This window comes from Dermacoccus sp. BD5, assembly GCF_044878485.1.
Classification (GTDB): domain Bacteria; phylum Actinomycetota; class Actinomycetes; order Actinomycetales; family Dermatophilaceae; genus Dermacoccus; species Dermacoccus nishinomiyaensis.
The window spans coordinates 172,040-229,710 of the sequence record NZ_JANJER010000003.1; the positions used below are offsets into that span (position 1 = coordinate 172,040).

Consider the following 57,671-nt stretch of genomic DNA (forward strand, 5'->3'; position numbering starts at 1 on the left):
CATGAACTCGACCGTCTCGACGGTTCCCGCGCGACAGACGCGCTGCAGGTCGTTGCGCGACAGGTCGACGAGCATGAGGTGCTCGCTGCGCTCCTTGGGGTCGGCCAGCAGGTCGTCGGCGAGCTCCTGATCGTGTTCCGGGGTCTTGCCGCGCGGGCGCGAACCGGCGATCGGGTGCGTGATGACGCGTTCTCCTGTCACCTTGACGAGCGCCTCCGGCGAGCTGCCGACGACGTCGTACGCGCCGCCGTCAGGGTGCGGCAGGCGGAGCAGATACATGTAGGGGCTGGGGTTGCTCGCGCGCAGGGCGCGGTAGACATCGAGCGCGTCGGCGTGCGTGTCGACGCTGAATCGCTGGCTGACGACGATCTGGAAAGCCTCGCCCGCGCGGATGTCCTCCTTGCACGACTCGACCATGTCGTGGAACTGCTCGCGCGTGTGGCTGCTGCGCACGTCCTGGGCGCGCTCGTGCGGGATCGCCACCGTCGAAGCTGCCGGTTCGGCGAGGCGGGTCTGAATCGCGTCGAGGCGGGCGACGGCGTCGTCGTACGCGGCGCGCGCGCCGGATTCAAGGCCGTCGAAGTTGACGGCATTGGCGACGAGCAGGAGCGAGCCGTCCTGATGGTCCATGACGGCGAGATCCGTGGCGAGCAACATCGTGACTTCGGGGATCGCGAGAACGTCGTCGGCGTGGTCGCCGATCTTCTCCCAGCGACGCACCGCGTCGTAGCCGATCGCGCCGACGAAACCGCTCGTCAGCGGCGGCAGGCCGGCGATGCGTTCGGTGTGAAGTGCCTGCAGGGACGCGCGTAGGGCATCGACCGCCAGGCCTGTCGTCGGCAGCCCCGTCGGCACGTCGCCGAGCCAGACGACGTCGCCGTCACGCTCGGTGAGCGTCGCACGGCTCGCGGCGCCGATGAACGAGTAGCGCGACCACACGCCGCCGTGCTCCGCCGATTCCAGCAGGAACGTGCCCGGCTCGTCGCGCGCCAGCTTGCGGTAGATGCCGATGGGTGTCTCCGCGTCGGCGAGCAGCTTGCGCACGACGGGGATGACGCGACGCCCACCCGCGAGGTGCTCGAACAACTCGACGCTTGGCCACGTCGCGCCCCAGGTCAGGTCGGCGGCGAGGCTCGTCTCCGGCTCGGCTGCGGCAGTCATGCGTTGCTCCTGGGGGTGGGCGTGGTGGCGGGTACGTCTGCGGCGACGGTTGGGGTTGACGTTGTCGTGGCTGCGTCCGCAGCGTCGGTTCCGGTGGGCGCCGTGGTAGCTGCGTCAGCGTCGGTTCCGGTGGACACGGTCGCGCCATCACTGCAGACGGCGGCGTCGAGGTCGGTGAAGAAGCAGCTGCGTTCGCCGGTGTGGCATGCGGCGCCGACCTGGTCGACGCGGACGAGCAACGCGTCGCCGTCGCAGTCGAGGGCGACGCTGCGCACGTACTGCGCGTGGCCCGACGTGTCGCCCTTGCGCCAATACTCGCCGCGGCTGCGCGACCAGAACGTCACGCGCCCCTCGCTCAGCGTGCGGCGCAGCGCCTCGTCGTCCATCCAGCCGAGCATGAGCACGTCACCGTTTGTGTCGTCCTGGATGATCGCGGCGACGAGACCCGCGTCGTCGCGCTTGAGGCGCTGCGCGACGTCAGGGCTGAGCGGCGATGAAGGCTCGGGCGAAGACATGCGGGCCATTGTGCCAAGTGGCCCTGACAACCCGTCGCGGTGTCTCGCGCTGGCACCTCGCGGATCACTGCGGGCCCCAACGCCGCCTGACCTCACGCTCCCGCGCATCGCGGATCGCGACGGGGACGCAGCTGCGCCTGACCCCGCACCCGCGCGCGGCGGATGACGGCGGGGATCCAGCGCGGCCTTATCCCACGCTGACGTCGCATGAACGGGTGGAGTTCTCCCTCAGCGTGATCTCACCCAGGCATCCGAGCTAGGGTTCCGACGCGGTGTCGCCGACACGACTGGCGAGGTGGAGTCGGGCGACACCGAGCCGTCTGGCCGCGCGAACAGGTGTGGCGTCGGCGTGCGTGGTGCCGCCGTGTCGGTGATGCTGCACCCGGGAAAGTGAACGCGCCCGGGACATGAAATGGGCCGCGGGTTGTGGCCGGGGAATGACTGCGCCGTCAGACCAGGTCCGAGCAGTAGGTAGCGGGCACAGACCTCGCCAGACCAGGATTGAGCGGCGGCGCACCGAGAGCGCGGAGCACGTGAGATCAGGGTTCGGCAGGCAGCCGGGGCCGCAAGGCCGCGAGGGCCGTCAGGCGGCGCGAACGGCGTCGGCGTGTGTGATGCCGCCGGGTTCGGTGACCCAGCGGGCACCGGAGGGCGACAGCCACGTGCAGACGCCGTCGGGCGTCATCCTCACGCGGAAGCCCCCGTGGGTCTTGGCGCGGTGATGGTGACGACACAGCGCCTGCAGGTTGGTCGCGCTCGTCGGCCCGCCCTGGTCGAACGGCATGACGTGGTCGAGGTCGCACCGCGAGGCGGCCGTTTCGCAGAACGGGAAGCGGCACACGCCGTCGCGCTCCCGCACGAGCTTGGCGATGCCGACACTCGGGCGGTGAGCAGCCGTCGTGGTGGCCAGCGTCGTGATGCGACCACGCCCGTGGTGCGACGCGAGCGTCGCCGTGAATCCCACACCAGCCGTAGCGGCGAGGCGGGCGACGACGCCAGCAGAAAGAACACCGACGCCGCGCACGCCACAGGCACCCAGGACCATCGACGACGTTGCGGGCGACGCCGGGGAATGACCCGGCGGCACTCCAGTGGCGGGCCGAGGGACCCTCGCGTCAAGGTCGGACACGTCCTCCGCGTCCGGGACGCCCGTGGATCTCGACGGGTCGGGAGGTCGCGCGATGATCGGCACCTGCAGGTTCAGCGTGGCCGTCACGGTGCAATTCTCGAGGATGAGGTCGGTGAGCGCGTCAGCCCGCGCTGCGCCGACGAAAAGCCGAGCGCCGGGGGCAGAGTTCTCCTGCAGGCGCCGCGCACGTTCCTCCATCACGGCCTGGATGGCCGTGGCGTCGTAGGTGTCGAGAACGGCTGTCATCGTGCACAGCGACTCGAACTCGAGGTGCGGCTCGAACCACACCCCGCGCGTCGACTCCACCTCGACCTCGTCGGCAGGGCGAGTGAGACCGAGCCGACGCAGGGTCTTGCGGCACGCCCGCCGCGCCGCCCGGTGAGCGCGTCGATGATCTCCGCTGTCGATGAGCATCTGTGCCACGGAGCGCGCAGCGTCCGCCTCGAGGTGCGCGAGCTCCCCCGCCAGCATCGCCGCCACCCGCACGGAGCCGTCTCCGCGTGCCGAGGCCGCCAGCAGGCCGGGATGGCGCGCACGCAGCGTCGAAGCCCCCGCCGCCATCGCCCGGGCGGCGGGCGCCGTCAGCCCGAGTGCGCCGCCGAGCGCTGAGGCCGCGAACTCGCCGGCCTCGACGTCGTAGGCCCGAGAATCCTCGGACGCGCCCTCACCCATCGCCTCGCCGCTGAGGACGTCGTGGCGACGCACACTGTCATGGTGTTCGGAGGCCAGCATGTGCGTGACCGCTTCGGCGCTGCGTGCAACACGTTGTGTGAGCGCCGCAGCGCGTTCGAGGTGGCGACGGTGACTCATCAGGGCGTCCAACCGACCGTCCAGGCTCGCGCCTCCATCGGTGAGCGGAACGAGCGATGCCGGATCGGTGAGAACCTCCTCTGCGACCCGCGTCGTCAGCTCGCCCCAAACGGCCAGGACAGCCTCACCGGGCAGCTCAGAGAGACGCGCGAGGATGTTCGCCGCGTCTGTCATCTCTAGCATTTCCATGACCCAATTATCGCACACATGTTCGAATAGGGGTAGGCTCCGTCACATGAAAGATCCATTGAGCCGGCTCTCACTGACCACGCCCGCGCGGGCGCCGGCGGCGCTTCCAACGCTGATCCTCAAACGCGACTGCCCAACCCGATCGTCACGCACCCATGATCGGCAGCAACTCGTCGTACACCCAGCCCGCGAGCTGCGTCGGCGTCGTGGTGGCGGGGGTCCGCCCCTGCTCGGGACGGAAATCATCGCGGATTCCGGTGCTCATCCCCAGTAGCGCCTGCGCGAGACCACGGGCGAGCCCGGCCCCAGGTAGCGGGACATCATGTCCGCATCGCTGATCTAGCGCGCCGCCACCGCATTTCCCACGTGGTCGAAGAGAATGCGCGTGACGTCGCGCCACGAGAGATCCCGCGGCCCGTGAACCGCTCGGACATGACGCGCCTGCCACCCCTCGTCAAGAAGGCAGAGTGCCGCCATCTCGGCGACGTCGCGCGGCGCCACCCATCTCAATGCGTGATCAACCCGGAGCACCGTGTCGATTTCGCCCTGGCGGATCGCCGCCACGTCCCGCGTGAGGTTGGAGAAGAAACAACCGCAACGCAGGTGCGTGACGTCGACGTCGAGCGCGTCGAGCGACAACTCCGTCGCGGCAAGGCCGTCGATCCCTCCCACACAGTGGCGCTTCTCTGCCCCCACGCTGCTGTGGAACACGACGCGCCTGATGCCGTTCGCGCGGACGGCACCCACGATTGCCTCGCTCGCCCGAGCATGCTCAGCGAGCGGATCAGCGGTCATCGGGCTCGGATTCACCCAGTACACGGCATCAATCGCGCGAGTCGCGGCAACGACCTCGTCGCGGTCCAGCGAATCCGCCTCGACGGTGTCGACGAGGGGGCGCAGTTCCCGCGCGATCTGCGCGGGATGCCGTGCCAAGAGCACGGGCCGCACCCCGACTCGGACGAGCATACGAATCAGGTGGCGACCCACGTTTCCATTGGGTGTCGTGATGGCGATGCGCATCGATCACCGTTTTCCTGAGCGGCGGTGTGCCCGCGCCCTCGTGGAATGACGCTAGGACCAGATGCAGACGGTTCCGGTCCTCATCTCGCACGACAATGAACGCACGCCCCACGAGCCCGTCGCGAGTCCTTCGTCGCGTACCCTCGAATCGTTGGGTCTGCTCCAGACGGGCCGATGGTGCTCTGTGGCGGATCTCGCCATGCGTCTTGCCACGGGGCCGCGATCCGTCCGACGCGGTGTCGCTAGCTTGCGCAGCCTCGGTTACAGCGTGCGGTCACGCCCGGTCCCGGCGGCGGCTACCGCCTGGACTCGGGCGTCACGATCCCGCCCCTCGTACTCGACGCCGACGAGGTGTCCACCCTCGTCACGGCCCTGCTCGTGCTCGAGGGGGCGGGTCTCGAAGCAGTCACCCCCGGGGCGACGGACGCCACAGTCGTGCGCGCCAAGCTCGAACGCCTGCTGCCGGGGTCGCTGCGTCGACGAGCCGTCGCGACCGCGACGGCGACCCACGTGCTGATGAGTGGGCTCGAGCCTGTCGACGCGCGCCTGCATGGTCTGCTCGTCGACACAGCTGCCCAACGTGGCATCGTGCACTTCGCCGTTCCGACGGCGACGGCCGTGTCCGCGATCGACAGATGCAACCGCTCATTTTCTTCATCCGCGAGGGCCGCTGGTACCTCCTCGGCCATGACCTGCACCGTCGCGGCTGGCGCCTTTCCCGCCTCGACCGGATCACCTCCGCCACGGCAGACCCCGCCGTCACCGGCCGGTCACCGCCCACCTTCGCGACGAATCACTCGAGAGGTGGCTCACGTCGGACTTCGGCCGACGCCCCCTGCCGGCGGACCACCCTCCGGGAGGCAACTCGGCGACGAGCCGAGGCGATGACGAATCAGCGAGCGCCGAGCAGGATGGCGGGTAAGTCACGCGATGGCGAGTCGTCACCTGCCTTCGCTTGATTTACCCGCCATCGGGCGCCCGGCGCTCGGGCCACTCGGCACAGATCGCCATGGCCCAGACGTCAATGCGCGTGCGACGCCACCCAGCCGGCGTGCAGGCGCGCATAGGGCCCGTCGGCGGCGACGAGCGCCGTGTGCGGGCCTCGCTGCACGAGGCGCCCTGCGTCCATGACCCACACCTCGTCGGCACTCTCGGCGCTCGCGAGGCGGTGCGCGATGACGACGCTCGTGCGGCCGGTCATCAACTGATCGAGCGCTCGACCCACGGCGACGTCCGTCGTGGGATCGACGCTGGAGGTCGCCTCGTCGAGCACGAGCACGTCGGGGCCCGCGACGTACGTGCGCGCGAGCGCCACGAGCTGCCGCTCCCCCGCACTCAACCGCCCGCCGCGAGCGCCGACCTGCGTCAGCACCCCGGCGGGCTGCCCCGCCAACCACGCGCCGCAGCCGATGGCGTCGAACGCGGCGGCGACGTCGTCATTCGACAGGTCGGGGCGCGCGAAGCGCACGTTGTCGGCGATCGTGCCGTCGAACAAGAACCCTTCCTGCGGCAGGTACGCGACGGACGCGCGTAGCGACGCGTCGTCGAGGTCGCGCAGATCGACGCCTCCGAGACGCACGACACCGTCGGACGGATCGACGAGTCGTGTCAGCAACTTCGCGAGCGTGCTCTTGCCCGAACCGGTCTCACCGACGACGGCGACACGACGACCTGCGGCCACCGACGCCGTCAGCCCGACGATCGCGGGCTTGTCGCCCGCGCGATACGCGAACGTCACGTCATCGAACTCGACCCCGACGGGCCCGCGCGGCAACGTCACCGCCTCGGTGGGCGGCTCGACCTCGAGTGGCGTGTCGAGCACCTCGATGATGCGACGCCACCCGGCGAGCGCGTTCTGCAGGTCGTTGAGCACCTCCGTCGCCGTCTGCACCGGCTGCGTGAACAGGTTCGTCAGGAACACGAACGCCGTGATCTCACCGACGCTCATCCGACCGTGCGCCCCCTGCCACGCGCCGACGGCGAGCACGAGGACGAGCGCGAGCCCCGAAATGCCCTGCCCCGACACGAACGCGCCGACGGCGCGGATCTGCGCGCTGATGGCCGCACGACGCTGACGTTCGATCGTCTCGTCCATGCGCGCCTGCGTGCGCTCCTGCACCCCGAACAACCGCACCGTCGCGGCGCCCGCGACCGACTCCGAGACCGCACTGAGCATGTCCGCGACGCGCTCACGCACGACGCCGTACGCGCGCCCGACGACGCGCTGGAAGTGCCGCAGCAGGAACACGAGCGGCACGAACGTCGCCCACACGACGGCCGTCAGCAGCGGCGAGTACCACAGCATCAGGGCCGTCGCGACGAGCAACTGCCCGATCGAGACGATGAGCATCATGCCGCCGCGCTGCACGAACATCGAGATCTGGTCGACGTCACTCGTCACGCGCGACACCATCGAACCGCGCCGCGACGCGTTGAGCGTCAACGTCGACAGCGCGTGCACGTGCGCGAACGCCTTGACGCGCAACGTCGCGAGACCCGCCTCCGACGCCTTGAACAGCCGCACGTTCATCACGTACGAGCACATCCCGGCGACGACGACGCCGACCACCGCGAGCGCACACGTCCAGCGCACGACACCGAGGTCGATGCCGCCCGGCGCGAGGATGCCGTCATCGATCGCGCGCTGGATCGTCATGGGGACGATGACGTTGCTCGTCGTCGCGACGAGCGCGAGCAGCAGCGTCCACCCGAGCCCACGCGTCATCTCGGGTGCGAGCTGCAGGCCGCGCCGCAGGGTGCCGCGATCACTGACGACGGGAGTCGCGCCTGCCGCCTGCGCCGTGGCGGCTGTCTCCGTGGCGGTTGTCGAGCGCCGCTTCATCGCGCCTCGTCTTCCTCGCGGGCGGCATCGACGACCGACGATTCGGGTGCCGCGGTCACGGCTCCCAGCGCGCCGCGTTCGTCCGCGTCACCCGATTCGTGGAACACCCCCGTCTGCCCCGCGATCCCCTGCCCCGCGGGCGCCTCGTCCGACCCCTCATGAGGCGGAGCCGATGTCGCCCCGCCCGATGCGCCGCGGTCTGAGTCGCCATGGCCCTCGCCCTCAGACTCGTCCCCGGACGCTGAAGAGTCCTGCGTCTCGTACGCCGTGAGAAGCAGCGCATAAGCCGGCTGCGTCGCCATGATTTCTTCGTGCGTGCCTTGAGCGACGACGCGCCCGGCGTCGAGGAACGCGACCTCGTCGGCGAGCAGGATGCTCGAGCGGCGGTGCGCGATGATGACGCTCGTGCAGCCGTCCGTCGCCTCCGCGAGGGACGTGAGGATCTGCCCTTCGACCGCGGGGTCGATGGCACTCGTCGCATCGTCGAGCACGACGAGCCCGGGGCGTCCCGCGAGCACGCGCGCGAGCGCCACGCGCTGACGCTGACCGCCAGAGAGCCGCGATCCGCGCTCGCCGAGCGACGTGTCCTCCCCCTCCGGCAGCGCCGCAACGAACCCCTTGGCGTGCGCGACACCGAGCGCCTCATCAATAGCCCCCGCATCCACACCGGCGCGCCCCAGCGCGACGTTCTCACGCGTCGACTCGTTGAACACGAACGCCTCCTGCGTCGCGAGCGCCACCCGCTCCTCGCGTGCCACGGCATGCGCGGCGGGCACGCCGTCATAGAGCACACTGCCCGAATCGGGCGTCGTCAATCCCGCGATGACCTGAGCGAGCGTCGTCTTGCCGGCACCCGTCGCCCCGACGACGGCAAGGGATCCCCCCGCGGGCACGCGCAGCGTCACGTCGGTCAACGCTGCGCGCCGCTCCTGAAGGCCCTCGGCCACGTCGGAACCGTCCTCCGACCCGCCCTCAGCATCAGCCCCCGCCGCCGGCCGCGCGTCGTGACGGAACGTCACGTGCTCGACGTCGACTGCGATCGGCCCACCGGGTAGCACAAGCGTGCGGGCGGGCACCACTGTTGAGCCCGCCTCGTCGAGGATCGGCTTGACGCGCTTCCACCCGATCGCGACCTGCGGCAGGCTGAACAGGATCCAGCCGAACGCACGCACCGGCCATGCGAGCAGGTTGAACAGGTACGCCACCTCGACGACGTCCGCCGCCGTGATCGCGCCTGACGCGACCCGCTCGGCGCCGACGAGGACCACGAGCAGCGAACCGATCGTCGGCAGCGCGTTCGTCATCGGGTCGAAGATGCCCTCGGTGCGTCCGAGCCTGACGTTGGCGTCGCGCAGCTCGCCCGCGGCGTCACCGAACCGGGACACCTCCGCGTCCGCTCGCCCGAGCGCCTTGACGACGAGGGCGCCGTCGAAGCTCTCGTCCGCGACGGCGCTGACGCGCGCTCGCGCGGCCTGCGACGCTTCCACGCGGGCGCGCATGACGACCTGGAACCAGTAGTTGATGACGATGAGCAGCGGGAACACGACGAGCGCGACGACGCCGAGCCACACGTCGACCAGGAAGATCGAGACGAACCCGAACGCCAGCATGACGGCGACGCCGAGCGCCATCGGCAGCGGCTGGAAGATGTTCCAGATCGCCTCGACGTCCGAGTTCGCGTGCGACAGCAGCTGACCCGACGGGTGCGCGAGGTGCCAGCGCATGGGCAGTAGCTGGTAGGCGCGCGTCACCTGCCGCCGCGTCGAGGCGATGAGGTTGTTGTACGCCACGCCCGCCGCGATGCGGCGCAGGATGACGGCGGCCGCGTTGAGCGCGACGACGCCGCCGAGCTGCCACACGATCTGCCAGACCATCGCACCGTCGAGGTGACGATCGCGCACCGCCGGCGTGACGACGTCCGCGACGAGGTGGCCGATGACGCGGGCGGTGAGGACGGTGAGGATGCCGTATGCCGTCGCGCCGATGACGGCGGGCGCGAACGCTCGCCACTGCTCGCGGGCGCCGGCGGCGGCCACGCGCACAGGTGAGGCGTCAGGGGCCAGGTCGGCTGAGGTCACGTGGGGTTCCTTTGCTCGCGCATTCGCGCAGGTGACAACATTGCGGCATGCGCAAGTATGCCCAAGCCGAACGTCATGCCCTGTGCGACACCGCCCTGCGCCTCGGCCCGGACGCGCCGACGCTGTGCGTCGGCTGGAATGTCAGGGATCTCATGGCACACCTCGCGATGCGTGAGCGCCGCCCGGAGGCCCTCGGTATCCTCGTGCCCCAGGTGCGCGACGCGTCCGAACGCACCCGGGAGCGCTACGCGTTGCGCCCGTTCGAGGATCTCGTCGACATGGTGCGCAAGGGTCCGCACGAGTTCTCGCCGTTCCGCATCCCCGCCGTCGATGCGCACGCGAACCTGCAGGAGTACTTCATCCACCACGAGGACATCCTGCGCGCTCAGCTGCCGGCCGCCGACCAGGACGGCGTCCGCGTGCTGGGCGCCGACCTGCAGAACGCGCTCTACGACGCATTGCCCACGGCCGCACGGATGACGCTGCGCCGCTCGGCGATGCGCGTCGCGGCGCTGTGCCCGGGGCACGCGCCGCTGGCGCTCAACTCGCCGTCGGAGCCGATCGGCGAGTTCATCGTCGCCGGCCAGCCGAGCGAGGTGCTGCTGCACCTGGCCGGGCGGATGAGCTTCGTCGAGTTCGAGGGCGAGCCCGACGACATCAACCGGTTCGTCGCCGAACCGCGCGGCATCTGAGCGTCAGCGCACGACGGAGCGTCAGCGCACCGGGTGCCCCGCCGCCGCAAGGGCACCCTTGACGTCACCGATCGTCAGCTCGCCGTAGTGGAACACCGACGCGGCGAGCACCGCGTCAGCGCCGTGCGCGACGGCCGGCTCGAAGTGCTCGACGGCGCCCGCGCCGCCGCTCGCGATGAGCGGGACGCTGACCTCGCGGCGCACCGCGTCGACGAGGTCGAGGTCGAAACCGGCCTTCGTGCCGTCGGCGTCCATCGAGTTGAGCAGGATCTCCCCCGCGCCCAGCGCCTCCGCGCGAGCACACCATTCGACGGCGTCGAGGTCGCTCGCGCGACGCCCACCGTGCGTCGTCACGACGTAGTGGCCATCGACGCGGCGCACGTCGGCCGACAGGACGAGCACCTGCGCGCCGAACCGGTCGGCGATCTCCCCGATGACCTCGGGGCGGGCGATGGCGCCCGTGTTGATGCCGACCTTGTCGGCGCCGGCGCGCAGCAACCGGTCGACGTCGTCGACCGTGCGCACGCCTCCCCCGACCGTCAGCGGGATGAAGACCTGCTCCGCGGTGCGCGAGACGACGTCGTACGTCGTCGAACGATCCGAGGAGCTCGCCGTCACGTCGAGGAACGTCAACTCGTCGGCGCCCTGGGCGCCGTACTTCGCGGCGAGCTCGACGGGGTCGCCCGCGTCGCGCAGGTTCTCGAAGTTGACGCCCTTGACGACGCGGCCGACGTCGACGTCGAGGCACGGGATGACACGCACGGCAACAGTCATGGCACCAGATTAGAGGCCACGGCGACGCAGCGCCGATAGGTTTGATCCGTGGATGACGCTCGCGCCGGCTCGCTCTCGGCCCCCGTGCGTCCCGAGGCCGCCGCCCTCGCGTGCGTGCCGCACGTCGAATACGACGACGCCCTCGCGCACGTCGAGGCGCGGATGACGCGCCCGCGCTGGCTCGTCACGATCGACGGCCGCTCCGGCTCGGGCAAGACGCAGCTCGCCGGCGCTCTGCACGATCGTCACGCGGACGCCCAGATCGTCCACCTCGACGATCTGTACCGCGACTGGGACGGGCTGTCGGCGGGGCTCGTGCGGGCCCGTCACATCGCCGAGCAGTGGTCACGCCACAACGCGAGCACCTACCTGCCGACCCACTGGCCGGGCACGGCGGCGCGAGGACGCGTCACCGTCACACCCGATCGTCCGCTCATCGTCGAAGGCGTCGGCGCGACCTGGGTCGGACGTTCGCTCGCCCACGCCGCCCTGTGGCTGGAGGCCGAGCGCGAGACGCGCAGACGGCGCGCGCTGGAGCGCGACGGCGAGACGTTCGTGCCCTACTGGCTCGCGTGGGAGTTGCAGGAGGACGCCTGGTTCGCGGCGCACCCACCGCGCCCCGACGCGCTCGTTCCCGTGCCGGACGACCCCATTCGGGGCTGAACGAGCGTCAGTCGTGCGCGCCCGCCGCGGCCGCGGCACGCTGACGAGCGACCTCGACGAGGGCCGCGAGGCGCGAGGCCTCCGCCTCGGCCGACGGGCCGTCAGCACGCTGGATGGCCATGACGGCAAGCTGCTCGGTGTCGGCGAGGTCGAGCGTCGCCCAGGCCCGCCCGCCGCCGAACTGGACGCCGAGGATCTCGGCCCACTCGATCTCACGCGTGAGGATGAGGTTGCGCACCTTGAGGCCGCGCTCGTTCGGCACGGCCTTGACCAGCCCCCAGCGCGACAGCATCCAGCCGATCGCACACCCGAGGAAGAACAGCGACCACTTGTCCGTCGTCGTCCACCCCGTCGCACCGCCACCGGGCACGAGGACGAACGCGACGATGCCGAACACGACGACGGACAGCGCCGCCGCGGTGAACGCCATCGCCCGCCCGCGTCGCGGGACGAAGGGACGGTAGGCGTCGACGTCACTCATGGTTGCTCCTCGCGGGTTCGACTACAGGCGGCAGGCTGCGATGTCGGTGACGAGGATGGCACGCGCGCCGAGCGCGTACAGCTCGTCCATCACGTGGTTGATGACCTTGCGGTTGACCATCGCGCGCACCGCGACCTTGTTCGGGTCGTGCAGCGGCGAGACGGTCGGCGACTCGAGCCCCGGCGTCAGCGCCGCGGCGCGTTCGACGAGGGAAGCTTCGATGTCATAGTCCATCATGACGAAGTTGCGGGCCGTGAGGACACCTTCGAGGCGACGCACGAGCGTCAGTGCGGCGTCACCGACTTCGCGCGCGTCCGGGCGGATGAGGACGGCCTCACTCGTGAGGATCGGCTCGCCGAAGACCTCGAGGCCCGCGTTGCGCAGCGTCGTGCCGGTCTCGACGACGTCGGCGATGACGTCGGCGACGCCGAGCGTCACGGCCGTCTCGACGGCGCCGTCGAGACGTACGACCTCGGCCTCGACGCCGTTCTTGGCGAGATCGGCCCGCACGAGGCCGGCGAACGACGTCGCGATGCGGCGCCCCGCCAGCTCGCTGACGGACGTCGCGACACCCGGTCGGCCGGCGTAGCGGAACGTCGAACCGCCGAAGCCGAGCTGCAGGTGTTCGACGGCGCTCGAGCCGGAATCGAGCAGCAGGTCACGCCCGGTGATGCCGAGGTCGAGGGTGCCCGAACCGACGTAGACGGCGATGTCCTTGGGACGCAGGAAGAAGAACTCGACGTCGTTGTCGCGGTCGACGACGACGAGTTCCTTCGACTCGCGACGCCCGCGGTAGCCCGCTTCCTTGAGCATCGACGCGGCGGATTCGGACAGGGCGCCCTTGTTGGGCACGGCAACGCGCAGCATGGAGGACCCTTCGATCACAGGTGGGAGTAGACGTCGTCGAGCGTGATGCCGCGCTCGAGCATGAGCACCTGCAGGTGGTACAGCAACTGGCTGATCTCCTCGGCGGCGGCGGCGTTGCCCTCGTGCTCGGCGGCCATCCACACCTCGGCGGCCTCCTCGACGATCTTCTTGCCGATGAAGTGGACGCCCGCGTCGAGCTCGGCGACGGTGCCCGACCCCGCGGGGCGCGTGGCCGCCTTCTCGCTCAGTTCTTCCCACAGTTGCTCAAAGCTCTTCACGGTGCCCAAGGCTACCGGCTGCGTTCGCGCCGAGCCGACCGCGCCCGGCGTCGCGCCGCTCACAGCGTCGCGGCCGGAAGCTGCAGCGAGCGCAACGTCATCTCCGTGACGACGGCCGCCGTCGCCGCCTCGTGACCCTTGTCCTCGCTCGAACCCTCGAGGCCCGCACGATCGAGCGCCTGGGCGTCGGTGTCGCACGTGAGGACGCCGAAACCGATCGCCTTGCCGGTCGTGACGCCGATCTGCGTCAGCCCGTCCGTCGCGGCGCTGCAGACGTAGTCGAAGTGCGGAGTGCCACCGCGAATGACGACGCCGAGCGCGACCAGGACGTCGAAGTGCGGCGCGAGGCGCGCGCAGGCCGCCGTCAGCTCGAACGTGCCGGGCACGCGCACGAGCGTCACGTCGTCGTCACGCACGCCGGCGTCGGCGAGGCCGCGACGGGCGCCGTCGATGAGGCCGTTCATGACCTGCTCGTGCCAGCTCGCCGCGACGACCGCGACGCGCAGGCCCGCCGCGTCCGTGCTGAGGGTGGGGGCTCCGTGGCCGCTCATGATGTTCTCCTTCGATCGATCTGCAGTGGTGGTCCGTGCGTTCGGGTGGTGCGCCGGGCAGGTGGTTCCGATGCGACGCGCGGTTCACGCGTCGAACGTGTGCCCCATGCGCTCGCGCTTGGTGCGCAGGTAGGAGGCGTTCTGGACGGTGCGCCCCGCGATGAGCGGCACCGTCTCGACGACGTCGATCCCGTGCTCGACGAGCTCGCGTACCTTGGCCGGGTTGTTCGTCAGCAGCCCCACCCGTTCGATGCCGAGGTCGCGCAGAATCGCTGCGGCAGCGCCGTATTCGCGCGCCTCGATCGGCAACCCCAGGTTCGTCTGCGCGTCGACGGTGTCGGCGCCGGCGTCCTGCTGGGCGTACGCGCGGATCTTGTTGAGCAGGCCGACGCCGCGGCCCTCCTGCCCGCGCAGGTAGACGACGACGCCGCCCTCACGCGCGACGAGCCGCTGCGCCTCGGCGAGCTGCGGCCCGCAGTCGCAGCGCAGCGAGCCGAGCGCGTCGCCCGTCAGGCATTCGGAGTGGACGCGCACGAGCGGCACGTCATCACCGTCGGTCGGCGCGACGAGCGCGAGGTGCTCGGCGCCGTTCTCCCGATCGGCGTAGGCCTCGACGCGGAACGTGCCGACCTGCGTCGGCAGGTCGGCGCTCGCGACGTGTTCGACGCGGTCGTGGCGGCGCCGCCACGCGATGAGCTGCTCGATCGTGATGACGGCGAGGCCCTCGCGCTGCGCCAGCTCGATCGCGCCGGGCAGCCGCATCATCGCGCCGTCGTCGTGGACGAGTTCGACGATCATCGCGACCGGTTCGAGCCCGGCGAGGCGGCACAGGTCGACGGAGGCCTCGGTGTGCCCGTCGCGCTCGAGGACGCCGCCCGGCTTGGCGCGCAGCGGGAAGACGTGCCCGGGGCGCGTCAGCGCGCTCGGCTCGGTGCTCGGGTCGGCGAGCAACCGCAGCGTCAGCGCGCGGTCGGCTGCGGAGATGCCGGTGTGCACGCCGTCCTTCGCGTCGACGGAGATCGTGTAGGCGGTGCCCTTCGGATCCTCGTTGCGCGACACCATCGGGGGCAGCAGGAGGCGGTCGGCGATCGCGTCCGGCATCGGCGCGCAGATGACCCCGGAGCTGTGCCGGATCGCCCACGCCATCCACTCGCGCGTCATCGTCGCGCCCGACATGACGATGTCGGCCTCGTTCTCGCGGTTCTCGTCGTCGGCGACGAGCACCGGCCGTCCGAGCCGCAGTTGCTCGAGCGCGTCCTCGATGCTCGACAGCGCCAGCGGCGTGTCCTTGGGCGTTGCGGCGCTGGGTGCGGCGCTCATCAGGCTCTCTCTCGTCTCGGTTTTCATCGTCTCGGTCTGCTTCGACGGGCTGTGCATCGCTCAGGCCGCTTCCATCTCGCGTTCGGCGACGCTGTGGGGGCGTGAGATGCGCACCCACTGCACGAATCCGACGACGACGAGGGCTGCGTAGAGCGCGTACAACACGGCGCTCGGGTAGTACTTGGAATAGATGAGCTCGGGCACGCCGACGACGTCGACTGCGATCCACATGAGCCAGAAGTCGTTCCAGCCGCGCGCCATCGCGAACGTCGCGAGCAGGGAGCCGACGAAGATCCAGGCGTCGCACCAGAAGTACCACCACGGCGCCGGCCAACCCGCGCCGATCAGCGTGAAGATCCAGTGCACGACGACGACGCCCGCGCCCCAGGCGAGCAGGTAGCCGATGCGCTGGCTCGTGCTCGCCCAGTGCGGCGTGACGGCCTCACCGCTCGTGCCGTCGCGGCGGCTCGCGCGCCACACCCACCAGCCGTACAGGCTCGTGATGATGAAGAAGATCTGCCGCCCGGCCTGGCCGAGCATCGGCGCGCGATCGTCCATGCCGAACACGAGCCCGGCGAACACGGTGAACAGCAGCATGTTGCCGATGATGCCGACCGGCCACGCCCACACCTTGCGGCGCATGCCACCGATCGCGGACGCCATCCCGAACGCGTTGCCGATGATCTCGCGCCACGTGATCTGCGCACCGCCGATCGTCAGGTGCGCCGAGTAGGCCTGTTCCCAGATGCTCATGCGCGCCCCTCGGAGGCCGCCAGGCGGGCGTCGAGTTCCACGAGACGGATGTCGAGCGCAGCGAGGCGCGGCGCGAGCATCTGCTCGACGTACTTGGCGAGCACGTCGACCTCCACGTTGACGAGATCGCCGACGCGGGCGGCGCCGAACGTCGTCAGCTCGAGCGTCGTCGGGATGAGGCTGACGCTGAACGACGCCTCCTGGCGCGAGGCGACCGTGAGCGACACGCCGTCGAGCGTCACCGAACCCTTCTCCACGACGTAGGGCGCCAGGTCGACGGGCAGGTCGAAACGCACGACGCTCCAGCGCTCCCCCGGTTCGATGGCGGTGATGCGGACGGTCGCATCCACGTGGCCCTGCACGACGTGACCGCCGAACCGTGCCTGCGCGCTCATGGCGCGTTCGAGGTTGACCCGGCTGCCCGGCACGAGCGCGCCCAGGCTCGTGCGATCGAGCGTCTCCTTCATGACGTCAACGCTGAATCGCTGCTCGTCGAACGTGGTCACCGTCAGGCACACGCCGTTGACGGCGATGCTGTCGCCGTAGTGGGCGTCGTCGAGGACGGCGGCGCCCGCGATCGTGAGGATCGCCGCGTCGGCGGTGTGCTCGATGCGCTCGAGCGTGCCGGTCGCTTCGATGATTCCGGTGAACATCAGATCTCCTTCGTGGGACGCAGGCGCAGGCGCAGGTCGGTGGCGGACGGTTCGTTCGAGGGCAGCGTCGCGGCGTCGACGAGGTCGAAGCGGAGGGCCTCCGCGATCGTCGTGATGTCGAGGTCGGCGGCCGCGGGGCGGCCCGCGCCGAGCAGGGCGGGGGCGAGATAGGCGACGATCTCGTCGACGAGCCCGGCACGCAGGAACACCGCGGCCAGCGTCGGTCCACCTTCGAGCCAGACGGCGTGAATGCCGCGCGCGTGCAGCGCGGCGAGGACGTCGGTCGGGCTCTGCCGGGGCAGCACGAGGGTGGAAGCGGCGTCGTCGAGCACGCGGGCGGTGTCGGGGATCGGGGTGTCGCCGACGACGACGCGCAACGGTTGCTGCACCCCCGCGCGTCCCTGGGCGTCGCGGACTGTGAGCTGCGGGTCGTCGGCGAGAACGGTGCCGGTGCCGACGACGATCGCGCCGTGCTCGGCACGCTGCGCGTGGACGTCGACGCGCGCGACCGGGCCGGTGATCCACTGGGACGTGTGGTCCGACGCCGCGCTGAACCCGTCGAGGGTCGAGGCGTACTTCCAGCGCACGAACGGGCGCGCGTGGGTGACGGAGAACGTCCAGTCCGCGTTGAGGTCTCGGCTCGCAGCCGCGAGGGTGTCGTCTTGTTCGACGGCGACGCCTGCCTCGCGCAGGATCTGCGCTCCCCCGGCGGCCGCGCCGTTGGGGTCGGGTTGGCCGAAGACAACACGGGCGACGCCGGCGCGGATCAGAGCGCGCGCGCACGACGGGGTGCGCCCGGTGTGCGAGCAGGGTTCGAGGGTGACGTACGCCGTCGCGCCACGCAGGTCGACGCCCGTCGCGATCGCTTCGTTGATGGCCGCGGCCTCGGCGTGCCACGTGCCCGCGCCGCGGTGGTAGCCCTCTGCGAGGATGACGCCGTCAGCGTCGACGACGACGCACCCGACACGAGGATTGGGGTCGACACGCGGCGATAGCGCAGCCAGCTGCGCGGCGCGCTCCATGGCGCTATGACGCTCGAGTCTCACGAGATGCCTTCCGGTCCGATCGAACAACCGATCACCGGGGCACGAGAAAGCTGACGCCCGCCGCACGCCACGAAGGCGCCGACGACATCGGCCGAAACGCCACGCGCGATGCCCTCAGGCACGCCGCAACGGCTCGTCGGCCGCCCGCGCAGAGCGCGAACAACCGCGTGCAACCTCCCATCCGGACTTTAACCGTCGGTCTCGGAATCTCACCGAGTCAACCGACCCCTGTCGAAGCGGGCCGGGTCGCGGACTTTCACCGCCGGCTAGGAATTTCACCTACCCCGGGTACACGCCCAACATGCTACTCCTTCGCGCTCGTCTGCGCGTCTTCCCTCGCAAGCTCGCCCACCCCGCTCGGTGCGACACACGTCAGTTCAGTGCGCGTGCCCCGCAGCCAGGGCACGCAGCTCGTCGATCGCGGCGGCAGCGGACTCGGCACCGTAGACGGCCGATCCCGCGACGAAGGTGTCGGCACCGGCTTCGGCGCACTGCTCGATCGTCTTGGCCGAGACGCCGCCGTCGACCTGCACCCACACGTCACCGCCGTGCGTGCGGATGCTCTCGCGCACCGCGCGCACCTTCGGCATCTGCTCCGCCATGAACGACTGGCCACCGAAGCCGGGCTCGACCGTCATGACGAGCACCATGTCGAGCTCGGGCAGCAGATCTGCGTACGGCTCCCACGGCGTGTTCGGCTTGATCGCCATCGACGCGCGAGCTCCGGCCGCGCGGATGTCGCGTGCGAGCTTTTTCGGGTCGGCCGCGGCCTCGACGTGGAACGTCACGCTCTTGCACCCGGCTTCGGCGTAGGCGGGCGCCCAGCGGTCGGGGTCGTCGATCATGAGGTGCGCATCGAGCGGGATCGGGCTCACCTTCAGCAGCGACTCGACGACCGGCAGCCCGAGCGTCAGGTTGGGCACGAAGTGGTTGTCCATGACGTCCACGTGCGCCCAGTCGGCGTTGTTGATGGCGTCGAGCTCGCGTTCGAGGTTGGCGAAATCGGCGGAGAGGATGCTCGGCGAGATGCGGACGTCACGGGCGTCGGTCATGCGGGTCACTTCTTTCTCAGGAGGGCGAAGAACATGGCGTCGGTGCCGTGCAGATGCGGCCACAACTGGACGGACGGCAGGTCGCCGACGCGCTCGATGGGCTCGTCGAACGCGTCGCGGAACAGCGGCCAGGCGTCCTCCTGGACGACGTCGTCGCGCCGTCCGAGCACCTCCGCGACGACGGCGAGGGTCTCTGCGGGGTGCGGCGAGCACGTCGCGTATCCGATGACGCCGCCCGCACGCGTCGCGTCGATCGCGGAGTCGAGCAGTTCGACCTGCAGAGCGGAAAGTTCCGCGACGTCCGAGGGTTGACGGCGCCAGCGCGACTCGGGGCGACGGCGCAGCGCGCCGAGGCCGGTGCAGGGCGCGTCGAGCAGCACGCGGTCGTAGGTGCCGGGCTCCTCACGACCGAGGTCGCGCCCGTCGCCGGTGCCGATGTAGATCTCCGCGCCGTCGTCGAGCAGCGCGCGCAGGGTGCGCCGCACGAGGTCCGTGCGGTGCTCGCTCGCCTCGTTGCAATAGAGGACGTCGCCGCGCAGGTGCGCGACCGCGCCGAGCAGCGCGGCCTTGCCGCCGGGGCCGGCGCACAGGTCGAGCCAATCCTCGCGTGCGTCATCGCCCGATGCCGTGCGCGGCGGCACGTCAGCGTCGGCGAGTGCGAGGGCGAGCAGCTGCGAACCTTCGTCCTGCACCGCAGCCCTCGTCTGCCGGATCGCGGGAATGTTCGCGGGGTCACCGAACGGCAGCACCGCACCGACCGGCGACAGGTCGCTCGCCTCGGCTCCGGATGCGACGAGCTCGTCGACGGTGGCAAGGCCCGGGCGGGCGACGAGGCTGACGCGCGGAGGCGTGTTGTCGGCCTCGAGCAGCGCGTCGAGTGCGTCGTCGAGGCTCGCTTGACCGTCCCCGCCCGCGGCTCTGTGGCCGCGCAGCGACTGGCGCAGCGCCGAGACGACCCAGCGCGGATGGGAAGTCGCGACGGCGCGCACCTCGTCGGCGTCATCGACACTGCGCGTGAGGTCGGCGATCCACGTCTCACGGTCGCGCTCCCCCGCGCGTCGCAGGACGGCGTTGACGAAACCCGCCGCACCCGAGCCGGCGTGCTCGCGGGCGAGGGCGACGGTCTCCGACGTGGCGGCGTGGACGGGCACACGCATCGACAGGATCTGGTGCACGCCGAGGCGCAGCACGGCGAGCACGACCGGGTCGATCTGCGACGGCGCGCGACCCGAGCCCGTCTCGATGACGCGGTCGTAGAACCCCTGTCGACGGATGGTGCCGAGGGCCAGCTCCGTGGCGAACGCCGCGTCGCGGCCACTCAGATCATGGCGCGTGAGGACCTTCGGCATCTCGAGGTTGGCGTAGGCACCGTCGTCGACGGCGCGCAGGACGGCGAGCGCCGCACTGCGGGCGGGATCACCCGTGCGCCGGCGCGCTGACGGCGCCTGCTCACTGCGGTGGCCCGCGCCGCGCAAGCGCGCATCCGAACGCTGACGGCCCCGCGCGTCACGGCGATCGTCGCGTGGAGGTTGTTCTCCACGACCGGCGCTCCGCTGCGCGCCTCGGCCGTCGCGCCCGGGGCCGCCCGTACGTCGTTCGTCACGGCCGCTCTGTCCGCCACTCTGGCGGCTGGAGCCGCTGCCGCCGCGTCGTTCGTCACTCACCGAAGCTCTCGCCTTCGTTCAAACGCAGCCCGCGGGCCCAGTCGGCGGCACGCATGACCTTCTTGCCGTGCGGCTGCACCTCGAGCAGTTCGACGACGCCGCCGAGCGCGCCGGCGAACACCTGCTTCTTCGTGGCGTGCAGCTCGCCGGGTGTCAGCGGCGGGCACCCGTCGGCGTCGGCGAGGCGGCTGCGCAGCAGCTTGACGCGCTCACCACGCAGCATCGCCCACCCCCCGGGCGCCGGAGACGCGCCGCGGATACGGCGGTCGACGGCGAACGCGGGCACCGAGAAGTCGAGACGCACGTCGTCGACCTGGATCTTGGGCGCGAGCGAGACACCGTCGCGAGGTTGCGGAATCGGCGTCACGTCACCGTTCGCGAGGGCGTCGAGCGTCGACACGAGCAGGGACGCACCACCTTCGGCGAGGCGTGTCAGCAGGTCGCCGGAGGTGTCGGTGGGGTCGATCGCCTCCGTCATCGTGCCGAAGACGGGCCCGGTGTCGAGCCCCTCCTCGAGCAGGAACGTCGAGGCGCCCGTCACGTCGTCACCGGACATGAGGGCGTGCTGCACGGGTGCGGCGCCACGCCAGGCGGGCAGCAGCGAGAAGTGCAGGTTGATCCAGCCGTGCCGCGGAATCGCGAGCACCGACGGCGGGATGAGCCCGCCGTACGCGACGATCGGCGCGGCGTCGGGCTCGAGTTCGCGCAGCCGCGCGACGAAGTCGTCGTCGGACGGTTTCGTCGGCGTCAGCACCTCGAGGCCTGCCTCGAGCGCGAGCTCGTGCACCGGCGACGGCGACGTCTTGCGCCCGCGCCCCTGACGCGCCTCGGGGCGCGTCACGACGGCGACGACCTCGTGGGCCGAATCGAGCAGGGCCCGCAACGACGGCAGAGCCGCCTCCGGGGTTCCGGCGAAAACTACGCGCATCGGCTGGTGGGCCCTTCGTCGGTTCGAGCGGGCGGCTCGCGCAGCTCCGCAGGGGGTGAGTCGTGAGGAATCAGTCTAGTGGTGAGCCGCGCCGGCCCCGGCGGTGCCGTCGGGTGTCTCGGACACGCCGGCACTCGTCTGGCGCGGGCCGGCTGACGGCTCCAACGGCAGCCCGCGCAGGCGCAGATCGTCGCGCAGGGTGTCGGGATCGGTGAACAGGATCGCGTCGAGGCCGGCTTGCTCGGCCCCCATGACGTTGGCGGCTGAGTCGTCGATGAAGACGGCGTCGCTCAACCCCCCGCGGTGGCGTGTCACCTCTTCGAGGATCTCCCAGATCTCCGGGTCGGGCTTCGTCACGCCCTCCTCGCCGGAGACGATGATCTCCTCGAACAGGTCGAGGACGTCGCCGTGCAGCGAACGGGCGACCTCGAACAGCTCGGCGCTGAAGTTGGTCAGCGCGAACAGTGGTACACCCGCCTCAGCGAGTTCGCGCACGATGGCGACGCTGCCCGCGATCGGCTCGGCGATGGCGAGGTGGAAGTTGTCGATGTAGGCCTGCGCCGCGGCTGTGTGGTGCGGGTGTTGCTCGTCGATCTCGGCGACGATCTCGCGCCACGCGCGCCCGCCGTCAGCGGCGAGGTTGTGTGCGAAGAAGTCGAGTTCGGGGTCGGTGAGCAGCGCTGTCGCCGCGTCCTCGCCGACGGCGTCGAGCAGTGCCGCGCGCGGCTCCCAGCGCACGAGCACGTTGCCGATGTCGAACACGACCATGTCGACCGGGCTCGGCTGCGGCGCGTCACCCAGGTCGGCGAGGCTCGCGAGGTCGCCGGCGTCGGGGCCGTCGAGGTCGTCGAGGTCGATCGCCCGGGCGCGGCGGCCGGCACTCGAGGTGAGGCCGCTCGTGAGGTCAGGTCCAGACATCATGGCGCCACCGTAGCGGGCGGAGCGGCTCGGGCTCGTCATGCCAGGCCGTCCAGGAGCGGGTCGAGGCGCACCGTGATGACGGGTTCGCGCGCGGCTGAGCGTGACGCGGTGAGGGCGCGCAGCAGCGCCGGGACGTCTGCATCGGTCGGGTCGTTCCACCGCGCGAGGAAGCGCACGAGCGACTCGTCGTCGTCCGACGACGTGGCCTGACGCTGGGGCGTCGCCCGGTCGAACACGTGCCGGCGCCGCAGCGGCAGCGGGCCGAGTACGTCGACGCTGACGTCGTGCTCGCGCGCCGCCTTCTCGAGCGCTTCGGCGTACCGAGCGGCCGCGCGTCGCGGGCCCTCGAGCGCTGCCATCCGCGTGGCGGGTGGCAGCATCACCTCGGCGCGCTCGGCGAGTTCACGCGCCGCGAACCACCGCGGCGCCCAACGCACGAGCGCCTCGACGGCGGGAAACGGCACGTGCCGGGGCACGCCCGCAAGGTAGACGACGCCGCCCGTCGACGCCGGGCGCACGAGGCCCGCCGCGGCGCACCAGTGCGTGAGGGCACGCTGACCGGCGTCGAGCCCGCCCCGGTCGAGCAGGGCCCATGCGTCGAGCAGGATCGCGGCGCTGTACCCGTTCTCGGCGACGGGTTCAGCACCGGGGGTGCAGATGACGAGCGCGGGCTCGTCGGGCACGCTCGCGAGCACGTCCGGCGCCCCGGAGCGCCGCACCGGCACCCCGGGAAACGCACGGCCCAGTTCTTCGGCGGTGCGTCCGGCCCCGATCGTCAGCGACCGGATCTCGTGGCTGCCGCACTCGGGGCAGGTCAGCACGTGCGCGACGTGGCCGCACCACCGGCAGGTCGGGGCGCTGTGCTCGCCGTCGAGCCCGAGCGGCCCGTGGCACACGTCGCAGGTCGACTTCGTGCGGCACCGGGCGCACGCGATCGTCGGGATGTACCCGCGGCGCGGCACCTGGACGAGCACCGGCCCGTCCTGCAACGCGCGGGTCGCGCCCTGCCATGCCTCGGCGGGGATGCGCGCGCGGGCTGCGGCGCCGTGACGCTCGACGCTGCGGTCGTCGCCCGTGACGACGACGCGCGCGCTCGTGCGTTCGACGGGGTCGACGGGGACACTGACGCCGGCCTCGACCTGGGCCTGCACCCGCACCGACGGCACGGCGCCCGCGCTCAACAGGGCGGCCGGGGCGAGGTCGGCGCGAGTCTCGAGCACGGCTCCGACGTGCGGATACGGCGCGTGCGGGTCGACGTGAAGGGTGTCGGCGTCGTCCCACCACACGACGAGGCCGAGGTCGGGCACCGGAGCGAACATCGCCGCGCGCGTTCCGACGACGACATCGGCGAGGCCGCGCAGCGCCTTGAGAAACGCGGTGTAGCGGGCCTGCGGACCCATGTCCGCCGTGAGGGTGACGACTTGATCCTCGCCCAACCGGGCCGAACACGCCGCGGCGACGCGATCGACATCCCGCCCGTCGGGCACGACGACGACGGTGCAGCGCCCAGAATCGCGCACCGCTGCCGCGGCGTCCGCGACGGCGGCAGGCCAGGCATCCGGGCCGAACAGCCCGGGCGCGACATCCCAGGAACCACGCGGGTTCTCCCCCGCGGCAAGATGCGTGAGCAGGCTCAATCCCCCGGCGTAGTGACGCCACGCGCTGAGCGGCGCCGGCGCACTGGCCGCCACCGCGCCGCTCGTCGCATGACTCGTCGAGGCCATATCATCGCCCGGTGCAGGCCCGTCGGCCGCAACCGCGCCGCTGGACGTCGCGCTCGTCGAGGCATGCCCGCCGCACGACGCGAGCGCCTCGCCAGGAGCAGCCTCGTTATCAGCGACAGCCGCACCATCATGGGCAGCAGCGCCGCCCGTGACAGCCGAAGCCTCGTCGTCACGCTCAGCCGGCACAGCCGAAGCGGCGTCAGGACCAGCGTTCCCGGCCTCAGCCACCTCGGGCATCGATCGACCCGCCGCCGACGCATTCGCCATCCGCTCGTCGAGTGCCTTCTCGGCGCGTGCGTGCCGCGGTGGGATCGCGAGGCGCAGGACGTCGGAGACGGTACCGCCCATGCGAGCGGCAACGGCGTGCGCCACCTGCCAGATGTGCTCGGTGAGCACGGCCTCGGGCGACACGACGGCGAGCAGCGGGCTCAGCGTGCCGGTGAACTCGGGGGTCTCGCGCACGCCGACGACGTACCCGGTGATGCGCTTGCCGTGGAAACGCACCTTGACGGCGACGCCGAAGCGCACGTCGTCGGCCAGTTCGGCGGGGATGCGGTACTCGAACTCGCGATCGAGGTGCGGCACCTCGAGCATCGGCCAGACCACGGCGACCCGTTCGCTCCCGCCGTCGCCCGTAGCAGCCTTCGCGCTGCCGGCATCGTCCCCGCGTGCCTTGGCGCGCGCGGCGTCGCGCAGCAGCGCGAGTTGTTCGCTGCTCGCGGCGTGCACGTCGTCGCTCGTCATGACCTCATCTCTACACGAGTGCTCCGACAACCCCGGCATCCCGGGAGTTTCGGGGCCTGAACGCAACCGTGCCGCGGCCCGATCGAGCGGGTCGCGGCACGGATCACGCCTCTCAGCCGGCCGCGCGCTGCAGCTCTTCGATGCGGTTCGTCTGCTCCCACGTGAAGGGGTTCTCGACGCCGTCGGCGCTCGTGCGACCGAAGTGGCCGTACGCGGCCGTCGGCTGGTAGATGGGGCGCAGCAGGTCGAGCGCGTCGACGATAGCGGCCGGACGCAGGTCGAACGTGTCCGCGATGGCCTTCTGGATGACGTCGAGCGGCTTCGTCTCCGTGCCGAAGCACTCGACGTAGAGGCCGACGGGCTGCGCCTTGCCGATGGCGTACGCGACCTGCACCTCGCAGCGCTTCGCGAGGCCCGCAGCGACGACGTTCTTCGCCACCCAGCGCATCGCGTACGCAGCCGAACGGTCGACCTTCGACGGGTCCTTCCCGGAGAAGGCGCCGCCGCCATGGCGGGCCATGCCGCCGTAGGTGTCGACGATGATCTTGCGGCCGGTGAGGCCCGCGTCGCCCATCGGGCCACCGATGACGAACTTGCCGGTCGGGTTGATGAGCTGACGCATCTCGTTCGTGTCGAGTGTGACGCCGCTCGCCGCGAGCTCCGCGATGATGGGCTCGATGACGTGACGCGTGATGTCGGGCGCGAGCTGGCCGTCCAGGTCGATGCCGGCGTCGTGCTGCGTCGACAGCACGAGCGTGTCGAGCGCGACGGCCTTGTCACCGTCGTAGGAGATCGTCACCTGCGTCTTGCCGTCGGGGCGCAGGTAGTCGAGGTCGCCGTTCTTGCGGACGCTCGTCAGGCGCTCGGAGAGGCGGTGCGCGAGGTGGATCGGCAGCGGCATGAACTCGGGCGTGTCGTCGCACGCGTAGCCGAACATGAGGCCCTGGTCGCCCGCGCCCTGGCTGTCGAGGGGGTCCTCGCCGCCGCCGACGCGGTGCTCGTGAGCGCTGTCCACGCCCTGCGCGATGTCCTCGGACTGAGCGCCGATCGAGACGGAGATGCCGCAGCTGTGGCCGTCGAAACCCTTTTCGGACGAGTCGTAGCCGACGTTCGTGATCACCTTGCGCACGAGCTTCGCGACGTCCGTGTACCCCTCGGTGCGCACCTCGCCGGCGACGTGGACGAGACCCGTCGTCACCATCGTCTCGACGGCCACACGGGCCTGCGGGTCCTGACGCAGCATGTCGTCGAGAATCGCGTCACTGATCTGGTCGCAGATCTTGTCGGGGTGGCCCTCGGTGACGGATTCGGACGTGAAGAGACGAGACAACGGAATGACTCCTTAGGGCAGCGGCTGCTGGCTGGGTGCGACGCACCCATCGTTGATGTTACTGAGAGGGGACGAGGTCGGCGACGAGATCGAGCAGCGCCGCCGCGATGTGAGACTTGGGCGCCGGGCCGACCGTGACGACGTCATCACTGCCGCGGCGCAGTAGGTGAGCCGTCGACGAATCCTGACCGAACGTCACGCCGTCACCCACCTCGTTCGCGACGAGGACGTCGCAGCCCTTGCGGGCCAGTTTCGCGCGGGCGTGGTGGAGAACATCGCCGTCAGCGTCACCCGTCTCGGCCGCGAAGCCGACGATGACACGGCTCGACACGTTCGTCGACGGGGCTGTCGGCTGAAGCTCTGCATCACGCTGACGCACCGCCTCGGCGAGGATGTCCGGGTTGCGTACGAGGGTGATGACGGGCGCCGAGTCGTCGCCGTGGATCTTCTTGATCTTGGCGTCCGCGACGTGGTCGGGACGGAAGTCGGCGACCGCGGCCGCCATGACGAGGACGTCGGGCGTCGCCGCGAGCACCGCGTCACGCATCTGAAGGGCGCTCTCCACGCTGACGACGCGGACGCGCTGCGCGAGGTCGGCCGGGGGCTGCATCGTCGTGACGAACGTGACGTCGGCGCCGCGATCGGCGGCCGCCGCCGCGATGGCGAAACCCATCTTGCCGCTGCTGCGGTTGCCGAGGTAACGCACCGGGTCGATGGCCTCGCGCGTGCCGCCGGCGGTGACGAGCACGGTCCGGCCGGCCAGAGCGCCTGACGGGGTGACGGCGTCCTCCTCGCGCCCGGTGGTCTCGCCCAAGCCACCCGCGGTGGCGCCGCCACGTCGCTCTCCGCTCGCCGCAGCCGCGAGGGCCGCGTCACGGATGACGTCGGGGTCGGGCAGGCGCCCGGCGCCGGTGTCGGCGCCCGTCAGCCGCCCGGACGCGGGCTCGACGATCGTCGCGCCACGCGAGCGCAGCGTCGCGACGTTCGCCTGCGTCGCGGGGTGCAGCCACATCTCGGTGTGCATCGCCGGCGCCATGACGACGGGGCAGCGCGCCGTCAGCAGGGTGGTGGTGAGCAGGTCGTTCGCCATGCCGGCCGCGGCCTTGGCGAGGACGTCGGCCGTCGCGGGGGCGACGACGACGAGGTCGGCGTTCTGCCCGAGCCGGACGTGCGGAACCTGCGCGACGTTCTCGAACACGCCTGTCTGCACGGGCTTGCCGGAGAGTGCCTCCCACGTCGGGGCGCCGACGAACTCGAGCGCTGACGCGGTGGGCACGACCGTCACGTCGTGGCCGGCTTCTGTGAAAAGACGAAGGAGCAACGCCGCCTTGTAGGCAGCGATGCCCCCTGTCACACCGAGAACGATGCGCATGTGCGAGATCGACTCAGGCTTCGAGCTTCTCGATGGAGAGCAGGCCCTCGTTCATCTCGCGCAGCGCGATGGAGAGCGGCTTGTCCTGCGGCTGGGCGTCGACGAGCGGGCCGACGTTGTCGAGCAGGCCGTCGGCGAGCTGGCTGTAGTAGCCGTTGATCTGACGGGCGCGCTTGCTCGCGTACGTGACGAGGGCGTACTTGCTGTCCGCGATCTCGAGCAGGTCGTCGATGGGCGGGTTGGTGATGCCGATGGGCTCGGCCTTCGTGCCGGACATGTGTCCCTCTTCTCCTCGGGGCGCGTGGCCGCCGTCGCTGCGCGTGATGCGCGGCGCGCGGGCAGGCGAACGTGCCTCAGTGTTCAGGTGTTCTCATCAATGATACGAGTTCTTCGGAGGCACGCCGAACATCGTCGTTGACGATGACGTGGTCGAACTCGCTCTGCGCCGCGAGTTCGACCTTCGCGGTCTCGAGGCGGCGCTCACGCTCTTCGGGGGTTTCGGTGCCGCGGCCGACGAGTCGGCGAACGAGTTCGTCCCAGCTCGGCGGCGCGAGGAAGACGAAGAACGCATCGGGGGCGTTCTGCTTGACCTGACGCGCGCCCTGCAGGTCGATCTCGAGCAGCGGGAGGCGGCCGTCGGCGATGGCCTGCTCCACGGGCGCCTTCGGCGTGCCGTACGACGCCCGACCGTGGACGATGGCGTGCTCGAGGAAACCACCGTTCGCGGCCATCTCGGCGAACTCGTCGTCCGTCATGAAGTAGTAGTGGACACCGTCCACCTCACCCGGACGTGGCGGGCGCGTCGTCGCTGACACCGACAGCCACACCTCGGGATAGTGCTCGCGGATGTACGCGGCCACCGTCCCCTTGCCGACAGCCGTCGGCCCGGCCAGAACGACCAGTCGTGCACTCACCGCCATGCCCTTTCGTCAACGCCCGCCCCGATCAGCGGTTCGCTCATCCTTTCACATGGGTGCGCGCACCACACGAGCGTCATCTCAGGTCGCACCGACGCCGCCGATCTGCCAATCGGTGCGGTTCTGCACCGTCTGGGGAGCGCCGGCACAAGTCGGCCCGGGCGCCTCGCGATGCCTGTCTCCGCTCAGCGGAGGCCGGCCACCGACTCACGCGTGCGCTCGACGGCGGCGACGAGCCCGTTGACGGAGGGGCCAGCCTTGAGGACGTCGCGTGACGTCGTCGGGATGACGCGTGAGATGGACTCGCCGAACACCGATCGCATCGACTCGACGGTGCCGCCCTGTGCGCCGAAACCGGGCGCGAGGATCGGCGCGTTCGAGGCAGCGAGAGCGCCACCCAGACCGAGGTCATCGAGGGCCGAACCGATCGTCGCGCCCATGACGAACCCGATGTGGCCCCACTCCCCTCGCGCTGCCGCGTCGGCGTTGTCGCGCGTCGCGGCGGCGACGATGTCGCCCGCCACGGTGCCGCCCGGCGTGACGGCGTGCTGCACGCCCGCACCCTCCGGGTTCGACGTCAGCGCAAGCACGAACACGCCGCGCCCGGTGTCACGCGCGAGATCGAGCGCCGGCCGCAGCGACTCGTATCCGAGGTACGGGCTCACGGTGATGGCATCCGCGGGTTCCGGCGCATCCTTGCCGAGGAACGCCTCGCCGTACGCCGTCATCGTCGTGCCGATGTCGCCGCGCTTCACGTCGAGGATGACGAGCGTTCCCGCCGCGCGCAGCTCAGCGGTCACACGCTCCAGCAGCGCCACCCCCCGCGCGCCGAACACCTCGAAGAAGGCGGACTGCGGTTTCACCGATGCGACCCGCCCACCGAACGCCTCGACGCACGTCAGCGCGAACCGCTCGACACCGGAGTAGGAGTAGTCGAGCCCCCACGACTCGACGAGCGAGCGGTGCGGGTCGATGCCGACGCACGCCGGCCCGAAGCGCGCCTGCGTCGCCGCGAGCCGAGCGCCGAAGCCGGCGCTGTCACGTGCAGCGGGTTCAGCAGATGTGGTCATGGGAACCTCCGTGAAGATGAAACATGAACAGGAAAGGACTTCGGCCCTGGCTGCCTCGCGGACGAGCCCGGCCGCCGTGGGCCGTTCGAGGATGAGGCCCAGCGCGCCTGGATGACATGGTTGCCGGCGTCACGCACGAGCCGAACCGCCGTCGATCGCACACGCGGTATGCGCGCGCTTCCATGGGGTGGCGGTCGCCCTCGTCCACGACCACACGGCGCGTCACGTCACGCATGCGCCGCCCCGACGAGTCCGGCGACGGTGAGATCGCGCTCGGCGAGGAAACCGGCAAGCCCGTCCCGCAGCGTCACCCCGGCCCGCGGATCGCGGAACAGCGCCGAGCCCACCTGGACGGCCGAAGCCCCTGCCGCGAGCGCCTGGACGGCGGCGTCGACGCTCGCGATGCCGCCCCCGGCGATGATGGGCGCCGTCGGCAACCGACCAGCCACCATGGCGGCCTTCACCTCGAACACGCCACCGACCGTCAGCGGCAGCAACGCCGGCCCGGCCATCGCAGCACGGGTGCCCGCGCGCGGGCGCAGCGTCGTCACGTCGATGCTGGAGGCGACCGGAGCGTGCCCGAGCACGAGTGCGTCAGCACCCGACTTGAAGCAGGCGCGCGACAACTCGACGAGGTCGGTACCGAGCGTCAGCTTCGCCGCCAGCATGACGTTGCGCGGCAGGTGCTCCCGCACGCGCGCGATCACCTTCGTCACCGCGTATTCGTCGCCGGCGAACGCTCGCCCGTTGTTCGCCTCGTTGGCGACCGAGAGATTGACCTCGACGCCGAGCACCCCACGCAGCGCCGTCCGTCGCCGTACGGCCGCGGCCGCGTCGGCGAAGTCGCCGCTCGTCGCACCCGCGATGGAGACGATGACGGGTGTCGGCGCCGTCACCTCCCACGGCAGACGCGTCGCGCTGAGCGAGTTCGCGCCGACGTTGGGCGTGTCGTGCGGGTGCACGATCCCTGACGGCGATTCGACGATGACGCGTTCGCGTGACGCGTCCTGCACCTCCAGCGTCAGCGACGGCGTGACGAGCGCACCGAACGCGCCGAGCCCACCCCAGCGCACGAGTTCGTGCCCGTACCCCGCACACCCAGAAGCCGCGATGAAGGGTGAGTCGAGCTTGTTCAACCCCAGCGTCGTCGAGAGTGCCCCGCTCATGCCGAGACCTCGAGCAACTGCGCCCACGCCATCCGATCGGCGGGCAGGACGGGCCCTTCGGTGCAGCAACGCACGGGCGCCACCTCACCGGCCGCGTTCGCGACGGGCAGCGCGCACGCCCGGCACAGCCCGGTTCCACAGGGCATGGGCACGCCGAACGCGGCCTGCACGGGAACCGAATGCCGTTGCGCCGCAGCGGTGATCGCGGCCAAGGACGTCACGTCGCCGCTCGCATACACGAGGGCCGTCTCGTGCTGACTCAGCGTCGCATCCAGCGCCACCTGCACGCGGTACGCGAGGTCCTCCCCCGCGCCCGCGTCGGGCAGCACCGTCGTGACGCTGCCGACGAGCCGTCGCGCCTCGATGACGCCGAGCAGCCGACGCTCGTCCTCACCGCCGATGACGACGCGCGGCACCTGACAGCCCGCGCGGCGCAGCGTCTCGACGAGCCACCCCGTCGACGCCGCGCCCGCCCCGACCGCCGCCACGACGACGGGCACCGGGTTCGTCGGAATCGGGAAGCCTCGTCCGAGCGGGCCGAGGATGCTCACCTCGTCGTGCAGGCGCCGCGCAGCCAGCCACGCCGAACCGGCGTCCGCATCGGGGTCGACGACGACCTCGACGGTGCCGCCGTACGTGCCGCTCGGCGTCACCGAGCGAAGCGGCAGGGCACGGCGCGTCACGATGGCGGAGGCGTCGTCTCCGACGGCGAGCGAGACGAGCTGCCCCGGTCGCGCGAGTTCGGCGATGCCCGCCGCGACGAACGTGTGCGCGACGAACGCGCCGACACGTCGCGTCGAGATGAGTTCACCGGTGACGGCGACGACGTCCTTGGGCTCTCGGGAGCCACTCACGGCACCCTCGTCACCCGAGGTCGTCGCAGCCGTCACCGGCGTCGATCCGGCGATGTCGACCTGCCTCAGCGCGTGCCGTACATGTCGAGGTCGCGTGCGTGCTCCTGCAGCGACTTCACCGCGTACGAGCCGTGCATGCTGGCCTCGATGGCCTGCACGGCGGCCGCGAGCTCCTGCACCGTCGTGAGGATCGGCGCGTTCATCGACGTCCCTGCCGCGCGGATCGCGTAGCCGTCAGCGCGTGCATCCGACCCGGACGGCGTGTTGACGATCATCGCGACCTCGCCGTCGAGGATCTGCGACACGATCGTCTTCTCCCCGTCCGGCCCGGGGCCTTCGGAGTGCTTGCGCACCACGGTCGAGGCGATTCCGTTGCGGCGCAGCACATCCGACGTCCCGGGCGTCGCGAGGATCTCGAAGCCGAGGTCGACGAGACGCTTGATCGGGAACAGCATCGCGCGCTTGTCGCGGTTCGCGCACGAGACGAACACGGTGCCTGACGTCGGCAGCCCCTGCCCTGCGCCGAGCTGCGCCTTGGCGAACGACGTGGCGAAGTCGGCGTCGATGCCCATGACCTCACCCGTGGAGCGCATCTCCGGCCCGAGCAGCGAGTCGACGACCTGCCCCTCGGCGGTGCGGAAGCGCTGGAAGGGCAGCACGGCCTCCTTGACCGCGACGGGCGCGTCCATCGGCAGCTTGGCGCCGTCACCGCTCGGCGGTAGCAGTCCTTCGGTGCGCAGGTCGGCGATCGAGGCGCCGAGCATGACGCGCGCCGCGGCCTTCGCGAGCGGCACGGACGTCGCCTTCGCGACGAACGGGACGGTGCGCGAGGCGCGCGGGTTGGCCTCGAGGACGTAGAGCACGTCTTGCGCGAGCGCGAACTGCACGTTCATCAGGCCGCGCACGCCGATGCCCTGCGCGAGCGCCAGCGTCGAGGCGCGCACGCGCTCGAGCTCTTCGGTGCCGAGGGTCGCGGGCGGCAGGACGCACGCGGAGTCACCGGAGTGGATGCCGGCCTCCTCGACGTGCTCCATGATGCCGCCGAGGTACATGTCCTCGCCGTCGAAGAGCGCGTCGACGTCGATCTCGATCGCCTCGTCGAGGAAGCGGTCCACGAGCACGGGGTGCTCCGGCGACGCCGTCGTCGCGCGCGTGACGTAGCCGCGCAGCGTCTCGTCGTCGTAGACGATCTCCATGCCGCGCCCGCCGAGCACGTAGCTCGGGCGCACGAGCACGGGGTAGCCGATCTCGCGGGCGACCTCGATGGCCTCCTCGGCCGAGAAGGCGATGCCGTGACGCGGCGCGGGCAGCTTCGCCTCGGCGAGCACGCGCCCGAACGCGCCGCGGTCCTCCGCCAGGTCGATGGCCTCCGGCGAGGTGCCGACGATCGGCACCCCCTCGTCCTTGAGCGCCTTCGCGAGCCCGAGCGGCGTCTGACCGCCGAGCTGGACGATGACGCCCGCGATCGGGCCGGCCTCGCTCTCGGCGTGGACGACCTCGAGCACGTCCTCGAGCGTCAGCGGCTCGAAGTACAGGCGCGAGCTCGTGTCGTAGTCCGTCGAGACGGTCTCGGGGTTGCAGTTGACCATGATCGTGTCGTACCCGGCGTCACGCAGCGCGAACGAGGCGTGCACGCACGAGTAGTCGAACTCGATGCCCTGACCGATGCGGTTCGGGCCCGATCCGAGGATGATGACGGCCGGCTTCTCGCGCGGCAGCACCTCGCTCTCCTCGTCGTAGGAGGAGTAGTAGTACGGCGTCTGGGCAGCGAACTCGGCGGCGCACGTGTCGACCGTCTTGTAGACCGGGCGCACGCCGAGGGCATGACGCACGCCGCGCACGACGTCCTGCTTCATGCCCGTCAGCTGCGCGATCTGGGAGTCGGAGAAACCGTGCTTCTTCGCCAGGCGCAGCAGGTCGGGCGTCAGCTGGGGCGCCGCCGCGATCTCGGACGCGACGTCGTTGATGAGCTGCATCTGGTCGAGGAACCACGGGTCGATCTTCGTCGCCTCGTGCACCTCCTCGACGCTGAGGCCCGCGCGCAGCGCCTGCTGCACGAGGACGATGCGTCCGTCCGTCGGCTGCTTGGAGCGCTCGAGGATCTCGAGTGCCTCGTCGCGGCTCGTCACCTCGCTCGCCGGATCCCAGTGGAACTGGCCGTCGCTGCGTTCGATCGAGCGCAGCGCCTTCTGCAGCGCCTCGGTGAAGTTGCGGCCCAGCGCCATCGCCTCGCCGACGGACTTCATCGTCGTCGTCAGCGTGCGGTCGGCGGCGGGGAACTTCTCGAACGCGAAGCGCGGCACCTTGACGACGATGTAGTCGAGCGTCGGCTCGAAGCTCGCCGGGGTCTCGGCGGTGATGTCGTTCGGCACCTCGTCGAGCGAGTAACCGATGGCCATCTTCGCGGCGATCTTCGCGATCGGGAAGCCGGTCGCCTTCGACGCGAGCGCCGAGGAACGCGACACGCGCGGGTTCATCTCGATGACGATCATGCGCCCGTCGGCCGGGTTGATGGCGAACTGGATGTTGCAGCCACCGGTGTCGACGCCGACCTCGCGGATGACGGCGATGCCGACGTCGCGCATGCGCTGGTACTCGCGGTCGGTGAGCGTCAGAGCGGGCGCCACGGTGATCGAGTCACCGGTGTGCACGCCCATCGGGTCGAAGTTCTCGATCGAGCAGACGACGACGACGTTGTCGGCGTGGTCGCGCATGACCTCGAGCTCGTACTCCTTCCACCCGAGGATCGACTCCTCGAGCAGCACCTCGGTCACGGGGCTCGCCTGCAGGCCCGCGCCGGCCATGCGGCGCAGATCGGTCTCGTCGTAGGCGAAGCCGGAACCGAGGCCGCCCATCGTGAACGACGGGCGCACGACGACGGGGTAGCCGAGGTCGTCGGCGGCGGCGAGCACCTCGTCCATCGTGTGGCAGATGTGGCTCTTGGCCGATTCGGCGCCGCAGCGCTCGACGACGCCCTTGAACTTCTCACGGTCCTCGCCGAGCTCGATCGCCTCGACGTTGGCGCCGATGAGCGGGCAGCCGTACTTTTCGAGGACGCCGTTCTTGTGCAGCGCGATCGCGGTGTTGAGCGCGGTCTGACCACCGAGGGTCGCGAGCACCGCGTCCGGGCGGTCCTTGGCGATGATCGATTCCACGATCTCCGGCGTGATCGGCTCGACGTACGTGACGTCGGCCGTCTCCGGGTCGGTCATGATCGTCGCAGGGTTCGAGTTGACGAGGATGACGCGCAGGCCCTCCTCGCGCAGGACGCGGCAGGCCTGCGTCCCCGAGTAGTCGAACTCGGCGGCCTGACCGATGACGATCGGGCCGGAGCCGATGACGAGGACGCTCTTGATGTCGGTGTTCTTGGGCATCAGGCGTTCACCTTCTGGTTGTCGCTCATCATCTCGACGAAGCGGTCGAACAGGTACGCCGCGTCGTGCGGGCCCGCCGCGGCTTCGGGGTGGTACTGGACGGAGAACGCCGGGATGTCGAGGCAACGCAGGCCTTCGACGACGTCGTCGTTGAGGCACACGTGCGAGACCTCGACGCGCCCGAAGCTCGTGCCGTGTTCGGCGTCGCTGGGCGCCTGCGTCGATCCCTCGATCGGGGCGTCGACGGCGAAGCCGTGGTTCTGCGCGGTGATCTCGACGGTGCCGCTCGCCTTGTCGAGCACCGGCACATTGATGCCGCGGTGGCCGTACTTCAGCTTGTACGTGCCGAACCCGAGCGCGCGCCCGAGCAGCTGGTTGCCGAAGCAGATGCCGAAGTACGGGATGCCGGCCGCGAGCACGTCGCGCAGCAGCTCGACCTGCGGCGCCGTCGCCGGGTCGCCGGGGCCGTTCGAGAAGAACACGCCGTCGGGGTTGATCGCCGTGATGTCGTCGAGCGCCACCGTCGCCGGCAGCACGTGCACCTCGATGCCCCGCTCGCTCATCATCCGCGGCGTGTTCGACTTGATACCGAGGTCGACGGCCGCGACGGTGAACTTCTTCTCACCCTTCGCCTCGACGACGTATGCCTCCTTCGTCGCGACCTCGGATGCGAGCTCGGAGCCCTCCATCTGCGGGGCGTTCTTCACCGCGTCGAGCAGGTCGGCGTCGCTGTTCGCGGCGTCCGCACCCGAGAACACACCGACGCGCATCGCGCCGCGCTCGCGCAGGTGGCGCGTCAGGGCGCGTGTGTCGATGTCGCAGATACCGACGATGCCCTGCTCGGCGAGGTCGTCCTCGAGGGTGCGCACCGAGCGCCAGTTCGACGGGCGGAGGGCGGGGTCGCGCACGACGTAGCCGGCCACCCAGATCTTGCCCGACTCGTAGTCCTCGTCGTTCATGCCCGTGTTGCCGACGTGCGGGGCCGTCATGACGACGACCTGCTTGTGGTAGCTCGGGTCCGTCAGCGTCTCCTGGTAGCCGGACATGCCGGTCGAGAACACGGCCTCACCGAACGTCGTGCCGATCGCGCCGTAGCTGCGGCCGCGGAAGATGCGGCCGTCCTCGAGGACGAGGCAGGCCGGTTCGCGCGAGACGAACGCACTGGCGCGCTTCGTCGTGGCGGGGGTGGTGTCGTTCACTGCTGAACCTCTCCGTCGTGGAAGGTGCGACGTCCGCGCAGGTACGTCGAGACCACAGCGCCCTCGAGCGTGCGGCCGTGCCAGGGGTTGTTGCGGGAAAGCGACTTCGAGTCGTCCTTGTTCACCGTGACGGTGACGGACGGGTCGAAGAGCGTGATGTTGGCGGGTGCGCCGGCGACGAGGCCCTGGCCGTGCGAGCCCAGCCGGGCGATCGCGGCGGGCTTCGTCGACATCGCATCGGCGACCTGCTGCCACGTCATGCGGCCCGTGGCGACCATCGTCGTGTGGACGACGGCGAGCGCCTGCTCGAGGCCGAGCATGCCGAACACGGCGTCCGCGAACGCGTGCTCCTTGTCGTGGCGCGCGTGCGGCGCGTGGTCGGTCGCGACGATGTCGATCGTGCCGTCGGCGAGCGCCTCGCGCACGGCCTCGATGTCCTCGCTCGGGCGTAGCGGCGGGTTGACCTTGTAGACCGGGTCGTAGCTCTCGACGAGGTCCGTCGGCAGCATGAGGTGGTGTGGGGTGGCCTCCGCGGTCACGGCGATGCCGAGCGACTTCGCCCAGCGCAGCACCTCGACGGTGCCCGCCGTCGACGCGTGCGCGACGTGGACGCGGCTGCCGGTGTGGCGCGCGAGCATGACGTCACGCGCGACGATGACCTCCTCCGCGACGCCGGGCCAACCGGGCAGACCGAGACGTCCGGAGATCTCACCCTCGTGGCAGCAGGCCTGGCCGTCCGCGAGGTTCGGGTCCTGCGCATGCTGGCTGACGACGCCGTCGAACGCCTTGACGTACTCGAGCGCGCGACGCATGAGGCGGCTGTCGTGCACGCACTTGCCGTCGTCGGAGAAGACCCGGACGGCGGCGCGCGAGCGGGCCATGAGGCCGAGCTCGGCGAGTTCCTCGCCGGCGAGGTTCTTCGTCACGGCGCCGATGGGGTGGACGTCGACGAGCCCGACGCGCTCCCCGAGTTCGGCGATGCGCTCCGCGGCCTCGGCGGTGTCCGTCACGGGGTTCGTGTTGGCCATCGCGAAGACGGACGTGAAGCCGCCGGCTGCGGCAGCCGCCGAACCCGTCGCGATCGTCTCGGCGTCCTCGCGGCCCGGTTCGCGCAGGTGGGTGTGCAGGTCGACGAGGCCGGGCAGCGCGACGAGTCCGTCGGCGTCGACGCGCGTCGCGCCGGCGGCGTCGAGGTTCGTACCGATCTCGGCGATGGCGCCGTCACGCACGAGGATGTCGGCCGCGCCGGTGCCGACGACGTCGGCGCCGGTGATGAGAACGGGGCCTGCGTGGTCGCTCATGCCTGAGCTCCTTCCGTCGAGTTCGAGGCGAGCAGGTGGTACAGGACGCTCATGCGCACGGCGACGCCGGCGCTCACCTGGTCGAGCACCTTCGAGCGTGCTTCGTCGGCGGCGTCGGGGCTGATCTCGAGGCCGCGGTTCATCGGGCCCGGGTGGCAGATGACGGCATGCTGCGGCAGCAGCGCGAGGCGGCCGCGCGTCAGGCCATACCCGACGGTGTACTCGCGCGGCGTCGGGAAGTAGCCGCCGGACATGCGTTCGCGCTGCACGCGCAGCATCATGACGGCGTCGACGTGCGGCAGCACCGCGTCGAGGTCGTAGCTGACGTCGAAGCCGTCGCGCGCAGCCCAGGCGGCGATGCCGGACGGCATGAGCGTCGGCGGCGCGACGAGCGTGACGTGCGCGCCGAGGGTCTTGAGCAGGATGAGGTTGGAGCGCACGACGCGACTGTGCGTGAGGTCACCGACGATCGCGACGTGCTTGCCCTCGAGCGTGCCGAGCTGCGCCTGCATCGTGTAGGCGTCGAGCAGCGCCTGCGTCGGGTGCTCGTGGGTGCCGTCGCCGGCGTTGACCACCATGCAGTCGACCCACTGGCTCACCTGCAGCGGCGCCCCGCTGCGGTTGTGGCGCATGACGAGGCCGTCGACGCCCATGGCCGCGACCGTCATCACGGTGTCGCGTAGCGACTCGCCCTTGCTGACGCTCGAGCCCTTCGCACTGACGTTGATGACGTCCGCAGACAGCCATTTCCCGGCGATCTCGAAGGAGCTGCGGGTGCGCGTCGAGTCCTCGAAGAACAGGTTGACGACGGTGCGTCCGCGCAGCGCGGGCAGTTTCTTGACCTCGCGGTTCTGCACGTCGTGCATGGCGGCGGCCGTCTCGAGGATCATCTCGGCGTCGTCGTGGGTGAGGTCGGCGGCCGACAGCAGGTGCTTCACGACGCGTCCTTTCGCTGCTGCGGCGCGGCGGGGCCGCTGATGCGCACCTCGTCGCTGCCGTCGGTCTCGGCGACGCGCACGCGCACGTGCTCGCTCGTCGCCGTCGGCAAGTTCTTGCCGACGTGGTCAGCGCGGATCGGCAGTTCGCGGTGGCCGCGGTCGACGAGGACGGCGAGGCGGACGGCCTTGGGGCGCCCGAGGTCGCCGAGCGCATCGAGGGCGGCGCGCACGGTGCGTCCGGAGAAGAGCACGTCGTCGACGAGGACGACGGTTCGCCCGTCGATGCCGGCTGCGGGGATGTCGCTCTGATGCGCCACGCGGGCGGGGTTGGCACGCAGGTCGTCGCGGTACATCGTGACGTCGAGCGTGCCGACGGGGATGTCGATGCCTTCGACGTCCTTGAGCGCGTCGGCCAAGCGGCGGGCGAGGTGCGCGCCACGCGTCGGGATGCCAAGCAGGACGAGATCGTCCGCGCCCTTGTTGCGCTCGAGGATCTCGTGAGAGATGCGGCGCAGAGCGCGACCGATCTCGGGGGCCGACAGGACCACGCGGCCGTCGTCGGGAGTGGTTCGTGATGTCGAGACGTCCCCGTCACCGGGTACGCCGAGAGCGTCGCGCGTCATGCGCAGGCCTCCTTCGCCGCCTCACAGGACGGATCGTTAAAGGATGATTCCGCTGCCCACCTTATCGCGCCTCGCCGGCCACGCCTGACCGCGTCGTCCTGTTGGGACCCCGGCACTCGGCCTGGTGACCTGCTCTTGGCAGTCTCCGAGGTCGGACACCGTGAACGAGCGTTCAGAACTCGACGAAGCGCGCCGCGTCGTCACGGGCCGGGACGGGCAGGTCATCGATGCCGCCGTGCCGCAGCGCTGCTTCTCGCGACGCGGCCCCGATGTTGTCTTGCTCCAGCGACTGGACGAGCCGGTCGAACTCGCGCGGATGCGTCAGCCGCAGCACGGGCACCCCCTCCGGCGTAGCCTCCCAACGGCGCATGCGCTCGCGTTTGCGCGCGAACGATGAGAAGTGCCACCGCACGATTGAGTTGCGCGAGAACAGCTGTCGCACGTTCTCCGTGTTCCCGTTGCACACGGGCGTGCGAGTGGTGAGGCGATGGACGCAGCGGCGCACGAGGCGGGAGAGGGTGAGGGCACGCGAGTAGTCGAGCGCGATGACGACCCGCGCCCGCTCGAGCATGACGTCCCTCCAGGCGCCGTACGCCGAATCGACGACCCAGCCCTCTGCGCTCGCCATCTGGTGCGCCAGAGCCCGCTGCTCGTCCTGCGGACGCTCGACCCAGCAGGGCAGCCACCCGACCTCGTCGTCGACGAGGTGGACGGGCAGCCCCAGGGCAGCGCCGAGCCGCGCCGCCGCCGTCGACTTGCCCGATCCCGTGACGCCGTACAACAGCACTCGCTGCGCGCGTTCGACATCGGAGAGGGAGGCGACGGGCATGATCCGAGCGTATCGGGGCACTCAGGCCCACGCGAGCGACATGACACGACCCACCCGCGCGAACGGGTGGGTCGTGTCATGTGAGTGGTGGACGGGGCCGTCAGTCGACGATGCTCGACTTCACTTCGGACAGCTTGGTCAGCAGACCACCGATGAACTGCGGCGAGTTGTCGGTCGACAGCTCCGTCGCGAGGTTCTTGGCCTCGGAGACGGCGACGCCGTCGGGCACGTCGTCGACGTAGAGCACCTCGTAGGCCGCGACGCGCAGCAGGGCGCGGTCGACGGCGGGCATGCGATCGAGCGTCCAATCGCGTGCGTACGTCTCGAGCGCTTCGTTGATCGTGCGCCAGTGGTCGACGACGCCGCGCACGAGCACCGCGGTGTACTCCGGCAACGGAGCCGGCGTCACGGGCGCGAGGACGCGCTCGTCGAGCAGGTCCTTCGCGTTGATCTCACGCTGCTCGGCTTCGAACAACAGGTCGAGGGCGCGCTTGCGCGCCTTGGTGCGAGCACCCATCGATCAGGAGACGCGGCCGAGGTAGGAGCCGTCGCGCGTGTCGACCTTGACCTTCGTGCCCTGCTCGAGGAACAGCGGCACCTGGATCTCGGCGCCCGTCTCGAGCGTCGCGGGCTTCGTGCCACCGGTGGAGCGGTCGCCCTGCAGGCCCGGCTCGGTGTGCGTGATCTCCAGGACGACGGACGCAGGCAGCTCGACGTAGAGGACGGTGCCGTCGTTCTGCGCGACGATCGCCTCTTGGTTCTCGAGCAGGAAGTTCGCGGCGTCACCGACGGCGGTGGCCGGGATGTTGATCTGGTCGTACGTCTTCGTGTCCATGAACACGTAGTCGTCGCCGTCCTTGTAGAGGTACTGCATGTCGGAACGGTCGACGTTGGCCGTCTCGACCTTGACGCCTGCGTTGAACGTCTTGTCGACGATCTTGCCGCTCATGACGTTCTTGAGCTTCGTGCGGACGAAGGCCGGGCCCTTGCCGGGCTTGACGTGCTGGAACTCGACGACGGACCACAGCCCGTTGTCGATCTTGAGAACCATGCCGTTCTTGAGGTCGTTCGTGCTCGCCATGGAGATCCGCCTTCGTTCATCGGGCAGCGCCAGGGCTCGTCGGCCCCGTGAACGCGCACCCGGGTGATGCCGCTGCGGACGGTGATCCGCGCGGCCGGTCAACAATCGCCCGCGCAGGCGCACGGGCATCAGCATCTAGTCTATCGTGTGAGCGCACCTCCCCCGATCGACGTTCCACACCTGCGCGTGATGCATTTCACGTCGAGCCTCGCCATACTGGGCGCATGAAGTGGACTCGCCTCGTAGCCGCCCTGCCCGCACTCGGCACGGCCGGTGTAGCCGCCTACGACCTCACGCAGAAGAACCACTCGCTGCTGCGCAACTTCCCCGTCCTCGGCCACGCGCGCTACGCGATCGAGCTGATCGGCCCGGAGATGCGGCAGTACATCGTCGCCGGCAACGACGAGGAGCGCCCGTTCAGCCGCGACCAGCGCGCCTGGATCTACCGCTCGGCCAAGGGCGTCAACAACTACGTCGGCTTCGGCACCGACAACGACCTCGAGTGCAACGAGGGCTACCCGATCGTCAAGCACCGCACGTTCGCGCAGTCGCATGCCGCGGAGACCGACGACCACGCCATCCCCTGTGCGAAGGTGCTCGGCGGCGCCCGCGGACGCGCCAAGGCGTTCCGTCCGCGCTCGGTCGTCAACGTCTCCGCGATGAGCTTCGGCTCGCTCTCCGGCGCGGCGATCATCGCGCTCAACAAGGGCGTCGCCCTCGCCGGGGCGATGCACAACACCGGCGAGGGCGGGTTGTCCACCTATCACCGAAGCGGCGGCGACCTCATCCTGCAGATCGGCACCGGCTACTTCGGCTGCCGCGACGAAGACGGCCACTTCGACCTCGACAAGCTCGTCACCGTCGTCGAGTCGGCGCCCGTCAGGGCCATCGAGATCAAGCTCTCCCAAGGCGCCAAACCGGGCCTCGGCGGCGTCCTGCCCGGCGCGAAGGTGACGAAGGAGATCGCCGACATCCGCGGCGTCCCGCAGGGCGAGACCGTCGTCTCGCCGTCACGGCACACCGCGTTCCACGACATCGACTCGATGCTCGACCTCGTCGAGACGATCGCCGAGCGCACAGGCCTGCCCGTGGGCATCAAGTCGGCCGTCGGCGAGATGGGTTTCTGGCAGCAGCTGACGGCAGCGATGTCGAGCGTCGACGGCCCGCGCCGCGGAGTCGACTTCGTGACGATCGACGGCGGCGAGGGTGGCACGGGTGCGGCGCCCGTCGTGTTCTCCGACTCGGTCGCGCTCCCCTGGGCCGTCGGTTTCTCGCGCGTCTACGCCCTGTTTGCGGAGGCCGGCCTCACCGACGACGTCGTGTTCATCGCCTCCGGCAAGCTCGGCCTGCCGATCACGGCGGCGCAGGCGTTCGCGATGGGGGCCGACATGATCAACGTCGCGCGCGAGGCGATGCTGTCGATCGGCTGCCTGCAGACGCAGAAGTGCCACGAGGACACCTGCCCGACGGGCGTCGCGACGCAGAACGCGTGGCTCGCGCACGGCCTCGACCCCGAGCTCAAGAAGGTTCGCCTCGCGAACTACCTCGTCGCGCTGCGCAAAGACCTGCTGAAGATCAGTGACGCCGTCGGCGTCGCGCACCCCGGTCTGCTGACGCCCGACGACGTCGAACTGCTCGACGGGATGCGCAAGGGCACAGGCCTCGCCGACGTCTTCGGCTACCAGCCCGACTGGGGGCGCCTCGGCGACGAACTGGCGCGCGAGATCACCGACATCATGGTCGCCGGCGACTTCGAGAACGCCGGCACCGCCGCCGGTGACCGCGAGACGGCGAAGAAGGAGCAGCCGACGCGCTGACCAGGGCGTCTCAGCCAGTCACCGCCTCGAAGGCTGCGCGCAGCTGCTCGCGCGTCGGACCTTCGAGGCGGTGGACGTCACCGATGCCGTGCAGGACGACGAAGCGCAGCGTCGTGCCGCGCGTCTTCTTGTCACGCCCCATGACGGTGAGCATCTCGTCGAAGTCACCGCCCGCGTACGTCGTCGGCAGCCCGAGCGAGGTGATGACGGCGCGCTGCCGCTCCACATCGTTGCGCCCGAGCACGCCTGCCGCGAAGGCCAGTTCGGCGGCGAACACGCAGCCGACGGCGACGGCGTCACCGTGTCGCCAGGTGTAGTTCTCGAGCTGCTCGATGGCGTGCGCGAACGTGTGGCCGTAGTTGAGGATCTCGCGCAGGTTCGATTCCTTGAGGTCGGCCGCCACGACCGAGGCCTTGACGCTGATGGCCCGCTCGACGAGTTCGACGAGCTGCGGGCTCGTCACGTCGAGGCACGCAGCCGGGTCGGCCTCGACGAGTTCGAGGATCCGCTCGTCGCGGATGAAACCGCACTTGACGACCTCCGCGAGCCCGGCCGCGACGTCGCGTTCGGGCAGCGTCCGCACCGTGGCGAGGTCGGCGAACACGGCGAGCGGCTCGTGGAACGCGCCGACGAGGTTCTTGCCCTCGGCGATGTTGATGCCGGTCTTGCCGCCGACCGCCGCGTCGACCATCGCGAGCACCGTCGTCGGCACCTGGATGACGCCCACGCCGCGCAGCCACGACGCGGCAACCCAGCCGGCGAGGTCGGTCACCGCTCCCCCGCCGACGCCGACGACGACGTCGGTGCGCGTGAAGCCGGCTCGCGCCATGACGCCCCACAGGCGCGCGCTCACCTCGATCGTCTTGGCAGCCTCGCCGTCGGGCACGACCTCGCGCACGACGTCGATGCCGCGGCCACGCAGCGCTTCTTCGACGCGGTCGGCAATCGCCGTCACCGCCGCCTGCTCGACGATCAGTGCCCGCGCCACCCCGGCCGGGACGGCGCCCGCGAGGTCTTGCAGCACCCCCTCGCCGATGTGCACGGCATACGCGGTTCCCACACTGATGATGCTCATGGCGTCTCTCCTTCGTCGCGGCGCGTCCGGCCGCCTCGTGTGGCCCCGAGGATGCGTCGTCGCGCGATCGTCGCTGCCACCGAAGACGGCAACGGGCGCTTTCCACCGGTCAAGACGGGTGTCTCGTGCTCGGCCGCGACGAGCGCCTCGATGATGCGCGTGGCCGAGGCACCCGTCGTCCCGCGCGAGGTGTCGACGGTGACCGTCGCGACCTCTTCGTACAGCCGTCGGCGTTCGGCGAAGATGCGCCGCCACGTGTCGATGCCACCGTTCGCGAGGATCGGGCGCGTCACGTCGCCGCGGATGCGGTAGCCGGCGTTGCGTTCGTCGACGGTCAGGTAGACGACGGTGTGCTCGCGCAGCGCCGCCCGCGTCGAGTCGTCGAGCACCGCCCCGCCACCGAGCGCGAGGACTCCGTCGAACGTGCCGAGCTGCTCGGTGATGACGTCGCGCTCGACCTCGCGGAACGCGGCCTCGCCGTGCGTCGCGAAGTAGTCACTGATCGAGCAGCCGAGGCGTTCGACGATGAGCGCGTCGCTGTCGCGCAGTTCGACGCCCCAGCGCGCCGCGAGGGAGCGCCCGACGGACGACTTGCCGGACGCCATCGGCCCGACGAGCACGGCGCGGGGACGCGGGTGGTGGCGCTCGGCGTCAGCCGCAGGCGTCGGTGGCGCGCTCACTCCCACGTCGTGAGCAGATCGGGGATGTTGGCGAGGTAGCTCTCGAGGTTGCGCCGCGTCTCGGCGACCGAGTCTCCACCGAACTTCTCGACGCACGCCTCGGCGAGTACGAGCGCGACCATCGCCTCCGCGACGACGCCAGCCGCCGGAACGGCGCAGACGTCGGAACGCTGGTGGATCGCCGTCGCGGCCTCACCCGTCGCGACGTCGACGGTCGCGAGCGCCCGCGGCACCGTCGAGATGGGCTTCATCGCGGCGCGCACCCGCAGCACGTCACCGGTCGACATGCCGCCCTCGGTGCCACCGGCACGGTTCGACTGGCGACGGATGACGCCGTCGTCACCGCGCACCATCTCGTCGTGAGCAGCCGAACCGCGGCGCGCGGCCGTCGTGAACCCGTCACCGATCTCGACACCCTTGATCGCCTGGATGCCCATCATCGCGGCGGCGAGGCGCGCGTCGAGGCGGCGGTCCCAGTGTACGTGCGAGCCGAGGCCCGGGGGCAGACCGTAGGCGCAGACCTCGACGACGCCGCCGAGCGTGTCGCCCGCCTTCTTCGCCGCGTCGATCTCGGCGACCATGCGCGCCGAGCCGTCGGCGTCGAGGGTGCGCACGGGGTCGGCGTCGAGGGCCGCGACGTCGTCGGGGTGCGGCAGCGGTGAGTCGTCGGCGACGGCGGCCGTCCCGACGGCGACGGTGTGCGAGACGAGCCGGATGCCGTAGGCCTGCTCGAGGAAGCGCGCGGCGACCTCACCGAGGGCGACGCGCGCCGCGGTCTCGCGCGCGGAGGCGCGTTCGAGGACGGGGCGGGCGTCGGCGAAGCCGTACTTCTGCATGCCGACGAGGTCGGCGTGGCCGGGGCGCGGGCGCGTCAACGGCTTGTTGCGCGCGATCTCCTTCTCGGCGTTGACGTCGTTCGACGCCTCGTACGCGGATGCCTCGACCGGATCGGACGACATGACGGTCTCCCATTTCGGCCATTCGCTGTTGCCGATCTGCAGCGCGAGCGGCGAACCGAGCGTCACGCCGTGACGCAGGCCGCCGACGAACGTCACGACGTCCTGCTCGAACTTCATGCGGGCGCCGCGCCCGTAGCCGAGGCGACGGCGCGCGAGAGCGTCGGAGATGTTCTGCGACGTCACCTCGACGCCGGCGGGCAGCCCCTCGATGACGCCCATGAGGGCCGGGCCGTGCGATTCACCTGCGGTCAACCAACGAAGCATGCGGCCGATCATTTCACGGCGGCGCGCCCGGCCTCCATCATGTCCGCGATGGGGGCAGTGTGGCCGGTGAACAGCTCGAACTGTGCCGCGGCCTGGTGCACGAGCATGTCGAGGCCGCTGACGACGGTCGCACCGCGCGCACTCATCGTGCGGGCGAATGCCGTCGGCCAGTCGGCGTAGACGACGTCGAGGACGAACGGCCCGCCGGCCGCGCCGATGCGCAACGACGGGGCGTCGACGACGCGCGCGGCGAGGGCGTCCGCGCCCCCGGCCGGGGACGTCTGGACGACGAGCAGCGCCATGCCGACCGCCCACGCCGCGTCCTCGTCGTCCTCGCGCACGACGCGGGTGCTCATGCCGAGCGAGCGCGCCAGTGCCAGCGTCTCGGGGCGCGCCTGCGCGCGCACGACGAACGTCACCTCGCGCACGCCGAGACGCGACAGAGCGGCGACGACGGAACGTGCCGTCGCGCCCGAGCCGATGACGACGGCGCCCCGGCCACCCGCGCACCCGGCGGCGCGCAGGGCTTCGACGACGCCGTGGACGTCGGTGTTGTCGGCGAACCAACCACCGTCACGCCGCACGAGCGTGTTGGCCGCGCCGACGTCACCAGCGAGCGCCGACGCCTCGTCAGCCACAGCCAACGCCGCTTCCTTGCACGGCATCGTCACCGACAGTCCGACGACATCGTGGTCGAGCCTGGCCACGAATGCGCGCACCTCATCAGCGACGACCTCGGCACGTGCGTACGACCAGTCGTCCAGGCCCGCCGCTCGATACCCCGCCTCGTGCAGCGTAGGCGAGAGCGAATGGTCGATCGGCGAGCCGACGACGAGTGCGCGGGGCATCAGCAGCCGCGTCCGGGGTTGGCCTTGCACCAGGCCTGGAACTTCTTCTCGTTCTCGAGCTGCTGGTCGTAGGTGTCCGCGAACAGCGTCTCGCCGGTGTCGAGGTTGACGGCGACGAAGTACTTCCACGTGCCCGGCGTCGGGTTCGCGGCGGCCTTGATCGCGTCGAGACCGGGGCTGTTGTACGGCGTCGGCGGCAGACCCGCATGCATGTACGAGTTGTACGGGCTCGGGTTGGCGCGGTCGGCGTCGGTCGTCGTCACCGTGCCGCGCTTGTGGATGACGTAGTGGACGCTCGAGTCCATCTGCAGCTTCATCCCGCTCGACAGGCGGTTGTCGATGACGCGGGCCACCTTGCCGTCGTTCGCCGCGTTGGGCGACTCGGCCTGCACGATGCTGGCCTTCGTCAGCACCTTCTGGATCTGGTCGGCCGGGATGTTGAGCGAGTTGATCTGCTCCTTGGTGTTCGTCACCATCGTCTGCAGCTGCTGCTTCGCCGACATCGACTTGTCGAAGTCGTACGTCGAGGGGAACAGCCAGCCCTCGAGCTTGCCGTTCATCGTGCTCGGCAGGCCGAGCTGCGCGGGCGTCACGGCCTCGTACTCACTGACGGGGTGGCCGGTGCCCTTCGACAGCTTCGCGAAGATCTCGCTCTGCCACAGGCCCTCTTGGATGACGATGCCGCCGCCGACGCGGTTCTTCGGGTCCTGCAGCGCGGAGAGCGCCGAATCGGCGCTCTGCTTCTTCCTGAGTTTGTAGACGCCGGGCGTCAGGTTGACGTTCGGTGACGCCGCCATCGCCTCGACGAAGGCCGACGTCGACTTCGTCACCCCGGCCGCGACGAGCGCTGAACCGATCGTGCTGCCCGCGTCACCCTTGTTGATCTTGACCTGGGCGGTCTCGTTCTCCCCCGTGCCCGAGTAGTCGCCCCCTGAGCTGCTGAACGACGGCAGGCTCAGCCCCAGGGTGCGCCACGCGAAGGATCCGGCGGCGACGACGAGGACGAGCGCGAGCGCCAGGGTCACGAGACCGCGGCGCTTGTTCGGGTTGTAGTCGACCTCGCTCGCGCCGGCTGGGCGGAGAGCCTGGGCCTCGCGTTGCGCATCAGCGCGGGCGCGATGTTCGCGTCGCGACTGCAGCCGTCGTGCCTGTGGCAGCTCTGCCCGAGTGGGTGCGCTGCGTTCGCCGTCGCGACGGACGCTCTGGCTGGGGTCGACCTCGTCGTTGCCGCTCCCGAAGAGACGCTCGCGGGGAGAATCAGGCATCGTGGGTGTCACCTTCGCTTGTCCGTCGTCGCGCACGGGGCTTGCGGCCCCCCACCTCGAGGCCGGGCGGCCTTCCGGTGCCACGCTCGGTCTCGAGTGCGGCCTGCAGGATGAGCACGGCGGCTTGCTGGTCGACGTGCTGCCTGTGCTTGCGCCCGGCCACCCCACTGGCGTGGAGCGATTGGTGCGCGGACACAGATGTTAGACGCTCATCGACGAGAATGACGCGAAGCGCGGGCCGAAGACGCTTCAGCGTGTTGGCCCAGGCGCGAGCGGCCTGTGTCGACGCGGTGTCCTCACCCTTCATGTTGAGGGGCAGGCCGACGACGACCTCGAGGGCACGAGCGTCGTCCGCGAGCTCGGCCACGCGCTGCACATCCTTGTCGCTCGCGCTCGCGCGCGCGAGGGTCTCGACGGGCGTCGCCATGATGCCGCCAGGGTCGCTGACGGCGACGCCGACACGCACGGTGCCGACGTCGACGCCCAACCTGATCCCCTCACGCATGACGAGCCCGCCGCACCTTCAGTTCGTGACCGTGCGGCCGACGGTGTGCTCGACCTCGGCGATCGCGGCGCCGAGCTTCGAGGCGTCCTGGCCACCACCCTGTGCGAGGTCCGGCTTGCCGCCGCCACCACCACCGAGCACGCCGGCCGCGACCTTGACGAGGTCACCGGCCTTGACACGCCACTCGCGTGCCGGCGCGTTCGTCGCGATGACGATGACGGGGCGGCCCTTGCTCACGCCGCCGACTGCGACGACGCTCGGCGTCGCGTCGCCGAGCTTGGCGCGCAGGTCCGTCGCCATCGCCCGGGCCGCGTCGGCGTCGATCGCGTCGTCGTGATGACCGATGAAGCGCACCCCGAAGACGTCCTTGGCCTGCTCGACGAGGGAGCCGGCCGCAGCGGCCATCTGCTGCTGCTTGAGGCGCGCGAGCTCGCGCTCGGCGTCCTTGATGCGCGTCAGCATCTCGGAGATCTTGTCCTTGAGCTCACCCGGCTGCGCCTTCGTCATCGACGTGAGGTCGGCGACGAGGGCGCGCTCCTTCGCGAGGTAGCGCATCGCGTCGATCCCGACGAACGCCTCGAGACGGCGCACGCCCGAACCGACGGACGACTCGCCGGTGAGCGTGAGCGCACCGATCTGCGAGCTGTGCGCGACGTGCGTGCCACCACAGAGCTCTCGCGACCAGGGGCCGCCGATCTCGATGACGCGCACCTGCTCGTCGTAGGTCTCGCCGAACAGGGCGATCGCGCCCCACTCCTTTGCCTCGGGCAGCGTCATGTACTGCGCGGCGACGGGTAGGTCACGACGCAGGGCGAGGTTGGAGACCTCCTCGATCTCGCTGCGCGTCTCGGGCGACAGGGCCGAGTTCCACGCGAAGTCGAGACGCAGGTAACCGGGCTTGTTGTACGAGCCGCTCTGCAGCGCCGACGGGCCGAGCACCTCGCGCAGCGCGGCGTGCACGACGTGCGTGCCCGAGTGCGCCTGGCAGGCGGAGATGCGCCATTCGGGGTCGACCTGCGTCTGGACGCCCTCGCCAACGCGGACGGGCCCGTCGAGCACCTCGACCGTGTGCGCGATGAGGCCCTTGACCGGGCGCTGCACATCGACGACCTTGAGGCGACCGGCGGGCGTGACGATGATGCCTTCGTCAGCGATCTGACCACCGGATTCGGCGTAGAACGACGTGCGGTCGAGCACGACCTGGCCGCTCTGACCGGGCTCGAGCTGTTCGACGGCCGAGCCGTTCGCGACGAGGCCGCGCACGCTCGCCTCGGCCTGCAGCGTCTCGTAGGCGAGGAACTCGGTGGCCCCGGCCTCGCGCAGCTGCGTCCAGACGGCGACGTCACCGTGGCCGGCCTTCTTCGCCTTGGCGTCGGCCTTGGCGCGCTGACGCTGCTCGTCCATGAGGCGACGGAAACCGGCCTCGTCGACGCTGACTCCCTGCTCGGCCGCCATCTCGAGGGTGAGGTCGATCGGGAAGCCGTACGTGTCGTGGAGGCTGAACGCCTGGTCGCCGGTGAGGACGGGCTTGTCGCTGCCCGCCTGCTGGTCCGTCGCCTGCCTCGCCTTCGCGACCGCGGTGTCGAGGATCGTCGTACCAGCGACGAGGGTGCGGCGGAATGCCTCCTCCTCGGCGTACGCGATCTGCGAGATGCGCGCGAAGTCGGTCTTGAGCTCGGGGTACGACTGCGACATCCGCTCCATCGAGATCGGGACCAGGTGCGGCAGCGCCGGGTCGGCGTAGCCGAGCAGGCGCATCGCGCGCACCGCGCGGCGCAGCATGCGGCGCAGGACGTACCCGCGCCCCTCGTTGCCCGGCGTCACGCCGTCACCGATGAGCATGAGCGAGCTGCGCACGTGGTCGGCGACGACGCGCAGGTGGACGTCGTCAGGGTGGCTGCTCGCGGCCGACTGGCCCGAGTTCGCGCCGTAGCGCTTGCCCGTCATCTCGGCGGCCATGTCGAGGACGGGGTAGACCTCGTCGATCTCGTAGAGGTTGTCGACGCCCTGCAGCACCGACGCCATGCGCTCCAGGCCCATGCCGGTGTCGATGTTGCGGCGCGGCAGTTCGCCTGCGACGTCGAAGTCAGCCTTGCTGCGCACGGCGGACAGCTCGTACTGCATGAAGACCAGGTTCCAGATCTCCATGTAGCGGTCCTCGTCGACCGCCGGGCCACCCTCGACGCCGTACTCGGCGCCGCGGTCGAAGAAGATCTCCGAGCACGGCCCACCGGGGCCGGGCACGCCCATGCTCCAGTAGTTGTCGTTCGCGTCGCGGCGCGTGATGCGCGCGGCGTCGACGCCGATGACGTCCTTCCAGATCGCGTAGGCCTCGTCGTCGCTCTCGAACACCGTCGGCCACAAACGGTCGGCGTCGAGACCGTACCCGCCCTGGCTCTGATGCGTCGTGAGCAGCTCCCACGCGAACTTGATCGCGTCTTCCTTGAAGTAGTCACCGAAGCTGAAGTTGCCGTTCATCTGGAAGAACGTGCCGTGACGGCTCGTCTTGCCGACCTCTTCGATGTCACCCGTGCGCACGCACTTCTGCACGCTGGTCGCGCGCGTGAACGTCGGCGTGGCCTGACCGAGGAAGTACGGCTTGAACGGCACCATGCCGGCGTTGACGAAGAGCAGGTTGGGGTCGTCGTAGATGAGTGGTGCGCTCGGGACGACCGTGTGGCCCTTGCCTTCGAAGAACTGCAGCCAGCGGCGCCTGATCTCGGCGGTTTCCATCAATCGCCCTCATTCGTGAGAAGTCGTACGGGTGTGCGTCGCTCATCATCCCACGAGTGCGCGCCATTTCCCCATCGTGGCGGGCGGCCCCGTGACCGGCCGGGCGGTGCGAGGCACCGCGGCTCGCGAACGAACGGACGAGGCCCGGCCCCCTGTGCGGGAACCGGGCCTCGCCCGTCATGTCAGACGCGCATCGGCGCTGACGTCACTTCTGCCAACCGATGGTCTCCGGGAACGGGAAGGCGAACACGGACGCACCGACGTTCGCGAGCCCCTTCTTCGTCGCCATGATGACCGGGCCGTTCGTCAGCGGCAGGATGCCGTACTGGTCCATGGCCTGCTTCTCCAGCTTGTTGGCCTCGGCGATCTGCTTGTCCTTGTCGCCGATCTTCGTCAGGTCCTTGAACTTCGGGTCGAGCGACTTGTCCGCGACACCGGACTGGTTCAGGCCAGAGTCCGAGCACCACACCTGGCAGGCGTACGCCACACCGTAAGGGTCGGAGGAGCTGAAGCCCATCGGGAAGAGGTCGAAGTCCTTCTTCGTGATGACGTTCGAGAACTCCGAGGAGGCGCGCTGGTCGATCTTCATGTCGACGCCGATGCCCTTGAGCATCGCCTGCATCGCCGTGGCCTGGGCCTTGTTGACCGGGTCATCACCGAGGTTGACATAGCTGAGGGTCAGCTTCTTGCCGTCCTTGGAACGGACGCCGTCCGAACCGGCCTTCCAGCCCGCCGCGTCGAGGTCCTTCTTCGCCTGCTCGGCGTCGAACTTCGTCGAGACGTTGTTCTCGTAGCCCTTCTGGAAGCTGAAGAGCAGGAACGAGCCGGGCAGCTCCTCCTTGTAGTCGAGACCGTTGAACTCGATCTCGGCGAGCTTGCTGCGGTCGACGCCTTCCATGATGGCCTTGCGAACGGCCTTGTCCGCGAGCAGCGGGCTCTTGCCGTTGAGGGTGAGCAGGCTGTTCGAGGGGTAGGAACCGCGGCGCAGCTCGGTGTTGGGAACATCCTTCACCTGCTGCAGACGGTCCTTGGTCGTCGCGCTCGTCGAGTCGATCTGCCCGTTCTTGAACGCGTTGATGGACGCCGAGGCCTCCATCGTGATGAACGTGCGCTTGTCCAGCTTGCCCTTGTCGCCCCACCACTTCTCGTTGCGGACGAACGAGATGGTGCCGGCCTTCGAGTCGTACTTCTCGATCTTGTACGGGCCCGCGCCGAGCTCGGCGTGCGGGTTGTTCAGGTAGAACTTGTTGAACTGGTCCGCGGAGCTCACCTTCGGGTTGAGCAGGAAGTCGAACAGACCTTCCCACCACACGCCCGGCTGACTGAACGTGATGACGGCCTCGTGGTCGTCCTTGCCCTTCGCCACGGACTCGATGGCCGAGAAGCCATCCGTCGAACTGGGCAGGAACGCCTTGTCCTTGCCGCTGTTGGCCTTCCACGTGTTCTCGAAGGACTTCCAGTCGATCGGCGAACCGTCGTTGTACTTCGCCTTCGGGTTCATCGTGTAGGTGACGACGAGCTTGTCACCCTTGACCTCGCTCTTGGCGCCCTCGATGTAGGCCTTGTTCCAGATGACCTTGCTGCCGTCAGCCGAGTACGTCTTGAGGACGGGGTTGTACCAGCGCCACACGTCCGAGGTGTAGCGGGTGCCGTCCTGCTGGAACGGGTTGAACTGCGGAGAGACCTCGGTCGTGGCGGTGGTGTACGTGCCACCATCCTTGAGGGCCGACGCCGGCTGCTCGTTGTAGCTCTTCTGCAACGAGGTGTTCGTCGTCTTCTTGCTGTCGTCGCCCTTGTCGTCCGACGAGCCCCCGGAACACCCGGTGAGCAGCAGAGCGCTGGCGAGAACGAAGGCGCCGGACGCCGTCTTCATCGACTTCATCAGTGAACTTCCTTTGTGTCGGCCCCGCCTGCGAAGTGACAGGCGTGGGCATGATCGGCGCCGGTCACAGACATGAGCTCGGGCGTCGTGTCCCGGCACAGCTGCTGCTTCGCGTCGTCGAGGGTCTTATACAACGGGCACCGCGAGACGAAGCGGCACCCGGGCTCTGAGGAGGTCGGGCTGGGCAGGTCGCCCGTGAGCAGGATCCGCTCACGGCTACGTTCGACCACCGGGTCCGGCACGGGGATGGCGGACAGGAGCGCCTTGGTGTAGGGGTGCATCGGGCGCTCGAACACGTCGTCGACGGCACCGACCTCGACGATCTTGCCGAGGTACATGACCGCGACCCGATCCGAGATGTGACGCACGACGGCGAGGTCGTGGGCGACGATGAGGTAGCTGAGGCCGAGACGGGCCTTCAGCTCGGCGAGCAGGTTGATGACGCCGGCCTGGATCGACACGTCGAGCGCGGAGACCGGCTCGTCGAGCACGACCGTCTTCGGGTTCGTGGCGAGCGCACGGGCGATGCCGATGCGCTGACGCTGTCCGCCGGAGAAGGCTGCTGGGAAACGGTCGGAGTGCTGCGGGTTGAGCCCGACGAGCGCCATGAGCTCCTCGACCCGCTCGTCGATCTCGTGCTTGCTCGACCCACCGAGCGCGACGAGCGGTTCGCTGATGATGCCGTGCACAGTCATGCGCGGGTCGAGGGCACCCATCGGGTCCTGGAAGACCATCTGGATGTCGCGACGCAGATCCTTGCGCTGCGACCTCGAGGCGTTCTTGATGCTCTGCCCGGCGATCTCGATGTCGCCCGTCTCGGGCTGACCCATCCGCATGATCTCCATGAGGGTGGTCGTCTTGCCCGAGCCGGACTCCCCGACGAGACCGAGGGTCTCCCCCTCGCGCAGGTCGAGGTCGATGCCGGCGACGGCGTAGACCGAGCCGACGCGACGCTTGAGCACGGCGCCCTTCATGAGCGGAAACGTCTTCGTCACGTCGTCCAGGCGCAGGACGCTCGCGCGCTCCTCGCGGGGGATGCCGGCGGCGGGATCCTCGATGACGGGTCGGGGGAAGATGGGTTCGGAGCCGATGAAGCCCCGCCCGGAAATCTCGTCGGCGCGGATGCAGGCCGCACGATGCGTTGCGGAGCCGACGGGACGCAGGGCCGGTTCGCCGTTGCCGCACTCCGCGGTCGCGATCGGGCAGCGCGGGATGAGCGGGCACGCGTCCGGGAGGTCGACGAGCAACGGCGGCGTGCCCTTGATCGGTGCGAGCGCCTCACGCCCCGTCGCGTCGACGCGGGGCACGGCCCCGAGCAGGCCGATCGTGTACGGCATCCGCGGTGCGGCGAAGACGTCGTCCGCCGTCCCCGTCTCGATGAGGCGGCCGGCGTACATGACGCCGACACGGTCGGCCTGACCGGCGACGACGCCCAGGTCGTGCGTGATCATGAGCACGGCGGCGCCCGTCTCACGCTGGGCCTTCTTGAGCACCTCGAGCACCTGGGCCTGCACCGTCACATCGAGTGCGGTGGTCGGCTCGTCCGCGATGATGAGGTCCGGGTTGTTCGCGATGGCCAGGGCGATGACGACACGCTGACGCATACCGCCGGAGAACTCGTGCGGGAACGACTTCGCACGGGTCTTCGGGTTGGGGATGCCGACGAGGTCGAGCAGCGCGACGGCCTGCTCCCACGCCTTCGCCTTGGTGATGTCCTGATGGATGAGGATCGCTTCGACGATCTGGTCACCGACGGTGAAGATCGGCGTCAGCGCCGACAGGGGATCCTGAAACACCATGCCGATGCGCTTGCCGCGCACCTTCGACATCTCCTTGTCGGTGCGTCCCAGCAGCTCTTCACCGTCGAGGGTGATGCTGCCGTCCACCTTCGCGTAGCTCGGCAGCAGACCCATGATGGCCGTGGACGTGACGGACTTGCCCGAGCCGGACTCGCCGACGATGCCGAGCGTCTCACCGCGTGCGATGTCGAAGCTGACGCCGCGCACCGCGTCGACACGCCCCGCTTCGGAGGGGAAGGACACCGCGAGATCCTTGACCGAGATCAGCGGGCTGCTGCCCGCCTTGTCCAGCATGCCGCCACCGGAGACGGAGATCGGGGTGCTCATGCGTTGCCACCAGCCTTGGAGTTCGGGTCGAGCGCGTCACGCAGGCCGTCACCGATGAGTGCCATCGAGACGGTGAGCATGACGAGGAGCAGAGAGGGGAAGGCGAACAGCCACGGCGCGGAGTAGACGGAATTCGCACCGTCGGCGAGCATCGAACCGAGCGACACGTCGGGCTGCTTGATGCCGAACCCGAGGAAGGACAGGCCGGTCTCGCTCATGATGGTGGAGACGACGCCGAGGGTGAAGTTCACGATGAGCAGCGACCCGATGTTCGGGATGACGTGGCGAAGCACCACCTTTGTCGTCGGCACTCCCATGAACTCGGCGGCCGCGACGTATTCGCGTTCGCGCACGGATGTCGAGATCGTCCACACGATGCGGGCCGAGAACACCCAGCCGAAGAGGGTCAGCACGAAGATGAGGACGCGCCAGTCGCCCTGGAAATAGGTGGAGATGAGCGCCAGGATGAGGAAGCTCGGCACCACGAGGAGGAAGTGGATGAGACCGAGCGTCAATTTCTCCAGACGTCCACCCACGTAGGCGGCCCAGGCTCCGACGATCGCCGAGATGATCGTCGTCAGCGCCGACACGCTCACACCGATAATGATGGATCGCTGCAGACCGTGGACGGCCTGGGCGTAGGTGTCGTTGCCCGCCTGGTTGGTGCCGAAGAAGTGGCTACCGCCCGGACCCTGCTGCAGCGTGAGGAAGTCGGGGTCGGTGTAGTTCCACTGCGTGAAGAACCCACCGACGATCGAGAACACGATGAGACCCAGGAGGATGACGAGACCCAGGACGCCGCCCTTGTTGCGCATGAAACGGCGCATGTAGAGCTTTCGGCGGGTGAGCGGAGCGGCGGCGCCGTCGCGCTTGGGGTCGCCCTCGGTCAGCTCAGGGGTGGGCGAACCGTCCGGTAGGCGCGTCTCGCGGACCGTCTCCGGCGAGATGGCGGCCTGTTCCACGCTTTCGGGCTCGATGGGGTTGAAGTCGTTCGTCATGGCTCAGCTCACCCGCACTCGGGGGTCGAGGGCGACGGTCGCGAGGTCCGCGAGGATCGCGCCGATGGCCGTCATGAGGGCGCCGAACGCCGCGATGGCGACGGTGCCGTGGATGTCGTTCTGCCCGATGGTCTGGGTGAAGTACTGCCCCATGCCCTTCCAGGCGAAGATCGTCTCTGTCATGATCGCGCCGGTGAACATCGCCGGGATGGAGAACGCGAGCTGGGCGGCCGTCGGAATGAGCGACGTGCGCAGTCCGTGGCGGCGGATGGCCTCCTGGCGCGTGAGCCCCTTGGCCCGGGCGGTGCGCACGAAGTCCGCGTCCACGGTGTCGAGCAGGAGCGTGCGCTGAGTCATGTGGTAGCTGGCGTAACCCACGAGGATGAGGGTGATCGACGGCAGCACGAGGTGTGCCAGGCGGCTGACGAATGTCGCCCAGAACCCACTGACGTTCGGATCTTGCGCACCGGCGACGTAGAAGACGGTGTGACCGAGCTTCTGGTTGGCCCAGATGCCGAGGAACACGACGCACAGCGCCGCCACCGGCAGGGGGATGTTGAGCGTGATGATCGACGTCGCCTGGGCCACGCGGTCGCCGAAGCGGTACTGGCGAGCTGCGCTGTAGACGGCCAGCGCGATGCCGAGGACCGCACTGAGAATCGTCGCACCGAGCACGAGCTGGGCGCTGATGGCGGCCCGGTAGGCGACCTCAGAGTTGACGTCGACACCCGTCGGCGACTGACCCCAGTCCCAGTGGAAGAACACGCCCTGGAACCACGTCCACCACTTCGTGAAGACCGATTCGTCGGGGTTCAGGTTGTACTGGTCCAGGGAGCGAACGATCTGGTCGTGGCTGAGCGGGGGTCGCCGCGCCAGATAGTTCGACTCGGGCTTCAGGAAGAAGGAAGCCAGGAAGAACGTCAGGTTGGTGGCCACGAAGATCATGACCACCCACCCCAGCGCTTTTCGGAGGATGTAGCGAAGCACGCGGGCGTGTCTCCTTCACGAGACGGTGATGGACGCTGGTCGGAAGGTCTTTCCTTCAGCGGCGATTGAAGAATATGTGGTGGGCGCCGATGATGAACGGCTGGGGGACGGCCCGTGACGACATCGTTACTCACGAAACAAGGACGACATCTGGCCGACATCAGCGCGACCCGGAACTCCTGGCCTCGAGGCCGCGACGGCGGAACATCGGCCCCGGCGACGGCGCCCGGCCGCGGAAGCTCTCGTACGCCCCCATGGGGTCTGCGCCACCGCCCACGCCGAGGATCCGTTCGGCGAACCGCCGTCCGTTCTCGCGCGTCGCTCCCCCGTTCTCGACGAACCACTCGCATGCGTCCGCATCGAGCACCTCCGACCACAGGTAGCCGTAGTACCCCGCCGAGTACCCACCGGAGAAGACGTGCTGAAAGTACGGCGCGGCATAGCGGGAGGGCACGGCGTCGATGTCCAGTCCGTACCGGCGCCGTACCGTCTCGGCCATCTGCTCGACGGACGGCACCTCGTCCTGCTCGGTGAGCAGGTGCCAGGAGAAGTCGAGCAATGCGGCGCCCACCAGCTCACTGGTGGCGAAGCCCTGGTTACAGGTCGCCGAGGCCTCGAGGCGA

The 57,671-nt window shown here is 70.0% G+C and carries 50 protein-coding genes, 1 pseudogene and 1 riboswitch (2 of these 52 running past the window's edge); of the genes and pseudogenes, 4 read left to right on the top strand and 47 right to left on the bottom strand.

Translation table 11 applies throughout. The features are described from left to right. The 4 genes and pseudogenes from NQ706_RS04025 to NQ706_RS04040 all read right to left on the bottom strand — a co-directional run. Positions 1–1,161, bottom strand: partial view of an anthranilate synthase component I gene (locus tag NQ706_RS04025; protein WP_038568469.1) — the 5' portion only. 399 nt of this gene lie to the left of the window's left edge; the window shows 1,161 of its 1,560 coding nt (coding positions 1–1,161); its start codon is at positions 1,159–1,161; the stop codon falls past the left edge of the window. Positions 1,162–1,340: 179 nt separating this feature from the next. Next, positions 1,341–1,676 (bottom strand): annotated as a pseudogene (hisI, locus tag NQ706_RS04030) (phosphoribosyl-AMP cyclohydrolase); the annotation flags it as partial. Positions 1,677–2,259: 583 nt separating this feature from the next. Further along, the gene (locus NQ706_RS04035; protein WP_150112750.1) at positions 2,260–3,804 is read right to left on the bottom strand and encodes an HNH endonuclease signature motif containing protein; all 1,545 of its coding nucleotides are present in this window, start codon (positions 3,802–3,804) and stop codon (positions 2,260–2,262) included. Positions 3,805–4,143: 339 nt separating this feature from the next. Next, the gene (locus NQ706_RS04040; protein ID WP_081873669.1) at positions 4,144–4,824 is read right to left on the bottom strand and encodes an NAD(P)H-binding protein; all 681 of its coding nucleotides are present in this window, start codon (positions 4,822–4,824) and stop codon (positions 4,144–4,146) included. Positions 4,825–5,459: 635 nt separating this feature from the next. Between NQ706_RS04040 and NQ706_RS04045 the strand changes: the two genes are divergently transcribed. Continuing rightward, positions 5,460–5,783: a WYL domain-containing protein gene (locus tag NQ706_RS04045; RefSeq protein ID WP_167539842.1), complete on the top strand. Its 324-nt coding sequence runs from the start codon at positions 5,460–5,462 to the stop codon at positions 5,781–5,783. A gap of 62 nt (positions 5,784–5,845) precedes the next feature. Here NQ706_RS04045 and NQ706_RS04050 read toward each other — a convergent pair whose 3' ends face one another. Together NQ706_RS04050 and NQ706_RS04055 are read right to left on the bottom strand one after the other, a co-directional pair. Beyond that, entirely contained in the window at positions 5,846–7,666 is a 1,821-nt protein-coding gene (locus tag NQ706_RS04050; RefSeq protein WP_038568475.1) for an ABC transporter ATP-binding protein, read from the bottom strand. Continuing rightward, positions 7,663–9,744, bottom strand: a complete 2,082-nt coding sequence (locus tag NQ706_RS04055) for an ABC transporter ATP-binding protein (RefSeq protein ID WP_081873671.1) — start codon at positions 9,742–9,744, stop codon at positions 7,663–7,665. The genes NQ706_RS04050 and NQ706_RS04055 overlap by 4 nt, the downstream gene beginning before the upstream one ends. Positions 9,745–9,791: 47 nt before the next feature. Here NQ706_RS04055 and NQ706_RS04060 point away from each other — a divergent pair, with 47 nt between their 5' ends. Continuing rightward, on the top strand, positions 9,792–10,436 hold the full coding sequence (locus NQ706_RS04060; RefSeq protein WP_006943812.1) for a TIGR03085 family metal-binding protein: 645 nt from the start codon (positions 9,792–9,794) through the stop codon (positions 10,434–10,436). Between the two features lie 21 nt (positions 10,437–10,457). On the opposite strand, the gene hisF is transcribed toward NQ706_RS04060, so the two are convergent. After that, entirely contained in the window at positions 10,458–11,210 is a 753-nt protein-coding gene (gene hisF, locus NQ706_RS04065; RefSeq protein WP_404360435.1) for an imidazole glycerol phosphate synthase subunit HisF, read from the bottom strand. Positions 11,211–11,258: 48 nt separating this feature from the next. Here hisF and NQ706_RS04070 point away from each other — a divergent pair, with 48 nt between their 5' ends. Beyond that, positions 11,259–11,873 (top strand): AAA family ATPase, encoded by a 615-nt coding sequence (locus NQ706_RS04070; protein ID WP_051805920.1) that lies wholly within the window; start codon positions 11,259–11,261, stop codon positions 11,871–11,873. A 7-nt stretch (positions 11,874–11,880) separates the two neighbouring features. On the opposite strand, the gene NQ706_RS04075 is transcribed toward NQ706_RS04070, so the two are convergent. From NQ706_RS04075 to efp, 28 genes are all read right to left on the bottom strand, one after another. Further along, positions 11,881–12,354, bottom strand: a complete 474-nt coding sequence (locus NQ706_RS04075) for a PH domain-containing protein (protein WP_038568479.1) — start codon at positions 12,352–12,354, stop codon at positions 11,881–11,883. 21 nt (positions 12,355–12,375) lie between these two features. Further along, a complete protein-coding gene (hisG, locus tag NQ706_RS04080) occupies positions 12,376–13,221 on the bottom strand; it encodes an ATP phosphoribosyltransferase (RefSeq protein WP_038570985.1) in 846 nt (281 codons plus the stop codon). 14 nt (positions 13,222–13,235) lie between these two features. Beyond that, positions 13,236–13,499: a phosphoribosyl-ATP diphosphatase gene (locus NQ706_RS04085; RefSeq protein ID WP_038570988.1), complete on the bottom strand. Its 264-nt coding sequence runs from the start codon at positions 13,497–13,499 to the stop codon at positions 13,236–13,238. Between the two features lie 59 nt (positions 13,500–13,558). Beyond that, positions 13,559–14,050: a 6,7-dimethyl-8-ribityllumazine synthase gene (gene ribH, locus NQ706_RS04090; protein ID WP_038568481.1), complete on the bottom strand. Its 492-nt coding sequence runs from the start codon at positions 14,048–14,050 to the stop codon at positions 13,559–13,561. A gap of 84 nt (positions 14,051–14,134) precedes the next feature. Further along, positions 14,135–15,370: a bifunctional 3,4-dihydroxy-2-butanone-4-phosphate synthase/GTP cyclohydrolase II gene (locus NQ706_RS04095; protein ID WP_051806419.1), complete on the bottom strand. Its 1,236-nt coding sequence runs from the start codon at positions 15,368–15,370 to the stop codon at positions 14,135–14,137. A gap of 60 nt (positions 15,371–15,430) precedes the next feature. Beyond that, positions 15,431–16,123 carry a nicotinamide mononucleotide transporter family protein gene (locus tag NQ706_RS04100; protein WP_038568483.1) on the bottom strand — a complete coding sequence of 231 codons (693 nt, stop codon included), beginning with the start codon at positions 16,121–16,123 and terminating at the stop codon, positions 15,431–15,433. Continuing rightward, on the bottom strand, positions 16,120–16,776 hold the full coding sequence (locus tag NQ706_RS04105; RefSeq protein ID WP_038568485.1) for a riboflavin synthase: 657 nt from the start codon (positions 16,774–16,776) through the stop codon (positions 16,120–16,122). Before NQ706_RS04105 ends, NQ706_RS04100 begins: the two co-directional genes overlap by 4 nt. Continuing rightward, positions 16,776–17,798, bottom strand: a complete 1,023-nt coding sequence (gene ribD / locus NQ706_RS04110) for a bifunctional diaminohydroxyphosphoribosylaminopyrimidine deaminase/5-amino-6-(5-phosphoribosylamino)uracil reductase RibD (RefSeq protein ID WP_038568487.1) — start codon at positions 17,796–17,798, stop codon at positions 16,776–16,778. The genes NQ706_RS04105 and ribD overlap by 1 nt, the downstream gene beginning before the upstream one ends. Before the next feature lie 189 nt (positions 17,799–17,987). Then, positions 17,988–18,118: riboswitch (FMN riboswitch) on the bottom strand. An 81-nt stretch (positions 18,119–18,199) separates the two neighbouring features. Next, positions 18,200–18,874, bottom strand: a complete 675-nt coding sequence (rpe, locus tag NQ706_RS04115; RefSeq protein ID WP_038570995.1) for a ribulose-phosphate 3-epimerase — start codon at positions 18,872–18,874, stop codon at positions 18,200–18,202. A 5-nt stretch (positions 18,875–18,879) separates the two neighbouring features. Beyond that, positions 18,880–20,349 (bottom strand): RsmB/NOP family class I SAM-dependent RNA methyltransferase, encoded by a 1,470-nt coding sequence (locus NQ706_RS04120; RefSeq protein WP_038568489.1) that lies wholly within the window; start codon positions 20,347–20,349, stop codon positions 18,880–18,882. 181 nt (positions 20,350–20,530) lie between these two features. Then, positions 20,531–21,466, bottom strand: a complete 936-nt coding sequence (gene fmt / locus NQ706_RS04125) for a methionyl-tRNA formyltransferase (RefSeq protein WP_038568491.1) — start codon at positions 21,464–21,466, stop codon at positions 20,531–20,533. Positions 21,467–21,541: 75 nt separating this feature from the next. Next, entirely contained in the window at positions 21,542–22,387 is an 846-nt protein-coding gene (locus NQ706_RS04130; RefSeq protein WP_235181922.1) for an HAD family phosphatase, read from the bottom strand. A 35-nt stretch (positions 22,388–22,422) separates the two neighbouring features. Further along, positions 22,423–24,855: a hypothetical protein gene (locus tag NQ706_RS04135; protein WP_051805922.1), complete on the bottom strand. Its 2,433-nt coding sequence runs from the start codon at positions 24,853–24,855 to the stop codon at positions 22,423–22,425. Between the two features lie 112 nt (positions 24,856–24,967). Further along, complete coding sequence (gene metK / locus NQ706_RS04140; RefSeq protein WP_038568493.1) at positions 24,968–26,185, bottom strand: methionine adenosyltransferase; 1,218 nt, start codon at positions 26,183–26,185, stop codon at positions 24,968–24,970. 58 nt (positions 26,186–26,243) lie between these two features. Further along, positions 26,244–27,557 (bottom strand): phosphopantothenate--cysteine ligase family flavoprotein, encoded by a 1,314-nt coding sequence (locus NQ706_RS04145; protein WP_038568494.1) that lies wholly within the window; start codon positions 27,555–27,557, stop codon positions 26,244–26,246. Positions 27,558–27,570: 13 nt separating this feature from the next. Next, positions 27,571–27,834: a DNA-directed RNA polymerase subunit omega gene (rpoZ, locus tag NQ706_RS04150; protein WP_006943764.1), complete on the bottom strand. Its 264-nt coding sequence runs from the start codon at positions 27,832–27,834 to the stop codon at positions 27,571–27,573. Between the two features lie 76 nt (positions 27,835–27,910). Next, positions 27,911–28,477, bottom strand: coding sequence for a guanylate kinase (gene gmk / locus NQ706_RS04155; RefSeq protein ID WP_038568496.1), 567 nt, complete (start codon positions 28,475–28,477; stop codon positions 27,911–27,913). 182 nt (positions 28,478–28,659) lie between these two features. Further along, the gene (pyrF, locus tag NQ706_RS04160; RefSeq protein ID WP_038568498.1) at positions 28,660–29,544 is read right to left on the bottom strand and encodes an orotidine-5'-phosphate decarboxylase; all 885 of its coding nucleotides are present in this window, start codon (positions 29,542–29,544) and stop codon (positions 28,660–28,662) included. 227 nt (positions 29,545–29,771) lie between these two features. Next, entirely contained in the window at positions 29,772–30,710 is a 939-nt protein-coding gene (locus NQ706_RS04165) for a dihydroorotate dehydrogenase (RefSeq protein ID WP_051805924.1), read from the bottom strand. Further along, a complete protein-coding gene (locus NQ706_RS04170; RefSeq protein ID WP_235181923.1) occupies positions 30,707–31,564 on the bottom strand; it encodes a hypothetical protein in 858 nt (285 codons plus the stop codon). Before NQ706_RS04170 ends, NQ706_RS04165 begins: the two co-directional genes overlap by 4 nt. 65 nt (positions 31,565–31,629) lie before the next feature. Further along, positions 31,630–34,938, bottom strand: a complete 3,309-nt coding sequence (gene carB / locus NQ706_RS04175) for a carbamoyl-phosphate synthase large subunit (RefSeq protein WP_404360443.1) — start codon at positions 34,936–34,938, stop codon at positions 31,630–31,632. After that, a complete protein-coding gene (carA, locus tag NQ706_RS04180; RefSeq protein WP_038568504.1) occupies positions 34,938–36,137 on the bottom strand; it encodes a glutamine-hydrolyzing carbamoyl-phosphate synthase small subunit in 1,200 nt (399 codons plus the stop codon). The genes carB and carA overlap by 1 nt, the downstream gene beginning before the upstream one ends. Then, positions 36,134–37,438 (bottom strand): dihydroorotase, encoded by a 1,305-nt coding sequence (locus NQ706_RS04185; protein ID WP_038568505.1) that lies wholly within the window; start codon positions 37,436–37,438, stop codon positions 36,134–36,136. Before NQ706_RS04185 ends, carA begins: the two co-directional genes overlap by 4 nt. Then, positions 37,435–38,376 carry an aspartate carbamoyltransferase catalytic subunit gene (locus NQ706_RS04190; protein ID WP_038568507.1) on the bottom strand — a complete coding sequence of 314 codons (942 nt, stop codon included), beginning with the start codon at positions 38,374–38,376 and terminating at the stop codon, positions 37,435–37,437. The genes NQ706_RS04185 and NQ706_RS04190 overlap by 4 nt, the downstream gene beginning before the upstream one ends. Beyond that, on the bottom strand, positions 38,373–38,999 hold the full coding sequence (gene pyrR / locus NQ706_RS04195) for a bifunctional pyr operon transcriptional regulator/uracil phosphoribosyltransferase PyrR (RefSeq protein ID WP_006943833.1): 627 nt from the start codon (positions 38,997–38,999) through the stop codon (positions 38,373–38,375). The genes NQ706_RS04190 and pyrR overlap by 4 nt, the downstream gene beginning before the upstream one ends. Before the next feature lie 172 nt (positions 39,000–39,171). Beyond that, on the bottom strand, positions 39,172–39,828 hold the full coding sequence (locus NQ706_RS04200) for an adenylate kinase (RefSeq protein ID WP_038568509.1): 657 nt from the start codon (positions 39,826–39,828) through the stop codon (positions 39,172–39,174). A gap of 100 nt (positions 39,829–39,928) precedes the next feature. Continuing rightward, positions 39,929–40,345 carry a transcription antitermination factor NusB gene (gene nusB, locus NQ706_RS04205; protein WP_038568511.1) on the bottom strand — a complete coding sequence of 139 codons (417 nt, stop codon included), beginning with the start codon at positions 40,343–40,345 and terminating at the stop codon, positions 39,929–39,931. Between the two features lie 3 nt (positions 40,346–40,348). Continuing rightward, entirely contained in the window at positions 40,349–40,909 is a 561-nt protein-coding gene (gene efp / locus NQ706_RS04210; protein WP_006943829.1) for an elongation factor P, read from the bottom strand. A 224-nt stretch (positions 40,910–41,133) separates the two neighbouring features. On the opposite strand from efp, the gene NQ706_RS04215 reads away from it, so the two are divergent. After that, positions 41,134–42,726: an FMN-binding glutamate synthase family protein gene (locus tag NQ706_RS04215; RefSeq protein WP_038568512.1), complete on the top strand. Its 1,593-nt coding sequence runs from the start codon at positions 41,134–41,136 to the stop codon at positions 42,724–42,726. 10 nt (positions 42,727–42,736) lie between these two features. Here NQ706_RS04215 and aroB read toward each other — a convergent pair whose 3' ends face one another. From aroB to NQ706_RS04275, 12 genes are all read right to left on the bottom strand, one after another. Then, a complete protein-coding gene (gene aroB, locus NQ706_RS04220; protein WP_038568514.1) occupies positions 42,737–43,801 on the bottom strand; it encodes a 3-dehydroquinate synthase in 1,065 nt (354 codons plus the stop codon). Beyond that, positions 43,798–44,481 carry a shikimate kinase gene (locus NQ706_RS04225; protein WP_051805926.1) on the bottom strand — a complete coding sequence of 228 codons (684 nt, stop codon included), beginning with the start codon at positions 44,479–44,481 and terminating at the stop codon, positions 43,798–43,800. The genes aroB and NQ706_RS04225 overlap by 4 nt, the downstream gene beginning before the upstream one ends. Next, complete coding sequence (gene aroC, locus NQ706_RS04230) at positions 44,478–45,704, bottom strand: chorismate synthase (protein WP_038571022.1); 1,227 nt, start codon at positions 45,702–45,704, stop codon at positions 44,478–44,480. Before aroC ends, NQ706_RS04225 begins: the two co-directional genes overlap by 4 nt. Before the next feature lie 8 nt (positions 45,705–45,712). Beyond that, positions 45,713–46,552 (bottom strand): shikimate dehydrogenase, encoded by an 840-nt coding sequence (locus NQ706_RS04235; protein ID WP_038568516.1) that lies wholly within the window; start codon positions 46,550–46,552, stop codon positions 45,713–45,715. Next, entirely contained in the window at positions 46,552–47,817 is a 1,266-nt protein-coding gene (gene mltG / locus NQ706_RS04240; RefSeq protein ID WP_051805928.1) for an endolytic transglycosylase MltG, read from the bottom strand. Before mltG ends, NQ706_RS04235 begins: the two co-directional genes overlap by 1 nt. Further along, the gene (gene ruvX, locus NQ706_RS04245; RefSeq protein WP_038568518.1) at positions 47,810–48,322 is read right to left on the bottom strand and encodes a Holliday junction resolvase RuvX; all 513 of its coding nucleotides are present in this window, start codon (positions 48,320–48,322) and stop codon (positions 47,810–47,812) included. The genes mltG and ruvX overlap by 8 nt, the downstream gene beginning before the upstream one ends. Positions 48,323–48,340: 18 nt before the next feature. Beyond that, positions 48,341–51,055, bottom strand: coding sequence for an alanine--tRNA ligase (alaS, locus tag NQ706_RS04250; protein WP_038568520.1), 2,715 nt, complete (start codon positions 51,053–51,055; stop codon positions 48,341–48,343). Between the two features lie 205 nt (positions 51,056–51,260). Further along, positions 51,261–52,937, bottom strand: coding sequence for an ABC transporter family substrate-binding protein (locus NQ706_RS04255; RefSeq protein WP_038568521.1), 1,677 nt, complete (start codon positions 52,935–52,937; stop codon positions 51,261–51,263). Beyond that, positions 52,937–55,063, bottom strand: a complete 2,127-nt coding sequence (locus NQ706_RS04260) for a dipeptide ABC transporter ATP-binding protein (RefSeq protein WP_171969810.1) — start codon at positions 55,061–55,063, stop codon at positions 52,937–52,939. Before NQ706_RS04260 ends, NQ706_RS04255 begins: the two co-directional genes overlap by 1 nt. Beyond that, positions 55,060–56,061: an ABC transporter permease gene (locus NQ706_RS04265; RefSeq protein ID WP_081873672.1), complete on the bottom strand. Its 1,002-nt coding sequence runs from the start codon at positions 56,059–56,061 to the stop codon at positions 55,060–55,062. The genes NQ706_RS04260 and NQ706_RS04265 overlap by 4 nt, the downstream gene beginning before the upstream one ends. Positions 56,062–56,064: 3 nt before the next feature. Beyond that, a complete protein-coding gene (locus NQ706_RS04270) occupies positions 56,065–57,048 on the bottom strand; it encodes an ABC transporter permease (protein WP_038568523.1) in 984 nt (327 codons plus the stop codon). A 160-nt stretch (positions 57,049–57,208) separates the two neighbouring features. Continuing rightward, on the bottom strand, positions 57,209–57,671 hold the final stretch of the coding sequence (locus NQ706_RS04275) for a M3 family metallopeptidase (protein ID WP_051805930.1). Its footprint extends 1,616 nt past the window's final position; 463 of the gene's 2,079 nt are visible here — the last part of the coding sequence; its start codon lies off the right edge, out of view; its stop codon occupies positions 57,209–57,211.

Excerpts from the sequence above, each read along its gene's own strand:
- NQ706_RS04035 (WP_150112750.1), bottom strand. The coding sequence starts at position 3,804 with ATGGAAATGCTAGAGATGACAGACGCGGCGAACATCCTCGCGCGTCTC.
- NQ706_RS04040 (WP_081873669.1), bottom strand. The coding sequence starts at position 4,824 with ATGCGCATCGCCATCACGACACCCAATGGAAACGTGGGTCGCCACCTG.
- NQ706_RS04045 (WP_167539842.1), top strand. The coding sequence starts at position 5,460 with ATGCAACCGCTCATTTTCTTCATCCGCGAGGGCCGCTGGTACCTCCTC.
- NQ706_RS04050 (WP_038568475.1), bottom strand. The coding sequence starts at position 7,666 with ATGAAGCGGCGCTCGACAACCGCCACGGAGACAGCCGCCACGGCGCAG.
- NQ706_RS04060 (WP_006943812.1), top strand. The coding sequence starts at position 9,792 with ATGCGCAAGTATGCCCAAGCCGAACGTCATGCCCTGTGCGACACCGCC.
- hisF (WP_404360435.1), bottom strand. The coding sequence starts at position 11,210 with ATGACTGTTGCCGTGCGTGTCATCCCGTGCCTCGACGTCGACGTCGGC.
- NQ706_RS04075 (WP_038568479.1), bottom strand. The coding sequence starts at position 12,354 with ATGAGTGACGTCGACGCCTACCGTCCCTTCGTCCCGCGACGCGGGCGG.
- hisG (WP_038570985.1), bottom strand. The coding sequence starts at position 13,221 with ATGCTGCGCGTTGCCGTGCCCAACAAGGGCGCCCTGTCCGAATCCGCC.
- ribH (WP_038568481.1), bottom strand. The coding sequence starts at position 14,050 with ATGAGCGGCCACGGAGCCCCCACCCTCAGCACGGACGCGGCGGGCCTG.
- NQ706_RS04095 (WP_051806419.1), bottom strand. The coding sequence starts at position 15,370 with ATGAGCGCCGCACCCAGCGCCGCAACGCCCAAGGACACGCCGCTGGCG.
- NQ706_RS04100 (WP_038568483.1), bottom strand. The coding sequence starts at position 16,123 with ATGAGCATCTGGGAACAGGCCTACTCGGCGCACCTGACGATCGGCGGT.
- NQ706_RS04105 (WP_038568485.1), bottom strand. The coding sequence starts at position 16,776 with ATGTTCACCGGAATCATCGAAGCGACCGGCACGCTCGAGCGCATCGAG.
- ribD (WP_038568487.1), bottom strand. The coding sequence starts at position 17,798 with ATGGAGCGCGCCGCGCAGCTGGCTGCGCTATCGCCGCGTGTCGACCCC.
- rpe (WP_038570995.1), bottom strand. The coding sequence starts at position 18,874 with ATGACCGACGCCCGTGACGTCCGCATCTCGCCGAGCATCCTCTCCGCC.
- fmt (WP_038568491.1), bottom strand. The coding sequence starts at position 21,466 with ATGCGCGTAGTTTTCGCCGGAACCCCGGAGGCGGCTCTGCCGTCGTTG.
- NQ706_RS04130 (WP_235181922.1), bottom strand. The coding sequence starts at position 22,387 with ATGATGTCTGGACCTGACCTCACGAGCGGCCTCACCTCGAGTGCCGGC.
- NQ706_RS04135 (WP_051805922.1), bottom strand. The coding sequence starts at position 24,855 with ATGACGAGCGACGACGTGCACGCCGCGAGCAGCGAACAACTCGCGCTG.
- NQ706_RS04145 (WP_038568494.1), bottom strand. The coding sequence starts at position 27,557 with ATGCGCATCGTTCTCGGTGTGACAGGGGGCATCGCTGCCTACAAGGCG.
- rpoZ (WP_006943764.1), bottom strand. The coding sequence starts at position 27,834 with ATGTCCGGCACGAAGGCCGAGCCCATCGGCATCACCAACCCGCCCATC.
- gmk (WP_038568496.1), bottom strand. The coding sequence starts at position 28,477 with ATGGCGGTGAGTGCACGACTGGTCGTTCTGGCCGGGCCGACGGCTGTC.
- pyrF (WP_038568498.1), bottom strand. The coding sequence starts at position 29,544 with ATGACCACATCTGCTGAACCCGCTGCACGTGACAGCGCCGGCTTCGGC.
- NQ706_RS04165 (WP_051805924.1), bottom strand. The coding sequence starts at position 30,710 with ATGAGCGGGGCACTCTCGACGACGCTGGGGTTGAACAAGCTCGACTCA.
- carB (WP_404360443.1), bottom strand. The coding sequence starts at position 34,938 with ATGCCCAAGAACACCGACATCAAGAGCGTCCTCGTCATCGGCTCCGGC.
- NQ706_RS04185 (WP_038568505.1), bottom strand. The coding sequence starts at position 37,438 with ATGAGCGACCACGCAGGCCCCGTTCTCATCACCGGCGCCGACGTCGTC.
- pyrR (WP_006943833.1), bottom strand. The coding sequence starts at position 38,999 with ATGACGCGCGACGCTCTCGGCGTACCCGGTGACGGGGACGTCTCGACA.
- NQ706_RS04200 (WP_038568509.1), bottom strand. The coding sequence starts at position 39,828 with ATGCCCGTCGCCTCCCTCTCCGATGTCGAACGCGCGCAGCGAGTGCTG.
- nusB (WP_038568511.1), bottom strand. The coding sequence starts at position 40,345 with ATGGGTGCTCGCACCAAGGCGCGCAAGCGCGCCCTCGACCTGTTGTTC.
- efp (WP_006943829.1), bottom strand. The coding sequence starts at position 40,909 with ATGGCGAGCACGAACGACCTCAAGAACGGCATGGTTCTCAAGATCGAC.
- NQ706_RS04215 (WP_038568512.1), top strand. The coding sequence starts at position 41,134 with ATGAAGTGGACTCGCCTCGTAGCCGCCCTGCCCGCACTCGGCACGGCC.
- aroB (WP_038568514.1), bottom strand. The coding sequence starts at position 43,801 with ATGAGCATCATCAGTGTGGGAACCGCGTATGCCGTGCACATCGGCGAG.
- aroC (WP_038571022.1), bottom strand. The coding sequence starts at position 45,704 with ATGCTTCGTTGGTTGACCGCAGGTGAATCGCACGGCCCGGCCCTCATG.
- NQ706_RS04235 (WP_038568516.1), bottom strand. The coding sequence starts at position 46,552 with ATGCCCCGCGCACTCGTCGTCGGCTCGCCGATCGACCATTCGCTCTCG.
- mltG (WP_051805928.1), bottom strand. The coding sequence starts at position 47,817 with ATGCCTGATTCTCCCCGCGAGCGTCTCTTCGGGAGCGGCAACGACGAG.
- ruvX (WP_038568518.1), bottom strand. The coding sequence starts at position 48,322 with ATGCGTGAGGGGATCAGGTTGGGCGTCGACGTCGGCACCGTGCGTGTC.
- alaS (WP_038568520.1), bottom strand. The coding sequence starts at position 51,055 with ATGGAAACCGCCGAGATCAGGCGCCGCTGGCTGCAGTTCTTCGAAGGC.
- NQ706_RS04255 (WP_038568521.1), bottom strand. The coding sequence starts at position 52,937 with ATGAAGTCGATGAAGACGGCGTCCGGCGCCTTCGTTCTCGCCAGCGCT.
- NQ706_RS04260 (WP_171969810.1), bottom strand. The coding sequence starts at position 55,063 with ATGAGCACCCCGATCTCCGTCTCCGGTGGCGGCATGCTGGACAAGGCG.
- NQ706_RS04265 (WP_081873672.1), bottom strand. The coding sequence starts at position 56,061 with ATGACGAACGACTTCAACCCCATCGAGCCCGAAAGCGTGGAACAGGCC.